The 57,671-nt window shown below is 50.5% G+C and carries 57 protein-coding genes and 1 riboswitch (2 of these 58 running past the window's edge); of the genes, 35 read left to right on the forward strand and 22 right to left on the reverse strand.

Annotated elements, in window-relative coordinates; all coding sequences use genetic code 11:
- Positions 1–511, reverse strand: partial view of a TetR/AcrR family transcriptional regulator gene (locus R50912_RS14790; RefSeq protein ID WP_042235955.1) — the 5' portion only. 164 nt of this gene lie to the left of the window's left edge; only the first 511 of its 675 coding nucleotides appear in the window; it begins with the start codon at positions 509–511; the stop codon falls past the left edge of the window.
- Positions 512–856: 345 nt separating this feature from the next.
- On the opposite strand from R50912_RS14790, the gene R50912_RS14795 reads away from it, so the two are divergent.
- The 4 genes from R50912_RS14795 (at position 857) to R50912_RS14810 (ending at position 5,022) form a co-directional block, all read left to right on the forward strand.
- A complete protein-coding gene (locus R50912_RS14795) occupies positions 857–2,377 on the forward strand; it encodes a DHA2 family efflux MFS transporter permease subunit (protein ID WP_042235959.1) in 1,521 nt (506 codons plus the stop codon).
- A 260-nt stretch (positions 2,378–2,637) separates the two neighbouring features.
- Positions 2,638–3,498, forward strand: coding sequence for an amino acid ABC transporter substrate-binding protein (locus R50912_RS14800; protein WP_042235962.1), 861 nt, complete (start codon positions 2,638–2,640; stop codon positions 3,496–3,498).
- 93 nt (positions 3,499–3,591) lie between these two features.
- On the forward strand, positions 3,592–4,260 hold the full coding sequence (locus R50912_RS14805; RefSeq protein ID WP_039303704.1) for an amino acid ABC transporter permease: 669 nt from the start codon (positions 3,592–3,594) through the stop codon (positions 4,258–4,260).
- A gap of 12 nt (positions 4,261–4,272) precedes the next feature.
- On the forward strand, positions 4,273–5,022 hold the full coding sequence (locus R50912_RS14810) for an amino acid ABC transporter ATP-binding protein (RefSeq protein WP_042235965.1): 750 nt from the start codon (positions 4,273–4,275) through the stop codon (positions 5,020–5,022).
- Positions 5,023–5,108: 86 nt separating this feature from the next.
- On the opposite strand, the gene R50912_RS14815 is transcribed toward R50912_RS14810, so the two are convergent.
- Both R50912_RS14815 and R50912_RS14820 read right to left on the reverse strand, forming a co-directional pair.
- On the reverse strand, positions 5,109–5,783 hold the full coding sequence (locus tag R50912_RS14815; protein WP_042235968.1) for an S-layer homology domain-containing protein: 675 nt from the start codon (positions 5,781–5,783) through the stop codon (positions 5,109–5,111).
- Positions 5,784–5,927: 144 nt separating this feature from the next.
- Positions 5,928–6,503, reverse strand: a complete 576-nt coding sequence (locus R50912_RS14820) for a hypothetical protein (RefSeq protein ID WP_042235970.1) — start codon at positions 6,501–6,503, stop codon at positions 5,928–5,930.
- Positions 6,504–6,756: 253 nt separating this feature from the next.
- On the opposite strand from R50912_RS14820, the gene fur reads away from it, so the two are divergent.
- Positions 6,757–7,230 (forward strand): ferric iron uptake transcriptional regulator, encoded by a 474-nt coding sequence (fur, locus tag R50912_RS14825; protein ID WP_042235972.1) that lies wholly within the window; start codon positions 6,757–6,759, stop codon positions 7,228–7,230.
- Positions 7,231–7,368: 138 nt separating this feature from the next.
- On the forward strand, positions 7,369–7,959 hold the full coding sequence (locus R50912_RS14830) for a TetR/AcrR family transcriptional regulator (protein WP_042235975.1): 591 nt from the start codon (positions 7,369–7,371) through the stop codon (positions 7,957–7,959).
- Positions 7,960–8,064: 105 nt separating this feature from the next.
- Here the strand turns inward: R50912_RS14830 and R50912_RS14835 are convergent, their stop codons facing one another.
- Complete coding sequence (locus tag R50912_RS14835; protein WP_042235978.1) at positions 8,065–8,745, reverse strand: TIGR00266 family protein; 681 nt, start codon at positions 8,743–8,745, stop codon at positions 8,065–8,067.
- Between the two features lie 260 nt (positions 8,746–9,005).
- Here R50912_RS14835 and R50912_RS14840 point away from each other — a divergent pair, with 260 nt between their 5' ends.
- Positions 9,006–9,218 carry a hypothetical protein gene (locus tag R50912_RS14840; protein WP_042235980.1) on the forward strand — a complete coding sequence of 71 codons (213 nt, stop codon included), beginning with the start codon at positions 9,006–9,008 and terminating at the stop codon, positions 9,216–9,218.
- A 2-nt stretch (positions 9,219–9,220) separates the two neighbouring features.
- Here R50912_RS14840 and R50912_RS14845 read toward each other — a convergent pair whose 3' ends face one another.
- Complete coding sequence (locus R50912_RS14845) at positions 9,221–10,039, reverse strand: helix-turn-helix domain-containing protein (RefSeq protein ID WP_039303582.1); 819 nt, start codon at positions 10,037–10,039, stop codon at positions 9,221–9,223.
- A gap of 313 nt (positions 10,040–10,352) precedes the next feature.
- Here R50912_RS14845 and R50912_RS14850 point away from each other — a divergent pair, with 313 nt between their 5' ends.
- From R50912_RS14850 to R50912_RS14870, 5 genes are read left to right on the forward strand one after another with little or no spacing between them, the layout of a single operon-like run.
- A complete protein-coding gene (locus R50912_RS14850) occupies positions 10,353–11,120 on the forward strand; it encodes a sugar phosphate isomerase/epimerase family protein (RefSeq protein ID WP_042235983.1) in 768 nt (255 codons plus the stop codon).
- A complete protein-coding gene (locus R50912_RS14855; protein ID WP_042235986.1) occupies positions 11,113–12,210 on the forward strand; it encodes a Gfo/Idh/MocA family protein in 1,098 nt (365 codons plus the stop codon). Before R50912_RS14850 ends, R50912_RS14855 begins: the two co-directional genes overlap by 8 nt.
- Before the next feature lie 48 nt (positions 12,211–12,258).
- Positions 12,259–13,329 (forward strand): Gfo/Idh/MocA family protein, encoded by a 1,071-nt coding sequence (locus R50912_RS14860; protein ID WP_042235988.1) that lies wholly within the window; start codon positions 12,259–12,261, stop codon positions 13,327–13,329.
- 39 nt (positions 13,330–13,368) lie between these two features.
- A complete protein-coding gene (locus R50912_RS14865; RefSeq protein ID WP_042235990.1) occupies positions 13,369–14,337 on the forward strand; it encodes a sugar phosphate isomerase/epimerase family protein in 969 nt (322 codons plus the stop codon).
- Position 14,338: 1 nt separating this feature from the next.
- Positions 14,339–15,310, forward strand: a complete 972-nt coding sequence (locus R50912_RS14870; protein ID WP_052416339.1) for a phosphotransferase family protein — start codon at positions 14,339–14,341, stop codon at positions 15,308–15,310.
- A gap of 151 nt (positions 15,311–15,461) precedes the next feature.
- Here the strand turns inward: R50912_RS14870 and fabV are convergent, their stop codons facing one another.
- Positions 15,462–16,658: an enoyl-ACP reductase FabV gene (gene fabV / locus R50912_RS14875; RefSeq protein ID WP_042235992.1), complete on the reverse strand. Its 1,197-nt coding sequence runs from the start codon at positions 16,656–16,658 to the stop codon at positions 15,462–15,464.
- A gap of 764 nt (positions 16,659–17,422) precedes the next feature.
- Between fabV and R50912_RS14880 the strand changes: the two genes are divergently transcribed.
- Complete coding sequence (locus R50912_RS14880; protein WP_042235994.1) at positions 17,423–18,493, forward strand: ABC transporter ATP-binding protein; 1,071 nt, start codon at positions 17,423–17,425, stop codon at positions 18,491–18,493.
- A 219-nt stretch (positions 18,494–18,712) separates the two neighbouring features.
- Positions 18,713–20,146 carry an arabinan endo-1,5-alpha-L-arabinosidase AbnB gene (locus tag R50912_RS14885; protein ID WP_052416340.1) on the forward strand — a complete coding sequence of 478 codons (1,434 nt, stop codon included), beginning with the start codon at positions 18,713–18,715 and terminating at the stop codon, positions 20,144–20,146.
- A 116-nt stretch (positions 20,147–20,262) separates the two neighbouring features.
- Here R50912_RS14885 and R50912_RS14890 read toward each other — a convergent pair whose 3' ends face one another.
- Complete coding sequence (locus R50912_RS14890) at positions 20,263–21,423, reverse strand: MFS transporter (protein ID WP_042235996.1); 1,161 nt, start codon at positions 21,421–21,423, stop codon at positions 20,263–20,265.
- 166 nt (positions 21,424–21,589) lie between these two features.
- Here R50912_RS14890 and R50912_RS14895 point away from each other — a divergent pair, with 166 nt between their 5' ends.
- Positions 21,590–22,465, forward strand: coding sequence for a LysR family transcriptional regulator (locus R50912_RS14895; RefSeq protein ID WP_052416341.1), 876 nt, complete (start codon positions 21,590–21,592; stop codon positions 22,463–22,465).
- Between the two features lie 312 nt (positions 22,466–22,777).
- Here the strand turns inward: R50912_RS14895 and fabF are convergent, their stop codons facing one another.
- Positions 22,778–24,016: a beta-ketoacyl-ACP synthase II gene (gene fabF / locus R50912_RS14900; protein WP_042236000.1), complete on the reverse strand. Its 1,239-nt coding sequence runs from the start codon at positions 24,014–24,016 to the stop codon at positions 22,778–22,780.
- A gap of 134 nt (positions 24,017–24,150) precedes the next feature.
- Here fabF and R50912_RS14905 point away from each other — a divergent pair, with 134 nt between their 5' ends.
- Positions 24,151–24,996, forward strand: a complete 846-nt coding sequence (locus R50912_RS14905) for a helix-turn-helix transcriptional regulator (RefSeq protein ID WP_042236001.1) — start codon at positions 24,151–24,153, stop codon at positions 24,994–24,996.
- A 119-nt stretch (positions 24,997–25,115) separates the two neighbouring features.
- Complete coding sequence (locus tag R50912_RS14910) at positions 25,116–26,225, forward strand: citrate synthase/methylcitrate synthase (protein WP_042236002.1); 1,110 nt, start codon at positions 25,116–25,118, stop codon at positions 26,223–26,225.
- A gap of 93 nt (positions 26,226–26,318) precedes the next feature.
- Here the strand turns inward: R50912_RS14910 and R50912_RS14915 are convergent, their stop codons facing one another.
- Entirely contained in the window at positions 26,319–26,606 is a 288-nt protein-coding gene (locus tag R50912_RS14915) for a hypothetical protein (protein WP_042236003.1), read from the reverse strand.
- Positions 26,607–26,948: 342 nt separating this feature from the next.
- Positions 26,949–27,071, reverse strand: a complete 123-nt coding sequence (locus tag R50912_RS36210) for a hypothetical protein (protein WP_269322102.1) — start codon at positions 27,069–27,071, stop codon at positions 26,949–26,951.
- An 89-nt stretch (positions 27,072–27,160) separates the two neighbouring features.
- Here R50912_RS36210 and R50912_RS14920 point away from each other — a divergent pair, with 89 nt between their 5' ends.
- On the forward strand, positions 27,161–27,928 hold the full coding sequence (locus R50912_RS14920) for an exodeoxyribonuclease III (RefSeq protein WP_042236005.1): 768 nt from the start codon (positions 27,161–27,163) through the stop codon (positions 27,926–27,928).
- A gap of 79 nt (positions 27,929–28,007) precedes the next feature.
- On the opposite strand, the gene R50912_RS14925 is transcribed toward R50912_RS14920, so the two are convergent.
- Both R50912_RS14925 and R50912_RS14930 read right to left on the reverse strand, forming a co-directional pair.
- Positions 28,008–29,558 carry an amidase family protein gene (locus R50912_RS14925; protein WP_081956507.1) on the reverse strand — a complete coding sequence of 517 codons (1,551 nt, stop codon included), beginning with the start codon at positions 29,556–29,558 and terminating at the stop codon, positions 28,008–28,010.
- 30 nt (positions 29,559–29,588) lie between these two features.
- Positions 29,589–30,719, reverse strand: coding sequence for a VanZ family protein (locus R50912_RS14930; RefSeq protein ID WP_042236007.1), 1,131 nt, complete (start codon positions 30,717–30,719; stop codon positions 29,589–29,591).
- Between the two features lie 217 nt (positions 30,720–30,936).
- On the opposite strand from R50912_RS14930, the gene R50912_RS14935 reads away from it, so the two are divergent.
- From R50912_RS14935 to R50912_RS14955, 5 genes are all read left to right on the forward strand, one after another.
- Positions 30,937–31,284: a hypothetical protein gene (locus R50912_RS14935; RefSeq protein ID WP_042236008.1), complete on the forward strand. Its 348-nt coding sequence runs from the start codon at positions 30,937–30,939 to the stop codon at positions 31,282–31,284.
- A 90-nt stretch (positions 31,285–31,374) separates the two neighbouring features.
- Entirely contained in the window at positions 31,375–31,923 is a 549-nt protein-coding gene (locus R50912_RS14940; RefSeq protein WP_042236010.1) for a hypothetical protein, read from the forward strand.
- Between the two features lie 102 nt (positions 31,924–32,025).
- A complete protein-coding gene (locus R50912_RS14945; protein ID WP_042236012.1) occupies positions 32,026–33,258 on the forward strand; it encodes an aminopeptidase in 1,233 nt (410 codons plus the stop codon).
- Positions 33,259–33,427: 169 nt separating this feature from the next.
- A complete protein-coding gene (locus R50912_RS14950; protein WP_042236015.1) occupies positions 33,428–33,964 on the forward strand; it encodes a sigma-70 family RNA polymerase sigma factor in 537 nt (178 codons plus the stop codon).
- Positions 33,954–35,087 carry a DUF4179 domain-containing protein gene (locus R50912_RS14955; protein ID WP_081956508.1) on the forward strand — a complete coding sequence of 378 codons (1,134 nt, stop codon included), beginning with the start codon at positions 33,954–33,956 and terminating at the stop codon, positions 35,085–35,087. The genes R50912_RS14950 and R50912_RS14955 overlap by 11 nt, the downstream gene beginning before the upstream one ends.
- A gap of 93 nt (positions 35,088–35,180) precedes the next feature.
- On the opposite strand, the gene R50912_RS14960 is transcribed toward R50912_RS14955, so the two are convergent.
- Entirely contained in the window at positions 35,181–35,555 is a 375-nt protein-coding gene (locus R50912_RS14960; RefSeq protein ID WP_052416342.1) for a hypothetical protein, read from the reverse strand.
- A gap of 195 nt (positions 35,556–35,750) precedes the next feature.
- On the opposite strand from R50912_RS14960, the gene R50912_RS36455 reads away from it, so the two are divergent.
- Both R50912_RS36455 and R50912_RS14965 read left to right on the forward strand, forming a co-directional pair.
- Entirely contained in the window at positions 35,751–35,891 is a 141-nt protein-coding gene (locus tag R50912_RS36455; protein ID WP_197073084.1) for a type 1 periplasmic-binding domain-containing protein, read from the forward strand.
- Positions 35,878–36,063 (forward strand): hypothetical protein, encoded by a 186-nt coding sequence (locus tag R50912_RS14965; protein ID WP_042236019.1) that lies wholly within the window; start codon positions 35,878–35,880, stop codon positions 36,061–36,063. The genes R50912_RS36455 and R50912_RS14965 overlap by 14 nt, the downstream gene beginning before the upstream one ends.
- Before the next feature lie 22 nt (positions 36,064–36,085).
- Here R50912_RS14965 and R50912_RS14970 read toward each other — a convergent pair whose 3' ends face one another.
- The gene (locus R50912_RS14970) at positions 36,086–37,381 is read right to left on the reverse strand and encodes a DUF5050 domain-containing protein (RefSeq protein ID WP_042236021.1); all 1,296 of its coding nucleotides are present in this window, start codon (positions 37,379–37,381) and stop codon (positions 36,086–36,088) included.
- A 280-nt stretch (positions 37,382–37,661) separates the two neighbouring features.
- On the opposite strand from R50912_RS14970, the gene R50912_RS34975 reads away from it, so the two are divergent.
- Complete coding sequence (locus R50912_RS34975; RefSeq protein WP_156123134.1) at positions 37,662–37,811, forward strand: hypothetical protein; 150 nt, start codon at positions 37,662–37,664, stop codon at positions 37,809–37,811.
- Between the two features lie 22 nt (positions 37,812–37,833).
- A complete protein-coding gene (locus tag R50912_RS33310; protein ID WP_197073085.1) occupies positions 37,834–38,100 on the forward strand; it encodes an SDR family NAD(P)-dependent oxidoreductase in 267 nt (88 codons plus the stop codon).
- Between the two features lie 102 nt (positions 38,101–38,202).
- On the opposite strand, the gene R50912_RS14980 is transcribed toward R50912_RS33310, so the two are convergent.
- The 5 genes from R50912_RS14980 to R50912_RS15000 all read right to left on the reverse strand — a co-directional run bounded on the left by R50912_RS14980 (position 38,203) and on the right by R50912_RS15000 (position 43,817).
- Positions 38,203–39,357, reverse strand: coding sequence for a hypothetical protein (locus tag R50912_RS14980; RefSeq protein ID WP_042236022.1), 1,155 nt, complete (start codon positions 39,355–39,357; stop codon positions 38,203–38,205).
- A 64-nt stretch (positions 39,358–39,421) separates the two neighbouring features.
- Positions 39,422–40,993 (reverse strand): DUF4179 domain-containing protein, encoded by a 1,572-nt coding sequence (locus tag R50912_RS14985; RefSeq protein WP_042236024.1) that lies wholly within the window; start codon positions 40,991–40,993, stop codon positions 39,422–39,424.
- Positions 40,962–41,543: an RNA polymerase sigma factor gene (locus R50912_RS14990; RefSeq protein WP_042236025.1), complete on the reverse strand. Its 582-nt coding sequence runs from the start codon at positions 41,541–41,543 to the stop codon at positions 40,962–40,964. Before R50912_RS14990 ends, R50912_RS14985 begins: the two co-directional genes overlap by 32 nt.
- Before the next feature lie 202 nt (positions 41,544–41,745).
- The gene (locus R50912_RS14995; RefSeq protein WP_042236027.1) at positions 41,746–42,591 is read right to left on the reverse strand and encodes an ornithine carbamoyltransferase; all 846 of its coding nucleotides are present in this window, start codon (positions 42,589–42,591) and stop codon (positions 41,746–41,748) included.
- Positions 42,592–42,686: 95 nt separating this feature from the next.
- A complete protein-coding gene (locus R50912_RS15000) occupies positions 42,687–43,817 on the reverse strand; it encodes a serine hydrolase domain-containing protein (RefSeq protein WP_052416347.1) in 1,131 nt (376 codons plus the stop codon).
- Positions 43,818–43,978: 161 nt separating this feature from the next.
- On the opposite strand from R50912_RS15000, the gene R50912_RS15005 reads away from it, so the two are divergent.
- A complete protein-coding gene (locus tag R50912_RS15005) occupies positions 43,979–44,905 on the forward strand; it encodes an AraC family transcriptional regulator (protein WP_052416349.1) in 927 nt (308 codons plus the stop codon).
- A gap of 173 nt (positions 44,906–45,078) precedes the next feature.
- Here the strand turns inward: R50912_RS15005 and R50912_RS15010 are convergent, their stop codons facing one another.
- Genes R50912_RS15010 through R50912_RS15020 form a run of 3 tightly spaced genes read right to left on the reverse strand, consistent with a single transcriptional unit; the run spans position 45,079 to position 48,711 of the window.
- Positions 45,079–46,218 carry a toxic anion resistance protein gene (locus R50912_RS15010; protein ID WP_042236030.1) on the reverse strand — a complete coding sequence of 380 codons (1,140 nt, stop codon included), beginning with the start codon at positions 46,216–46,218 and terminating at the stop codon, positions 45,079–45,081.
- Between the two features lie 27 nt (positions 46,219–46,245).
- Positions 46,246–47,934 (reverse strand): vWA domain-containing protein, encoded by a 1,689-nt coding sequence (locus R50912_RS15015; protein ID WP_042236032.1) that lies wholly within the window; start codon positions 47,932–47,934, stop codon positions 46,246–46,248.
- Positions 47,935–47,961: 27 nt separating this feature from the next.
- The gene (locus R50912_RS15020) at positions 47,962–48,711 is read right to left on the reverse strand and encodes a hypothetical protein (RefSeq protein ID WP_231637859.1); all 750 of its coding nucleotides are present in this window, start codon (positions 48,709–48,711) and stop codon (positions 47,962–47,964) included.
- A gap of 310 nt (positions 48,712–49,021) precedes the next feature.
- Positions 49,022–49,131: riboswitch (purine riboswitch) on the forward strand.
- 86 nt (positions 49,132–49,217) lie between these two features.
- Between R50912_RS15020 and R50912_RS15025 the strand changes: the two genes are divergently transcribed.
- The 7 genes from R50912_RS15025 to R50912_RS15055 form a co-directional block, all read left to right on the forward strand.
- Complete coding sequence (locus tag R50912_RS15025; RefSeq protein WP_042242422.1) at positions 49,218–50,183, forward strand: EamA family transporter; 966 nt, start codon at positions 49,218–49,220, stop codon at positions 50,181–50,183.
- 326 nt (positions 50,184–50,509) lie between these two features.
- A complete protein-coding gene (gene licT, locus R50912_RS15030) occupies positions 50,510–51,346 on the forward strand; it encodes a BglG family transcription antiterminator LicT (RefSeq protein ID WP_042236034.1) in 837 nt (278 codons plus the stop codon).
- Positions 51,347–51,448: 102 nt separating this feature from the next.
- A complete protein-coding gene (locus tag R50912_RS15035; protein ID WP_042236036.1) occupies positions 51,449–53,347 on the forward strand; it encodes a beta-glucoside-specific PTS transporter subunit IIABC in 1,899 nt (632 codons plus the stop codon).
- Between the two features lie 45 nt (positions 53,348–53,392).
- Positions 53,393–54,841, forward strand: coding sequence for a 6-phospho-beta-glucosidase (locus R50912_RS15040; protein ID WP_442950518.1), 1,449 nt, complete (start codon positions 53,393–53,395; stop codon positions 54,839–54,841).
- Between the two features lie 296 nt (positions 54,842–55,137).
- Positions 55,138–56,508: a DHA2 family efflux MFS transporter permease subunit gene (locus tag R50912_RS15045; RefSeq protein ID WP_042236039.1), complete on the forward strand. Its 1,371-nt coding sequence runs from the start codon at positions 55,138–55,140 to the stop codon at positions 56,506–56,508.
- Between the two features lie 233 nt (positions 56,509–56,741).
- Positions 56,742–57,041, forward strand: a complete 300-nt coding sequence (locus R50912_RS15050; RefSeq protein ID WP_042136836.1) for a heme biosynthesis protein HemY — start codon at positions 56,742–56,744, stop codon at positions 57,039–57,041.
- 256 nt (positions 57,042–57,297) lie between these two features.
- Positions 57,298–57,671, forward strand: partial view of an ABC transporter substrate-binding protein gene (locus R50912_RS15055; RefSeq protein WP_331281916.1) — the 5' end (the start) only. Its footprint extends 1,216 nt past the window's final position; only the first 374 of its 1,590 coding nucleotides appear in the window; its start codon is at positions 57,298–57,300; its stop codon lies beyond the right edge, outside the window.

Raw genomic sequence — 57,671 nt, forward strand, 5'->3', positions numbered from 1 at the left:
TCGCGGATGCACGGTGCAGAAGTTCACTCATAATCCTCCCGAGCCGCTGGAAAAAAGGATGTTCGAACTGGGTAAGCTGCTTCTTGCCTGTGAATTCAGATTTGATCATATTCAAGAGCTCCGCATATTGCTCAATGAAACCAACGACCTGCTCAATGCTGCTCTGCAGATGCGCGAGGGCAGCCGTTTCACCGGCGCTGGCAGCAAGCTGCTGTTCCATCCCCGACAGAAACTGCTCGGTGCTGTCCAGCAGCAGAGCCGAACAGATTTCGCCCTTATCGGTGAAGCGGCGGTACAGCGATCCCTGTCCTATGCCGGCCCGTTTGGCGATGCCGTACATACTGACAGCTTCGAGGCCGCTCTCGGTGAACAGCTGGCGGGCCGCTTCGAGTATCCGCTGCATATAAGGATCGGCGGGTTCTTTTGCAGCGTTATCTGCGTGCCCTGTGTTCTCTGTGTTCTCGGGAGCTGCTGATGTTACAGGTTCAACTTTCGTTTCTGTTTTTTTCATAATATCCCCTTTCAGTCATACAACAATCCATCCGGATACCCGGCTATCCATGAATCAAAGCTGCAAAATAAACAACATTTATGCCTACAGTGAGTTCTAATAAATCTCTATACTGCCGGTAACGAATCAAGTGAGGGGGAATTGACTTATTCCGCTAGCCCGAAGTAATTCACTGGTAACTTGTGTGTTGTTTACAGGAAATTATGTAAAACAATTGACACATCGGACAATTGTCCGTAGACTATGAAATGCGATAACGGACAATTGTCCGTTCACTAATTATATAGACAAACCTGCCCGCAGGTCAACGTAGCTGACTGCGGACAATTCAGGAGGAGAAGGAGTATGAATCAGACCTTGAAGCAGGATGCCGATTTCCGGTTATCCGGCATTCTAGTTCCGCTGCTGGCTATTATTGCCGGCGTATTTATGGTTGTGCTGGACAGTACCGCAATGAATGTGGCATTGTCCAGACTAGTGGTGGATTTCAATACAGACCTGCATACGCTGCAGTGGGTTGTAACCGGGTATATGCTGGCGCAGGCTTCGGTCATTCCGCTGTCAGGCTGGCTGTCTGACCGGTTCGGGGCTAAGAACGTCTTTTTGACAGCTGTTATTGTGTTTACGATCGGCTCCATTCTGTGTGCAACGCCAAGCAGTGCAGAATGGCTGGTCGTATTCCGGGTATTGCAGGGTCTCGGAGGGGGCTGTGTGCTCCCGGTCGGGATGGCTTATGTGTACAGACTGGCTCCCAAGAGTAAAGTCGGCGTTGTTATGGGAATTATGGGGATTCCCGTGCTGTTCGCACCCGCGATTGGTCCAGTACTGTCCGGCTGGCTGGTGGAATATCATTCCTGGCGCTGGATCTTCCTGATTAATATCCCCATCGGTATTATCTGTGTGCTGATTGGGCTGCGAAAGCTGCCGAATGCGGCGAAGAACACCGTTCCCGGCATGGATAAATTCGGAATGGTTCTCGGACCGCTGGCGTTTGCTTCACTCACTTACGGTGTAAGTCAGGGGGCGCAGAGCTGGACCTCGGACAAAACGCTAATCGGGTTATCCCTGGGAGCTGTTGCACTGATTGCCTTTGTCATTGCCGAGCTGCGTTCCAAGACCCCTTTGCTGGAGCTGCGAATTCTGAAATCTGTGGATTTCACCACCGGAATTATCGTGCAGTGGATCGCCCAGTTCGGCTTATATGGCGCCTTATTTCTACTGCCGCAGTTTCTGCAGCAGGCGCGCGGCTTCGGCGCATTTGATACCGGCCTAACCCTGCTGCCGCAGGCCATTGCTTCCGGGCTGATGATGCCAATTGCCGGCATTCTGTTCGACCGGATCGGGGTGCGCTGGCTGGTGGTCTGTGGACTCAGTCTGGTCTCAGGAGCATTATTCCAGTATTCCCATGTCGATCTGACTACCCAGAGCCGTGATCTCATTCTTCCGCTAATCATGTGCGGTGCAGGGATGGGGATGATGATGATGCCGATGAATACGCATCTGCTGAACAAAGCGCCAGGTAATCTCGTCAACCGGGTAACCTCTCTCACCAACTCCATGCAGCAGGTTATTAACTCGCTTGCAGTGTCGACACTGGTTACGATTCTGACGGCCAGAACTTCTGCACGTGGTCTTGAAATGCAGGAGGCGGCAGCCGCTGCCGGGCAGACGGTGGACGGAGCCTCAAAGGAAGCCCTCCAGCTGGCCAAGCAGACTGTATTGGCCCAAGGCTTTGCCGATACCTTCCACATTATGATTTTTGTCGCTTTAGGCGGTGCCGTCCTTGGACTGCTGCTGCGCCGGGGCCGCAAATCGGAAAGCGGAGGCTCCAAAGAGAAAGTGGTGCCCGAAATCATGCACGGTTAATAGGTGCATTAACATTCATAAGAAGTAAGGCGGCGACTCTCCTTTACTGGAGGGTCGCTGATTTGCGCTTTGATCATTTCGTTTGCCCCCACTGATGAAGAATTGCAATTTCGGGGCAAGCTAAAACTATCCAAAACCGATAGAGCATAAATCCGATGTTTATTATCGGAAAAACTATTGACGGATGTAACTGCTCAGTGTTACGATTCATTTTGCCGGCAATTCCGGAACATAAAGAGAGATGAGAGGGGATTAATCTTATGAAAAAACTTAGTCTGACAATTCTGCTGCTCCTGACCATGGCCTTGGTTGCGGCATGCGGCAACAACAATAACAATAACAATAATTCAGCAACAGGCGGCAATGCGGCGGCTGAACCCACTGCGGCGGCTACAGATAGTGCTGCACCTGCTGAGCAGAATAGTCTGGAAGCTGTCAAAGCCAGCGGCAAGCTGCGTATCGGAACAGAAGGCACCTATGCCCCGTTCACGTATCATGATGCCGACGGCAAGCTGACCGGTTTCGATGTGGAAATTGCTGAAGAGGTATCTAAACGTCTGGGCGTGGAAGCCGAGTTTATCGAGACACAGTGGGACGGTATTTTTGCCGGTATGGATGCCAAGCGGTTCGATACGATCTTCAACGAAGTTTCCATTACGGATGAGCGCAAAGTGAAATATGATTTCTCCGATCCGTATATCGTATCCAAGGCTGTGCTGATCGTCAGTGAAGATAATGAAGACATTAAATCATTCGCGGACCTCAAAGGCAAGAAAGCCGGCCAATCCCTGACAAGCAACCTCGGTAAGATTGCAACGGATAACGGGGCAGAGATTGTATCCACAGAGGGCTTCAATCAGGCGATTGATCTGCTGACCTCCGGCCGGATTGATGCAACCGTCAATGATGGCTTGTCCTTCCTGGATCTGAAGAAGCAGAAGCCGGATATCAAGATCAAGCAGGTTGACGAGATTGCAGAAGGCTCGTACAGTGCAGCGGTCTTCCTGAAAGGTAATGATGAGCTTGTACAGGCGGTGAATGAAGCGCTGACTGCCATTCATGATGATGGGACATATCTGAAGATTTCCGAGAAATACTTTGGAGCTGATGTATCGAAATAAGCTTGCCTGCTGGGCTGCAGTCTCAAATAACTTATGGACACAGGGCGGGAGCCGGATGCTTCGCCTTGCCGTTCCAAGAAGGATGTCAGAACGATGGATGACCGCAAAATACAAATATTTCTCGACTCACTGCTGCCTCTGTTCAAAGCCGGGGTGGCTTTTACCATTCCGCTGACCCTGGTCTCCTTTGCACTTGGGCTTACACTTGCTATAATTACTGCACTTGTGCGTCTCTCTTCCTGGAGAATTCCGAAGCTGATTGCCGGCTTCTACGTCTGGGTTATCCGCGGAACACCGCTGCTGCTGCAGCTGTTTATTATTTTCTACGGGTTGCCTACGGTAGGCATTGTGCTTGATCCGTTCATCGCAGCTGTGATCGGCTTCACCCTTAGTGTCGGGGCATATTCCTCAGAAATTGTCCGGGCGGCTATTCTGTCGATACATAAAGGCCAATGGGAGGCTGCGTTCTCCGTCGGTATGAGCCGTGGACAGGCTTTGCGGCGGGTGATACTGCCTCAAGCTGCCCGTGTATCGGTACCGCCATTATCAAATTCATTCATTAGTCTGGTGAAGGATACATCACTTGCAGCAAGCATCACATATGTAGAAATGTTCAGAAAAGCTCAGCAAATTACAGCCACTACCTATGAACCGCTGCTGTTATATTGCGAAGCGGGATTATTTTATCTGTTATTTTGCTCAGTATTATCGGTGCTGCAGAAATACCTGGAGAAGCGGCTGGACCGGTATTCGGCCAGTTAAGGAGGCATACCCATGATTGAAATACGTGATTTACATAAATCCTTCGGTCCGCTGCAGGTCTTGAAGGGTGTTGATCTTACAGTTGAGCATGGCCAAGTGATGGTCATCATCGGACCTTCCGGCTCCGGCAAAACCACCCTGCTGCGCTGCTTCAACCTGCTGGAGACCCCGGATAAGGGCAGTCTGGCTCTGAATAATATTAAGCTGGATTTCACTCCCGGCGGCAAAATTCCACAGCGTACCGTGCTGTCTCTTCGCCAGCAGACCGGAATGGTCTTCCAGTCCTACAATCTGTTCCCGCATATGACGGCACTCGGCAATGTAATGGAGGGTCAGGTGACCGTTCAGAAGCGTTCCAGGGAGGAAGCCAGAACGAAGGCGCTTGCCCTGCTGGATAAGGTAGGACTGGGTGACAAGGCGGATACCTATCCGCATCAGCTGTCCGGCGGCCAGCAGCAGCGCGTGGCGATTGCCCGGGCGATGGCGGTCGAGCCGGAGGTGCTGCTCTTCGATGAGCCAACCTCAGCGCTCGATCCGGAGCTGGTCGGTGAGGTGCTAAAGGTCATAAAGCAGTTGGCCCGGGAAGGAATGACGATGGTCATTGTTACCCATGAGATGAAATTCGCGGCCGACGTGGCCGACCGGATCATCCTAATGGATAACGGAGTCATTCTGGAACAGGGAACTCCGCAGCAGGTGCTGGAGCAGACGAAGAATCCGCGCGCCCTGCAGTTCCTGAACCGGCTCAGCGGAGAAGTCTAAGATTGTTTAAGCAATAACGCAAAAAGGCAGTCCGGGAGGGGAATCCCGGACTGCCTTTTCCGCTTGTGAATTTACTCAGCCATTAGTTAGTTCTGTGTTGCTGCATCACTGCGTGAATTCAAATAGTCCAGTGCATTGTAGAGCATAATTGCCGCTTCGGCGCGGGTGAGCTGGCTCTTCGGGTTGAACTTGCCGTTAGCATCCAGTGTATTGATGTTGTATTTCAAGGACCGCTGGATTGTGCCCTGGTAGGACGGCTCAAGCGCATCTGCATCGGCGATGTCCACCGGAACGATATTGATCATCGGCAGGTTGCCTGCCTTTTCAACGCCTTGAATCAGCAGGCTGGTGAACAGCTCTTTGGTAATCGGTTTGGATGGATCAATATCAGCGGGAATATCCACGTCATTATAGTGCGCATTGATGAATGCTTCTGCGTACCAGGCGTTGTCTTTTACTTTGGAGAAGATCGCACTGGCTACGGGTGCCTTGTTGAAATCAATTGCGGCCAGGCTAAGCTGGAGTCCGCCCGAGATAAACTGAACGCCTTGTGCTGTAGTTACAGTGGATGCAGGCAGAAACTGGGTATCTGATATTCCTTTGATCAGGCCCTGCTGCTTCAGAGAGTTGATTTTGTCCTTACCGGTTACACTGTCAATATCCTTAAAGCTGCTGCCGGCTGCAAAAATCTGTCCGCTGAAAGAGAAGGTAAGAAGCGTTACGGCTGTAAAAGCTGCGATCGTGTTTTTTTTGATACTCATCTGAATTCCACCTCTATCGTAGGTTGTACCACTAGATTGAACGCTGATCCGGTAATTGTCCGTTACAGTACCGGCTAAACCGTTTCAACTTGACTCTAATGACGCAAAGACACTAGAAAAGGTTGCAGATGGGTTGCAGACGATTTACATCATTTCCTGAAACAGCAGGTTGCGGTAAGGGTATTTACTGAACCTTGTTCTGAACAGCAGCGCGATCCCGCTGTCTTCAATGGTTACGGATTTAAGCGAATCTGCTGTAACGAGACTGCGTACCATCGCTGTTACCGCACCACGGTCCCGGCGCCGGATGGCTGCAGCAAGACTCTCCGCGAAGCTGTTATTTACAGAGAGCTCCCGGTAGAGCGGAATTACGGCCCGTGCGATGCTGCGGTGGGCTGCTGTACTGAAGGTGAACTGGACCGTGCCCGGCGGAATCGTTGTTCCATTCGTGTAGAACGCAACCGGCAGCGGAAACGGAAACGAGATGAAATAGCCGATGCCGTTCGTCCCATAATTATCAACCCTGGCAAGGGTGGGAATTCTGGCCAGCAGTCTGCCCATCAGATCAAGATCCGCGGAGACAACGGCGGTTGTCCAATCAGCGGCATAACTGCTGTTACCGGCAATTTTCCGGTAGAACGGCAGCATGGCCGTGGCGACTCTGCGCAGTACACGGGCTGTCACAAGCCGCTGGGTCTGCCTGGGTTTTATTTTCACCATCCGGATCATCCTCACTTATAAGAGATTTAGTCTATATAAGGTATGGAGGGAAGGCGCACTTCGGATTGGGCGTAAGACTAGCCGGTAATAATATAATCATTAGTAGCAGAACCTATTTATACGTTTTTGGGGAAAAGTGATGTTATACTGGTGTCAGGCCTTTTCTTTGGCGGACAAGTTTGTTATGCTTATATCGTAAAGATTACTAATTATTGTCGGGAATTGTTCAACTTCCGGAAAGGTGGGAACCCGGGTGAACCGAGTAGCAAATATCAGCCAGCAGTTTGCGGCACAGAATTATAAGCTTACGCCACAGCGCGAGGCTATAGTAAGAGTATTACTGGACAACGAGAAGGATCACTTAAGCGTGGAAGAGGTCTATATGCTGGTCAAGCGCAGTTATCCGCATTTGGGACTAGCGACCGTATACCGTACCTTAGAGCTGCTGTGTGAGCTTCATATTGTAGAAAAGATGAATTTCGGCGATGGCGTTGCCCGCTATGACCTGCGCGGTGACGATCATGTTCATATGCACCACCACCTGATCTGCAGTGTATGCGGCAAGCTCGAGGAGATCAAGGATGACTGGCTGGTGGACCTTGAAGCGCGGCTGGCCCGTGAGTACGGCTTCAGCGTGACCGATCACCGGCTTGATTTCAAAGGTACCTATAATACCTGCAAGGGAAACGGCTGCAAGGGTGATAAAGAATGCCGGGCTGTTTCCTGAGCCGCAACTGGGGCACATCCAAAGACGCGTGGCGGATTTAACAGCCGGCGTCTTTTTATTTAATAGCAGCGGAGAATCAGCGCATTTGCGACTTATGGAGCAGGGATATGAGGCTGGTGCACATGCTATAATGACGTTATGCCAAAAAAAGTGGACCATGACGAACGCCGTAATCATCTGGCGGAGGCGGCTTGGCGGATCATCCGGCGTGATGGTCTGGAAGCTGTATCCGTGCGGAATGTTGCCAGGGAGGCGGGCATGTCGCTGGGATCGCTGCGGCATTATTTTGCCAGCCAATCCGAGCTGCTTGCCTTCTCCATGAGACTGGTGAGTGAACGAAGTTATCAGAGAGTTGAGGTCTTTCAATACTCGGGGAATCCCCGGGAGGATGTGGAGAGGCTGATTCATGAATTAATGCCCATTGATGAAGAGAGGAGAGCGGAAGCGGAGGTCTGGCTGGCTTTTGTCGGACGGGCAGCAGCGGACCCCGCCATACAGGCGCTGAAACAGGAAGTACATAACGGGCTGTATAGCGGCTTCTGCCAGATGATGGAGTACCTGGATGCCGTGAATCTGTTAAGACAGGACCTGGATCTGGACCGCGAAATCAAGACGCTGCATGCATTAGTAGACGGATTGGTCGTCCATAGTGTAATCTATCCCGAAATGGTAACACCGGAAGATATGATTATGCTCATTTCCAGTCATTTCGACAAGCTGATGGCTTAAGTACCCGGTCAAACGCGGATGAATTTCCAAAAAAGATTGAACCTGTGATTCTTCTATTAACAGGTTCAATCTTTTTTAAATTTCGGAATCGGCAGCCCGCCGCTGCTACGGCCGGTTCGGCACGAAGGACTTGATCCACGTCCCGAAGCTTCCGGGATTGCGGGTCTGGACCAGAACAACACCTTCGCCGCGGAACCGGCAGACCAGGGCTTCCCCGCTGGTTAAGCTGTTCAGCCAGCCGGAGGCTGCCTTTTCCACTTTATACTCCATATAATCCGGCCAGGCCACGAGGTGACCGTTATCAATGATCATTTCCTCGCCAGGGCCGAGGTTAATGGCGTGAATGGCTCCGAAGGAGGAGAGGAAGACGGTACCTTTGCCGCTGATTTCTACAATGAAGAAGCCTTCGCCGGAGAATAAACCGCGGGTCAGATTCTGCATTTTGGTGTTTACTTGAATGCCGTGGGTTCCAGCCAGGAAACCATCCTTCTGCACCATCAGCTTGTACGAGCCGTCCAGCTCAATGGCTTGAATATCCCCGATTGCCCCTGGTGAGAGCAGCACTTCACTCTGTCCGCGGGTGGCGGTCAGCTCCTGGAAGAAGAATTTCTCCCCGCTCAGCATCCGGCCGAGGCCCCGCATGAGACCGCCGTCTACCGTTCCTCTCAGCTCCACATTCGGCGACATGGCGACCATCGCCCCCATCTCCGCCTTCACACTTTCTCCTGACTCCAGGACTACCTTCAGCATGGCAAAAGCGCCGTCATACAGCACATCGTATTTCATTGATTTCTCCTCCTGATTCTGCCTATTCAATTCCGGGTATGATGCATGACATTCTTGTACCAGATGCATGTACCTTGCCCATCAAGAATACTGTAACAAGCTGCTCCGCTGCAAGCCGGGGACAAGGCCGCGTAAGCTCGCCATAGGGTAATCGACTATTATAGTTAATTATACCGGGCAGTAGTGTGGTGATTATGTTAATATTAAAATAACAGTACCGCATGTACTGAATAAGCTTATGGCAAGGAGTGTTACCGCATATGGCACGTACACGCACGCAAAAAGCTCTGCTGAAGGCAGAACGCTCCGGCACCTGGTGTGCCGAAAGAAACCGCAGGATGAATCAGGATTACGGCGCCATCTCCCAGCATGTACGAATGACACCCGGCAAGCGCCAGCAATTGAATAAAGTCAAACACAAGGAGCGGATCTATAATGATGGCGCTCCTTTTGCATGCCTCCTGGTCTCCTGACCTTACGCCTGCGCCCTGCTATGGATACGGTACTGCTTGGGTGACATTCCGAACCGGCTGCGGAAGACACGGTGGAAGTACGTATAATTGGCAAACCCGCAAGTTTCAGAGACATGCTCCAGCGGCATCGGACTGAAGGTGATCTTCTCCCTCGCCATATCCAGCCGGACGTCATTTACATATTTCACAATCGTAGTGCCGAACGCCTCTTTGAACAGATGAACCGCGCGGGAGACGGAAATATCGACATGGCCGGCCACATCCTCCAGACGGAAGGCGTACGCGGCATGCTCCTCGACATATTGCTTCATCCGGTAAGCAAGATAGGCCTTGGGTGAAATTGCCGGCTGCTCGGACATTAGCCTGTCAATTTCCATACATAGAATCTGCAGATAACACGCGGAGATATCCGGTGAAGAATCCGATAAACGGCGCTGCTCCAGTACAAGCTGGCGGAACAGGCCAAGAATATGATCGCTGAGCGGCAGACGGAGTACGGCCGGACGATGCTTGCGTCCCCACCATTCTTCAATCCAGGGACCGCTGCAGAAAATATGATAGTCGCCGCTCTCAATCCGCGGCTTGCCGACAGGGTAGACTTCCTTGTCAATACTTAAATAGTAGGGATCAGTCGGTGCGAACAGCATCAGATTGCCGCTCTCGACAGTAGTGATGACTCCGCCTTCCATCGTCCGGCTGCGTCCTTCGGTCTGGAGGCGCAGCAGATAATACTGGACGCCTTCGCTGCGGGACATATGAAACGGCTTGCGGTGGAAGGAGAATCCGGCGGATAGGATGTGGCAGGCTGCGTTAGGTGTCATGAGTCCTCCTGGTTGTTAAATGATAAGCAGATTGTTCATGTTTTAATCATATTATTCATTTTATTATATACGCTTTCATATTACCATGTACCTAAGCAAAAAAACATACAAATGATGTGGGGGAGGCTGTATTGCGGCTCTGATCGCTACATAGGCAAACACTGGACGCAGCGGATGGCAGATAGACAGCTATATTCCATCCTATGTTTACAGCCCGTTTGTTCAGGTGGAATGCCTGGCATAGGTGCGGGCAAAGGGCGGTGGCGGCAAGATCAGTCTGACTCTCGGATCAAACTTAGGAGTGAGAGCAATAATGTTGAAGGTAGGACTTCAGCTGTATACGCTGAGAGACGAACTGGAACAGGATTTCGAAGGGACAATACGCAAGGTTGCCGAACTGGGCTATAGCGGTGTGGAATTCTTCCACTATTTCGGCCGGACGGCCGGGCAGGTGAAGGCACTGCTTGAGGAAACAGGACTCGCTGCTCTCGGAGCACATCGCCCGTATGATGTTATGCTGAACAATACGGAACAGGAAATCAGCTTCAATCTGGAGATTGGCAACCGTAATCTGATCGTGCCTTTTCTGACGGAAGAACAGCGCAATTGGCCTGAAGTGGCTAAGAACCTGCAACTGATCGGCGACAAATGCCGGGCAGGCGGGGCGGTTCTTTCTTATCATAATCATGATTTTGAATTTACTGAGAAGGTGGGCGGCCTTACTGCTTTTGACTATCTGTTCGAACAGGTGCCTGCTGAACAGCTTCAAGTGGAAATGGATACATGCTGGGTGTATTTTGGCGGATATGATCCGGTAGAATACATCAATAAATACGCAGGACGGCTGCCGATCATCCACCTCAAGGACCTGAAGAAACGCGAAGACGGATCTCCGGAGACTGTTGTACTGGGTGAAGGCGAAGTCAATCTGGCTGCTATCATTGAAGCGGCTGCTGCGGCTGGTGTGGAATGGGCAGTGGTTGAACAGGATTATTGCAGCCGTTCACCGCTTGCCAGTGTAGCTGACAGTTTGAATTGGATCAAATCATATGGTAATCAAGGAGGAAATATTCATGTCTAACGAACTCAAAATTGCTATTATCGGTTGCGGTGGTATCGCAAACGGCAAACATATGCCAAGTCTTTCCCGTCAGGCGGATGCCGAAATGGTGGCATTCTGTGACATCGTAGAAGAACGTGCCCAAGAGGCTGCCAAGACTTATGGCGCTGAAGGCGCTGCTGTCTTCACTGATTTCCGTGAGATGCTGGCCGCTGGCGGATTCGACATCGTGCATGTATGCACACCAAACGACAGCCACTCCGAGATCACTGTGGCCGCCCTCGAAGCCGGCAATCACGTGCTGTGCGAGAAGCCGATGGCAAAGACCACTGCGCAGGCGAAGGAGATGCTGGATGCCGCCAAGCGTACAGGAAAGAAATTGTCCATTGCCTATCAGAACCGTTTCCGCGCAGACAGCGATTATCTGAAGGGGCTGTGCGAGAGCGGTGAACTCGGCGATATCTATTACGGTAAGGCTATTGCGCTTCGCCGCCGTGCCGTTCCGACTTGGGGCGTATTCCTGGATGAAGAGAAGCAGGGCGGCGGACCGCTGATCGATATCGGTACACATGCACTGGATCTGACGCTCTGGCTGATGGATAACTACAAACCGCGTATGGTTGTAGGCTCCACCTTCCATAAGCTGGGCCAGAAGAAGAATGCGGCGAATGCCTTCGGTCCATGGGATCCGGAACAATTCAAGGTTGAAGATTCCGCATTCGGCTTCATTACAATGGAGAACGGTGCTACAATTGTGCTTGAAGCCAGCTGGGCGCTGAATGTGTCAGAATTTGGTGAAGCCAAGACAATGCTCGCCGGCACGGAGGGCGGAGCAGACATGAAGGACGGCCTGCGTCTGAACGGCGAACGTGCCGGACGCCTGTACGAAACCAAGGTTGATCTTGGATCAGGCGGAGTAGCGTTCTACTCCGGTGCTGCTGAGACTGAAGCTGACCGTGAAGCGCGTCTGTGGCTGGAAGCGGTAAGAGAAGATAAAGATCCGGTTGTATTGCCGGAGCAGGCTTTTGTTGTTACCCAGATCCTTGAAGCAGTGTATGAATCAGCACGTACCGGACGGGCCGTTTATTTTGACGGAAGTTCTGACAACTAAGAGCACCTCCGGTTCACGCGACTATTAGAGAAAACAGGAGTGGAATCCATGAGTTCAATCAAACATACTGTAGTTATCGTTGGTTACGGCGGAATGGGAAGCTATCACACGCAATTAATCAAAGAAAGTGACCGCGTGATAGTGAGCGGAGCCTTCGATCTGCTGGAAGACCGGCGCGCTCTGGCTGCCGAAGCAGGTTACACCGCTTATTCCAGCTATGAGGAAGTACTGGCAGATCCGGAGGTGGACATTATTCTGATCGCTACACCGAATGATGTCCACAAGGACATTGCTGTTCGTGCATTTCAGGCGGGTAAGCATGTGGTCTGTGAGAAGCCGGTGGCCATGTCTTCGGCCGAATTTACCGAGATGCAGGCAGCGGCAGATGCGGCCGGACGTGTGCTGATGGTACACCAGAACAGACGCTGGGATGAGGATTTCCGCGTAATCAAGGAGATGTATGAGAAGGAGACGATTGGATCACTCTTCCAGCTTGAGTCCCGGGTGCATGGTGCTAACGGAATTCCCGGCGACTGGCGTCATGTGAAGGCGCAGGGCGGAGGGATGTTGCTGGACTGGGGCGTTCATCTGCTGGATCAGCTGCTGTTCATGATTGACAGCAAAGTCACAAGCGTCAGCAGCAGTCTGAGCTTTATTCTCGGCAATGATGTAGATGACGGTTTCGAGGCCAGCCTGCAGTTTGAGAACGGGATCAAGGCTATCGTTGAGGTCGGAACCACCAACTTCATCACGCTGCCAAGATGGTATGTGAAGGGGCTTGAGGGGACAGCTATTATTGAGGACTGGTCTCTGAGAGGAAGAATGATCACCCGTAACCACGCATCTGAGAAAATAGAACCGACACCGATCCGTGCAGGTGTTGGCTTGACCAAGACGATGGCTCCGCCTTCAGAAGGCTCGACAATTACCGAAGACCTGCCGGCGGCGTCTGAGCTGTCCTCCAGCTTCTATGACAATCTGGCTGCAGTAATCGAAGGAACAGCAGAACCGATTGTCAAGAACGCTGAGGTGCTGCGTGTGCTTGTTCTGATTGAAGCCATCTTTGAAGCGGCAGAGAAGAATGAGACCATTAAGAATTTCGATATCTACGGAGCATAACAAGATACGAGAAGAGATCAGGGAGAGGTGGCAACATCAATGAAACTTGGAGTATTTATGGTATTGTTCGGCGGCCGCAAGCTGGAGGAAGCACTGGATTATGTGGCATCCAAAGGTCTGAAGGCCGTTGAGATCGGCACCGGAGGTTACCCCGGTAACAGCCATTGCGATCCGAAGCTGCTGCTTGAGAATGAAGCAGCGCTTAAGGAATTCAAGCATGCAGTAGAATCCCGCGGTCTGATGATCAGTGCGCTTAGCTGCCACGGCAATCCGCTGCATCCGCAGAAGGAGCTGGCAGCCAAGGACCATGAGGATTTCGTGAACACGGTTAAGCTGGCACAGAAGCTGGGTGTTAAGGTTGTGAATACCTTCTCCGGCTGTCCCGGCGATCATGAAGGCGCGAAATATCCGAACTGGCCGGTTGCGCCATGGCCGAATGATTACCAGGAGATTCTGACCTGGCAGTGGGAGAACAAAGTGATCCCTTATTGGACGGAGCAGGCTGCTTTTGCAATTGAGCATGATGTGAAGATTGGCCTTGAACTGCACGGAGGATTCTCGGTGCATACGCCAGCTACGCTGCTGAGACTAAGAGAAGCTGCAGGGGAAGCCATTGGCGCGAACCTGGACCCGAGCCATATGTGGTGGCAGGGGATTGATCCGGTGCAGGCGATTCATATTCTGGGCCGTGAAGGTGCAATTCATCACTTCCATGCGAAGGATACAGTGATCGATCCGGTTAATGTCAACAAGCATGGTCTGACCGATATGCAGTCCTATACGAATATGCTTGACCGCGCGTGGCAGTTCCGTTCCGTAGGCTACGGACATGATGTCAAGGTGTGGGCGGACATGATGAGCGCGCTCCGCCTTGTAGGATACGACTATGTGGTCAGCATTGAACACGAAGACGGCCTGATGTCCATTGAGGAAGGGTTCTCCAAGGCTGTAGACAATCTCCGCCAGGTACTCATTGAAGAGCCTCTTTCCGAGATGTGGTGGGTTTAACGTGGTGGAGAGCTTCACCAAGGTCAAGCTGAATGACCAGCAGCTGAGTCTTTTGACAGCAAGCGCCTTCGGTGCAGATTCAGCAGTTGTCGGCAGCAAAGAGCTGACCGGAGGTTTCTTTAATACAGGATATGATCTGGAGCTAAGCGATGGACGGTCGGTCATCCTTAAGGTTGCTCCAGGGCCGGAGACAGCGGTGCTCAGCTATGAGAAGGATATTATGCGTGCTGAGGTGGAAGCTCTCCGCCTGGTCCGTGCCGCAGGCGGAATTCCTGTGCCTGAAGTCTACAGTTATGATGAGAGCCTGCAGCTGATTCCATGCCCCTATTTCTTCATGGAGAAAGTAGCAGGCGAACCTTACATTGATGTGAAGGAGAGCCTGTCCGCTGAGCAAAGAGCTTCTATTGAGTACGAGCTCGGACGGTATCAGCGGCTGATCAATGAAATCAAAGGGTCGGCCTTCGGTCTGTTCAGCGGGGGTGCTGCTAGTGCCGGAGCATCCTGGCGGGAGACCTTCAGAACGATGATGGGGAATGTTCTCCAGGATGCCCGGAGACTGAATGCAGTGTTACCTGTATCTGAAGCTGAGATTGAGCAGGCGCTGGAGCGTTATCTGCCTGCGCTGGATGAGGTGACACAGCCGCGTCTTGTTCACTGGGATTTATGGAACGGCAACATTTTTGTGCAGGATGGCGTGATCGTATCCATTATTGACTGGGAGCGGGCGCTTTGGGGTGATGTGCTTCAGGAGTATTATTTCCGGCATTTCGAGAACTCGGAAGCGTTTTTTGAGGGTTATGGGACAGCACTCAACAGTCCGAATGAAGTGCTGCGGAAGCGGTTGTACGACCTGTATCTGGATCTTATTATGGTTATTGAGTGTTATTCGCGCCAATATAAGGATGAGAATCATGTGAACTGGACGCGTGATAATCTGGCGGAGACCTGGAAGCTGTTCTCGGCTGCAGAATAAGCTTAAGTCCTAAAGAATACAACGGTTTCTTGCATAAACGTGTCTGGTGCGAAAGCGTGCACAGGAAGCGGTGACGTTAATACACACACAGGAGGCCGGTTCTCTTATGAGAATCCGGCCTCCTGCATTTGTATTTCCGGAGATACTCCGGTTAGCCGCAGTACCTGTTACGGACAGGTACGACAGGATCAATATCGGCTTCATAATCGACGCCTTCGGCCTCAAATCCGAACAGCTGGAAGAATTCGCGTCTGTAGCCTTGCAGGTCGGTACATTCATAGACATTCTCCGTGCTTAGCTTGGGCCAGATGCGGTCCACTTCTGTCTGCACTGCGGGGCTCATCTCATGATCATCAATCCGGATGCGCCCTTGTCCGTCTACCGGAGTCCCTTCCGGGTTGTACAGGAAACCGGTATACAGCCGGTATGCTTGTTCGATGCAGCCTTCATGCAGTCCCTGTTCTTTCATAACCTTGTAGAGAACGGAGATGTAGAGCGGAACTACAGGGATCGCCGAGCTGGACTGGGTGACCAGGCCCTTGCTGACTGCTATATAAGCGCGGCCTCCGCCTGGTGATAATTGGGCATTCAGTTCTAAGGCTGTGGCTTCCAGATGATCCTTAGCCCGGCCGATGGTGCCGTCGCGGTAGACGGCCTGTGTAAGCTCCGAACCTATATAGGAGAAGGCGAAAGTGACCGCATCTGCCGCCAGAGCACCGGAATTCCGGAGCGCTTCAATCCAGAGCTGCCAGTCTTCTCCGCCCATCACATGAACCGTGTCATCGATTTCAGCTTCGGTGGCAGGTTCAATCTGTACAGTGCTTAGTTCTCCGGTATGGAAATTGACCGTTGTATTGATATAGGTGCTGCCGATCGGCTTCAATACAGAATGATGTACTGCTCCGGTCTGCGGGTCTGTTCTGCGTGCCGAGGCTACGCTGTAGATGACAAGATCAACCTGTCCGAGCTCACTGCGGATCAACTCTATGGTCCGTTCTTTCGTTTCTGCGGTAAAAGCGTCACCGCATACGCTGTAGGAGCGCAGGCCGGCCGTATAGGCCATTTCCTCAAAAGCTGCGGAATTATACCAGCCTGCGGAGGCCGTCCGCGTCTCGCTGGCTGTGCTGGGTCTGTATACACCTACAGTTGCTGCTCCTGCACCGAAGGCTGCTGCAATCCTGACTGCAAGTCCATACCCGGTTGAAGCCCCGATAACGAGTACATTGCGGGGGCCGGTAAATCTACCCTGATTTTGTACATAGTTCACTTGCTGCTGTACCTGATGTGCACAGCCTGCGGGGTGGGCAGTCGTACAGATGAAACCGCGCGTTCTGGGTTTTATGATCATTATAATATTTACCTCGCTTTCATCGATGGTTGCAGGGATTGTAGAATGGAGAGGATCTGCCTGATTCAGAGTGAGTATTTTCTCATGGTGAACCTCTCAGGGGATCGTTATAATGAAGTGAAGAAACATCTGAGCTGCCAGATCAAGCTGTATGATTGCTATATTGATCTAATTTACTTCATTGAATGTTATTCCCGCAAGTAAGACAGGGACGACGGCCAACTGGAAGGGGCCAGTGGCAATTTGCTTGAGGTTGAGGCATGGGGGAACAAACAATCGTCCAGCTATATCAGCGTCGCCCTCTCCGTCATTGCGGAAGCGCCTGGCGCCTATGATGGCATGCCACCAGGAATTTTGCTATGGATGTGCTCTTCGTGTATATTCTGATAGTGGGGGTAACCTTCACACATTTGGCACAAGTATTGTTCTAGGCTGTATCCCCCGGGTGTAGTGACAGCCGTGCTCGTAGCATTGCCGCACGCTATAAATACTTTTAACCGCCTGCAGTATGAGAATATTGTCAGCGAAGCTAACATAGGGTGGTCGGTGCTGCTCATGCTGATCCTGACACCACTGCTTGTATGGGGCTTGATGTAGTACGGGACAAGACATAACCGCACCTGAGAATGATGATTTGTTACGGTGACGTTTTCAGAAAAATCTTGACGTGACCCCCTAGTGATAGATAAAATAATATTATTGCGTGTTTTTTGACTACTGAGAATTATTATCATAATTTGAAAAGAAGCAGAGAGGGTGACAGGATGGAGCGCCTTTTAGAGGTAAAAGACCTAGCTATATCATTCAGAACACGCGGAGGAGAAGTCCAAGCAATCCGTGGTGTCAGCTTTCATGTAAATAAAGGGGAGACTCTGGCGATTGTAGGTGAATCCGGTTCCGGTAAGAGCGTAACCTCACAAGCAGTCATGAAGCTGGTTCCTCAGCCTGCGGGCGAATATAAGCGTGGACAGATTCTGTTCGATGGACAAGATCTGATCGGCAAGAATGAGAAGCAAATGCAAAAAATCCGCGGCAAGGAAATCGGAATGATCTTCCAGGATCCGATGACCTCGCTGAATCCGATGATGAAGGTCGGCAGACAGATTACCGAAGTTTTGTTCAAGCATGAGAAAATTTCTAAGGATGCTGCCTACAAACGCGGCATTGAGCTGCTTAATCTGGTGGGAATTCCTTCTCCTGAACGCCGTTTCCAGCAGTACCCGCATGAGTTCAGCGGCGGGATGCGTCAACGTGTCGTAATCGCTATGGCTCTTGCCGCTAACCCTAAGCTTCTGATTGCCGATGAGCCGACAACCGCGCTCGATGTAACCATTCAGGCCCAGATTCTGGATCTGATGAAGGACCTGCAGAAGAAGATTGATACAGCGATCATTTTCATCACCCATGACCTTGGGGTTGTGGCGAGAATGGCTGACCGCGTAGCAGTTATGTATGCCGGACAAATTGTGGAAATGGGTACAGCGGAAGAGATCTTCTATGACCCGAGACACCCGTATACTTGGGGCTTGCTGGCTTCCATGCCAAGTCTTGAGAGCAAGGGATCTCTGCTGACAGCGATTCCGGGCACACCTCCAGATCTGATTAAGCCGCCTAAGGGTGATGCCTTCGCACTGCGGAGCACATATGCTATGGCGATTGACATGGAGAAAGAACCGCCAATGTACAAGGTTTCCGATACTCATCTTGTGAAGTCCTGGCTGATGCATCCGATGGCACCCGCGGTAGAACCGCCGGCTGTCGTGAAGAAGCAGCGCCGCGTTTTGAGCAACACCTATCCGGAGCCGGTTCTAGTGCAGAACAGCAGCGAGTATTAAGAACAGGGCTATAGCACATACTATTAAGATTAGCGTCAGGCCGATTGCGGCTTGGCGCTTTTTTGCCTTTCAGGACCACACCTAGAACATGCATGACGGGTTTTCCAGACTTTATAGTTTAAATAAACCTAAAACAATATTAATAAGTATAAATAAAAATCTTGACTATTTGGTCTGTGCGCAGCAAAATGTAAGGGTATACATAAGGGGGGTTATAACTTGATAACAAGAACGCTAACCGCTTTGATATCCTTAGCTTTGCTGTCTGCCTGCAGCGGCGGGAATGCTGTAAGCACACCTGAATTTGAGAATGTATCGGTACACGATCCATCCGTGATCAAGGCTGACGATGCTTATTATGTGTTTGGTTCGCATTTGGCATCGGCCAATTCTAAAGATCTGATGTCGTGGACTCAGGTTTCCTCCGGGGTAACGGATGGCAACGTGCTTATCCCCAATGTAACGGAGGAACTCAGTGAGACTCTCAACTGGGCACAATCGGACACCCTGTGGGCGCCTGATGTCATTCAGCTGGCGGACGGGAAATTCTATATGTATTACGATGCCTGCCGGGGAGATTCACCGTTGTCGGCACTTGGCATCGCAGTCGCTGACAAGGTCGATGGTGCTTATAAGAATAAGGGAATTATTCTTAAGTCGGGAATGGCCGGCATCGGGGATGACGGTGAGGTCTATGATGCCACAGAGAAGCCGAATGTAGTAGACCCTGATGTGTTTTTTGATAAGGAAGGCAAGCTGTGGATGGTCTATGGCTCGTATTCCGGAGGCATCTTCATTCTGGAACTGGACCCGGCTACGGGATTTCCGCTGGCAGACCAAGGGTATGGGAAGAAGCTGCTGGGGTCGAATCATGCCCGGATAGAAGGGCCTTATATGCTGTACAGTCCGGAGACGGATTACTACTACTTGTTCCTGTCTTACGGAGGGCTAGATGCGAATGGCGGCTATAATATCCGTGTTGCCCGCTCCAAGCAACCGGATGGACCGTTTGAGGATTCTGAAGGCAAAGCTATGATTGACGCGCAGGGGACACCTGGTGTTCTGTTTGATGATCCGGCGTATGCCCCTTACGGGGTGAAGCTGATGGGGAATTATGAGTTCCTGAATACAGATCAGGAACTCTCAGCCAGCGGTGCAGGGTATGTCTCTCCCGGACATAACTCGGCATATTACAATGAGAAGAGCGGGCAGTATTATCTAATATTTCATACCCGGTTCCCGTATCTTGGCGAGCAGCATGAAGTGCGGGTGCACCAGATGTTCCTGAACGAAGCGGGCTGGCCGGTAGTGGCGCCCCACCGCTACAGCGGGGAGAAGATCGGCAAGTATTCCGGTAAGGATGTGGCCGGCGAGTACAAATATATCAATCACGGCAAAGATATTTCCGCTGAGATTGTAGAGTCGCAGCTTCTTAAGCTGAACACAGACGGGACGATAAGCGGTACAGTAACAGGCACATGGAGCCTGGGTGATGAGCATAATGCAAAGCTGACTATAGACGGGACGGAGTATAGCGGCGTGTTCCTGCGTGAATGGAATGAAGCAACCGCCAGCAACGTAATGACATTCACGGCATTGTCGGCGGAAGGCATCTCAGTCTGGGGAAGCCATGTATCCCCACAGAACAAGTGAATTTATCCCGGTCAAAGCTATTGTAAGCAGAAATATAAAGTAAAGGGATCACCTGTTATACGAAACAGCGGCAGCAAAGGACGAACTATAGTCCCTGGCTGCCGCTGTTTTTTATTCTAGAGAACTTTTTTGTTCCCAATTGCCAATTGAACGATAATCTGAAGCACGATGATGCCAGCCAAACCATAGAATGCTTGTACGAAGCTGCCCGTAGCATCGTAGTACCAGCCCATGGCCAGCGGCCCAAGCGCTCCGAGAATATAACCGCCGGATTGAGTCATTGCAGACCAGCTACTGGCTTCCTGGGCGTTGCTTGTTTCATCAATGGGCAACATTAATGCAATCGGGAACAGTCCGCCCGCACCAATACCGAGCGGGACCGCTGCGAGCCAAGGGCTAACGGATAGGTTCAGCATCAGGACACCGGTCAACTCCATTAACGCACACCCGACAAGCCAGAATACACGTCTTTGGTAGCGGTGTACAAGCATGGGAATGAACAACGTAGCGGGCAGCGATATCAATGTGAATAAGGTTTGGATGTTTCCGGCCGTCTCCTGGCTGTACCCCTGGCTTTGGATGGCTGGTGCGAGCCAGGCGGTTAAGGAATAGAAGATCGCTGCCATCAGCCCGAAGAATAGGGTCAGCACCCAGGCACGCCTGTTTTTCACCGGAAGAGGTGCATCAAGTACACTCTTATTTATACCGGATTGTCGGTCTGTGTGCGCAGACCAGGCTAACCGCAACCAGACAGGCAATGCAACGGCTGCGGGGAATGCCCATACAGCAAGTGAACTCCTCCATGATCCCCCCAGCAGATGCTGAAGCAGAACCGATAGTCCCACACTAATGCTCGCCCCCGCCACCATCGCTGAAGAGTAGATCCCTACCATGGCTGCCACCCGGTCAGGGAAATGCTGTTTAATGAAGCTGGACAACAGCGGTCCTGCCAATGCAATCCCTACACCCGACAGAAAAGAAGTGAACATTATCAATGGAGTAGTACCCACAAACCAGCGTAATCCCGTACCCAGCCCGATGAGGATTAGAGCCAGAACAATGGCCCCTTCGTTTCCCCACCTTCTGCTTAATCTAACGGAGAACGGAGCAAATAGGCCCATACACAATACCGGAAGTGTGGTTAAGAGACTGGCGGTAATCCCGCTTATACCCAGATCATTTTGTATGGTGCTCATTAGAGGAGAAATGGATGTAATAGGCGGCCGTAAATTCAGTGAAGCCAGGATAAGCGCCAAGACGATGTAAAAAAGTTTCATTCTGAATCTCCTCATGGTAGTAGTATTGTGGCTTTCACCCGTGAGCATGAGCCCGTGACAGAGCATTGGGGGATGCACGGTTAAGTATAGAATCATTAGAATGATTGAACAATACTATTGTTTCTATTAAAATGATTACTAAAACCAATGATTGGAGGTGGCTGATATGGAGATTCGTCAGATGGAAAACTTCATTGCGGTGTGCGAGGCGCTTCATTTCACACGGGCAGCTGAGAAGCTTGGCATATCCCAACCTACCCTGAGTCAACAAATACGTGCGCTGGAGGATGAACTCGGCGTTCCCTTATTCGACCGGGTCGGCAAAAGGATTGTGATGACACAGGCAGGAAATCTGTTTCTGGAGCACTGTGTACAGATGATCCGTCATTTACAGAATACCAGGGATGCATTAGCTGAATTCCGCAATGATCAGCGGGGCCGACTGGTAATCGGGGTTCTCCCTTCCGATCTGGACTACCGGATTACTCCTTTGCTGGCAGATTTTCATACCCGGTTCCCGAAGGTGCAGCTGAAGGTTGTCTCTTCGGTCTTCGTCTTGAATCAAGTGCTGGAGAATGAAGTAGACATCGGCATCGACGTCTTGTCTGCTCCTGATGACCGGCTTATACGCATTTCTTTGTGCAGTGAAGAATATGTGCTCGTCGTTTCCGAGAATCATGATTGGGCGAAGCGAAGTTCAATTGGTATCCGGGAGCTGCGTGATATCCAAACGGTGATGTTCCCCGAAGGATTTACAGGCCGAGAACTGGTGGATAACTATTGCCGTAAATATGGCTTCAGCTTAAATACGATCATGGAGATCAGTTCGGCCACTTCCATTATTAGCCTGGTAAAAGCCAATGTCGGAGGAACCCTGCTGCCGTATCCTCTGATCCAAGCGATGAATGAACCGACACTGCGCTGCATCCGAATTACAGATGATCCGCCATACCGTCACTTTGAGATCATTCACCGGTCAGACCGGTTTCTGACTCAATCGGCCAAGGCATTTATTGAGAAAACTATTGCGTATTTCAATTGATTTATATGCAGATCTTGATAGGGTAACTTCTTATAAAATCATCCTATAATACAACATTTCTCTGATCCTGCCGAACACCCGGCTACTAATCGGTCAGAGTTGCAGAACGTACAACATTTAGGTCTAGAGTGCTTCCTAAAAGACTCCATTCTCCCAGTAACGAATCCAATGTCAGATATTGTCGCCTGTGTTCCAGTCCCGCTGCGTGACCGGTAACTTGTATGACAAACAGCGGGTCTCCATCCGGAGATCCGCTGCTCAGGTAGCAACATTCTATTCCCACACCACTGAATACCGTAAGCTTACCTTGACTTACTCCTCATACCTGCGCAGTACGATGACCGCATTATGTCCGCCGAAGCCAAAGGAATTGGAGATCCCGATCTTCAGATCCGCCTGACGGGCATGGTTAGGAACATAATCCAGGTCGCACAATTCGTCAGGCTGCTCCAGATTGATTGTCGGCGGAATCAGGCCCTCCTGCATGCTTTTAAGCAGAGAGATCGCTTCCAGGCCGCCAGCGGCTCCGAGTGCATGTCCGGTCATAGATTTGTTCGCTGTAACCGGAATCCGGTAGGCGTCATCGCCGAACAGCTTCTTGATTGCCATGGTCTCAGAACGGTCTCCGACGATCGTACTGGTCGCGTGGGCACTAATTACATCCACCTCCGCCGGAGTGATTCCGGCCTCTCTCAGCGCCAGCTTCATCGCCTGGTAGGCACCTATGCCTTCAGGATGAGTGGCTACCATGTGATAAGCATCAGAGCTGGCACCATAACCGGTTACTTCGCCATAGATTACAGCATTTCTCTGCAAGGCATGGGAGAGCGACTCCAGAATCACAATTGCGCCGCCTTCCCCGATAACAAAGCCGTCACGGCTCTGGTCAAAAGGCCGGCTGGCCTTCTGCGGCTCCTCATTGCGGGTGGATAGGGCGGTTGCATTGCCGAAGCTGGCCAGGGCAATTTCGGTCACCGCCGCTTCGGCACCCCCGGCGATGATCACATCGGCTCCGCCGTAACGGATCAGGCGGAAGGCCTCGCCGATGGCCGTGTTACCAATCGAGCAGGCAGTGACCGGCGAGAGGGTCGGCCCTAAGGCTCCAAGCTTAATGCTGATCATTGCTGCTGCCATATTGGAGATCAGCATCGGGATCAGGGTTGGACTTACCCGCTCCGGGCCACGCGAGCGCAGCAGATCACCCTGCTCCATCAGGGTCTGGATGCCGCCTACTCCGGAGCCTACATAGACACCGAGCCGTTCGCGGTCAATCCTGTCCAGCTGCAGGCCGGAATGGGCCCAGGCCTCCTCGGCGGCGGCAAGTGCGAACTGGCTGAACCGGTCCATGCGCCGCGCTTCCTTGCGGCCGAATCTGGCGTCAGGATCGAACTCTTGTACAGAGCCGGCAATTCTGGTCTTAAAATGTGCAGTATCAAAAGTAGTAATCGGAGTGATCCCCGATTCACCAGCAGCCAAGCGGCTCCAGAACTGTTCGACGGTATTGCCAAGCGGCGAAATTACGCCCATCCCTGTGATCACTACGCGTTCCATACGATAATCCTCCTGTTCAAGCTTCTTTATAGATCTATTTTTCCATTTAACTTATCCTATTACAAGTTGTAGTTTATACTAGTATAATTACTACCACACTAATAGGCAGACCAACCGGAAGGCAGGGAGATTCAATGTCCAATCAGAACAGGCTGCAAGCATTATCCGATTTCCTGAAATCCAGACGTGCGGCCATCTCGCCGGCAGCGGCAGGACTGCCGGAAGGATCGCGCAGAAGAACGCCGGGGCTAAGACGCGAAGAGGTGGCACAGCTGGCCGGAGTCAGCAATACCTGGTACACGTGGCTTGAGCAGGGGCGTGACATCAAAGTATCTCCATCCGTTCTGGATTGTATTGCCGCAGCACTGCGGCTGACCAAGGATGAGCGGAGTTACTTATTTGCCCTGGCCCTGGATAACGGGCCGGGAAGTATGATTTATCCTCAAGAGGAGAGCTCAGTGATTCATCCGTCCCTGCAGAAGATCCTGCAGGAGCTGAAGAGCTGTCCGACAATTATCTCGGACCGGCACTGCGGTATTGTCGGCTGGAATGAGGCGGCCGCACATGTGTTTCTCGATTTCGCCAAGCTGCCGCCGGAGCAGCGCAATATGATCTCCCTGCTATTTGTACGCAAGGAATTCAGACGGCTGGCCGTGAACTGGGAGCAGTTTGTCCGAGGGTACCTGTCGATTTTCCGCGCCTATTACGGACAATATCTGGAGGACCGCTGGTATGATGATTTCATTATGGAGATGAAAGATCAGCATCCGGAGTTCCATCAGCTATGGGAGGAGAGCCGGGTAAGCTCCGCTCCGGACGTAGTACTGGAGTTCCGGCATGCCAAAGCCGGAAAAATGCTGTTCCATTTAACCTCACTTCAGGTGCAGGGCAGCACCGATCTGCGCTGCAGCATCTACACCCCCGCCGGAGATTCCAATACCGAATCCAAGCTGAAGCAGCTGATGGAGCCTGAATCATAGGGTGATAGATATTATTTATGGAATCATAAAAAACTATAAATATACAATATCAATTTTGACGTTTATACTCCTTATATGATGAATTAATTCCTGCGGGATCGTAAAAGGAGCAAAGGTCAATGGCTAAAGTAACCGGATTGGAAGGCGTAGTTGCCGGAGAAACTGAAATTGGATTGGTTGATGGGGAGAAAGGACATTTGGTATACCGCGGATATTGGGCCAAAGAGCTTGCGGTAAGCAAAAGTTACGAGGAAGTGGCTTATTTGCTCTGGAACGGGCGTCTGCCGGATGCAGAGGAACTGGCGCTGCTCAAGGCACAGATGGCAGAGGAAAGAGTTATTCCAGAATATCTTTGCAAAATGTTGGATCTGTTTCCGGCGTCGGTACCGCTTATGCTGGTGCTGCAGAGTGCAGTTGCCGCGCTAGGCGATAAAGAGAATACGACCTGGCCGCCAACGCTGAAGCAAGCGGTACGGCTGACAGCCGTTCTACCGGCGATCATCGCATACAGAGCCCGCAGCCTGCAGGGCCTGGCACCGCTGGATTCGCTTCCTGAGCTTGGTCATGCTGCGAATTATCTGTATCTGCTGACAGGAAAGCTGCCGGAGGAAGCCCATGTCAAGGCGCTCAGCGCCTATCTGATTCTCTGTATGGAGCATGGCATGAATGCTTCGACTTTTGCCGGGCGGGTAGTGCTCTCGACTGAATCCGATATGTGCGCAGCGGTATGCGGAGCTATCGGGGCGATGAAAGGACCGCTGCATGGCGGTGCACCTTATGAAGTAATCTCAATGTTGGAGGATATCGGGACGGTAGAGCGGGCAGAGCCTTGGCTGCGCAATGCGCTGGATAACGGGACGAAGCTGATGGGCTTTGGACACCGCATCTATAAGACCAAGGACCCCCGTGCGGAAGCACTGCAGATTGCCACGCTGGAGATGATCGGCAAGGATGCATCCTTTGACCTTGCTCTGCATGTAGAAGCCACTGCAATTGCACTGCTGGAGGAATACAAACCGGGCCGGCGGCTGTTCACTAACGTCGAGTTTTATGCCGCAGCCATTCTGAAGGCGCTGCAGCTCTCACCGGAGATATTTACTCCAACGTTTACGGCTGGTAGAATTGTCGGCTGGACGGCCCATATACTGGAGCAAGCGGCCAATAACCGGATTTTCCGCCCGCAATCTACGTATATCGGACCGATGCCTGAATCAGAGGTTGTGTCATAGCAGCACAAAAACATCCCCGGCCGTTAAACAGCCGGAGATGTTAAACAAGGGAATGTTAATGAGAGAGTATGAGGGGGATACTCTGACATTAGATTAGAAATCAGAGGTTGCAACTTCGATGGTGCCGAAGACTGCGCCTGCAGCTGAGCTGAGAAGTGCGGCAACAAGCAGCAGGTTTACAGAAATTGTGAGACTGTTCAGCGCAGGAATAGTATAAGTGACGACTGGAGCATTGACTCTGTAAAGAACAAGGTCCACAGGGAAACCGGAGTTGTTATTTACAGTTACAGCCGCGTTGATGCCTCCAGCCAGATTCTCATAATATGATTTACCAACGCCTGCAGCCAGGTTGAAGAATTGTTGCGGTAACAAGATTGCCATGGTAATGACCTCCTTTTCGTTTGATAGGATATCATATTCGCCGAAACTATGATTGCTGCAACGAATGTCTTGGGAGATTAGCACATTTTAATAGGGTGATGAGAGTTAGAATGAAATAGAAGAAGAGCCTCTACCCATGGCGGGCGGAGGCTCTTTGCGGTTCGATTACTCTATGGATTTGGTCTATGACCGAAGCTGGAGCATTTTACGCCCGAAGAGCATTCCGGCAAAAGACATGGCAGCTATGCTGAAGTAGAGCACTCTGCCGCCGTAAGCCTGATAGATTGCGCCTCCGCATAGGAGGCCAGCATGCCGGACACTCAGCTCCTTGCCCTTGCGCAGTCACCAGAAGATTAAGGGGAAGACTACAATCTCGCTGATTGCGGCTATGAAAAAGGACTGGCCTACCAGTGCAGATTTGCCTCCCAGCTCCAGAAGATAGACCCCGATAAAGGTGTCGTCCATCCGTGCCGGACTTAAGTCAAGGCTTACCGGGTGCGAATAGTATGGTACACTGGAGCTAATTCTAGTGAATGGTAAGGAGAATGACAACGATGAAGCTGGTGTCCTGGAATGTAAACGGTCTAAGAGCTTGTGTGAATAAAGGGTTTAACGAATATTTCCGGGAAAGCGCCGCAGACATCTTCTGTGTACAGGAAACGAAGCTTCAGGAGGGTCAGATTGTTCTTGACCACGGTGAGGAGTATTCGCAGTACTGGAATTATGCCCTCAAAAAAGGATATTCAGGCACAGCCGTCTTCACCCGGATTAAGCCGCTGTCTGTCAGATATGGTCTGGACAAGGAGACCGAAGACGAGGGAAGGATTATTACCCTGGAATTTGCAGACTTCTATCTGGTGAATGTATACACTCCGAATGCCAAACGGGATCTGTCGAGACTGGATTACCGGATGGAATGGGAGGATGAATTCCGCAATTATCTGCAGAAGCTGGATGCGCATAAGCCGGTTCTCGTCTGCGGGGATTTGAATGTGGCGCATCAGGATATTGATCTCAAGAATGCCAAATCAAACCGCGGCAATTCAGGATTCACCGATGAAGAACGCGGAAAGATGACAGAGCTGCTGGAGGCCGGGTTCGTTGATACTTTCCGGTATTTCTATCCTGAGCTTGAAGGTGCCTACAGCTGGTGGTCCTATATGCCGAAGGTAAGAGAGAAGAATGTAGGCTGGCGGATCGACTATTTCCTCGCTTCCTCGCGGCTGGCCCCGCGCCTCCTGGATGCAGGGATAGAGTGTAATATTCTTGGCAGTGATCATTGTCCGGTAGTCCTTCATCTTGCCGATGCGGCGGGAGTGTAGATTTATATTTGTTGTACAAAAGAACATAAAGCATAGAGGCGGTATCCCGGGTTGCGGGGTACCGCCTCTATTTGTAACATCAATCAGCTTCTCCGGCCGTGTCAAGAAGCGGAGGGCGCCGGTGTTTCGTGGCCTGCTCGAAGCTGTAAGCAATGCCGATCAGCACGGCTTCGCTGAAGGCTGAGGCGGAGAAGGTGACCCCCTGTGGACCGTTGGTGATATAGCCTCCCGGTGCAGTTATCCCGGTAGTGGTATATCCGGCCGGGACTGTAATGAGCGGATAGCCGGCTCTGGCTGCCAGGTCAGTGCCGTGAAATCCGGCAAACATGATGGCATCCAGACCGTAATGCTCCAGTGCATAATCGATGCCTTGTCTGCCAGCCATGGACCGGGAGAATTGCAGCTGCTCCAGATATTCCTGCTCCGTAATGTCGTCTCCGGAAGTATCCAGCCATTCAAGCGTTCCCTGACCATATTTCAGCGCCTGTGCGCTGTGCTGGTTGTTGAATTCGATTAACTCCTGCAGGGAATGCACCGGGATAGAAGCAGGCAGGCCGCTTAAATAACGGTTTAAGCCTTTTTTGAATTCATATTGCAGAATAACTGCATTCCACTCGGCATTCTGGCAAGGAAGCTCAATGGGATCAATGACTTCAGCGCCAAGTTCTTTAAGAACAGCTATGGCAGATTCCATCAGGAGCAGAGCCTCCTCATCCAAATCCCGATAATAGAATCTCGGGATACCAATCCGTTTGGATTTCACGTATTCAATATCCAGAGAGGCAGTATAATCCTGTCTGCCTGCTGTCCCATCCGATAAAGTCCCGTGGGGATGCTCTCCGGTACCGGCAATGATACTGAGGAGGAGTGCGGCATCCGATACGGTTCTGGCCATCGGACCGGCGGTATCCTGGCTGCCGATCCCTGGTATAATCCCCGCATTGCTTACCAGCCCCCACGTAGGTTTGATGCCGGTAAGCGAGTTCTGGGCAGCCGGACAAATGATGGAACCCGAAGTTTCCGTGCCCAGAGCGGCAGCTGCCAGGTTAGCGGCAACGGCCGCAGCACTTCCCGAACTGGAGCCGCCAATGAACAGCTCGCCGGGCCCGTAAGGATTCAGCACCAGTCCGCCGCGTGAGCTGTATCCCGCCCACATGGTGGGCGACATGAAGTTGGCCCACTCCGTCATATTTGCTTTTCCCAGAATCACTGCGCCTGCAGCGCGCAGCTTATTAATTACTACGGCATCTTCAGCAGCCCTGTAATCTGCCAATGCCAGCGCTCCCGCACTGGTGTGCAGCTTGTCCGAAGTAGCGATATTATCCTTAACAAGTACTGGGATTCCGTGCAGCGGACTACGCACTCCCTTGTCCCGGCGTTCCTGATCCAGCCCCCGGGCAATCTCTAGTGCATCCGGATTAATCTCCAGTACAGATTTCAGCAGGCTGTCATACCGGTCAATCCGCTCTAAATACAGCGCTGTTAACCGCTCGGAAGATAATTTTCCCTGCTCCATTTCCTGCTGCATGGCTGTTATATCCGCTTCAATTATCCATTCCTGCCATTCCCGGGCGGGGGATTGAATGTTGCTGAGGGGGTTGCTGCTAAGGTCTGCATCATTATTTTTCATGGCTGTTTTCTTCTCTCTATACATAGAATTTTAGTTGGCTAGCGTCTCAGCGGCAGCAGCCGGCTGCGGGTCCGGCCAGGTAATCACATTGCGGGTCCGGCTCCACTCTTCATAGAATAGCGGCCGGTCACGCTTAAACATCCGCAGAATCAGATGAATGAAGAAGATCAGATCGGCAAGCGCGGCTGTAATTCGTATAACCGTAGAACTGGCAGTGCCGAAATTAAGCATTAAGGCAGAATCAAGGGACAGGAAGTTTATTCCTCCAAGCAATCCATAGAGTAGTCCATACCTCACCCACACCATCCATAATTTGAGCGGACCGCCATCCGCACTGCCCAGCCGGATTCGCACCACCCATTTGCCGAGCGTCCGCCCTCCGGTAAAGAGAGGGACAATCAGGAAATACACCACACTGACTGCCCAGAATGAAATATTCAGAGATAGCTGATTGAGCAGAAGTGCCGCTGACATCCATAGGACTGCATCCAGCAGGCAAGCGAGGCCTCTGCGGGTGTAGGTAACCTTTTTGGCGGATAAATCCTCCTGGCTGTCCAGCTGTTCAATCCGCGGCAGCAGTCTGGAGATCCATAAGGCGATCCGGAATCCGGCTATTCCGCCGAACGTATTGGTGATCAGGTCATCGACATCAAAGATCCGGTAAGGATGGTCGAAGAAACCGTAAATTCCGGTAATCTGTGTAATCTCAAACAATAGCGACAGCCCGAAAGATAGCATGATGCACACGACCCATCGGGTCCGGAAATAGTAGCCCAGAAACAGCCCGAAAGGTAGAGTCAGTACAACATTGAAGGCAGCCAGCAGGAAATCCGTTTCACGCAGTACGTTAAGATAGCTTGACGGGTCATTACGCGAGAGATGCGTATTGCGCAAGATGTCCTGAATGAACTGCAGCGGCACAGGCTGGAGCATATGCCCGGTAGGCGCAGCATTATGGCGTGAGTCAGGCATGGGCAGCAGCACCAGGAAAAAGGCGTTCAGCAAGTATAGGAGCAGCAAATAGAGGATCAGTGCCCGAATCTTGTTGATATAACCGTGCCGGCGGTATTGAACGATCAGGAACGGCAAAGTGAAGAGCAGTGCCGCTAACGGAAAAGCCATAAATGCATAAGAGATCGGAAAAAGATAGGATTGAAACATGGTTCACCTGCTGCCTTTAGTTTTTGTCTGAACGATTTCTCGATAGGATGCTAAACATTATGTATGAGACCCCGGTACTTAACGTTGCAGACTATTCCCCTATTATAACTTGCTTGAACCGACTTCAGTATAGAATTAAACCTGGCCTTAATCCATGGAATTAATCATTCTATCCGTTCTTTCCTGCATACATATGAGGAGAGGAGCGTGAGACAAGATGGAGAAGAAGGTACAGCAGTATTATAAACTGAAGACCAGGCAGAAGGAGCTGGAAAAGGAGCTGGCCGGGCTGAGGCAGGATATTCTGGCCTATTTTGCTGAACAGGGCAAGGCGGAGTCGGTTATCGGCAGCTACAAAGTGAAGCTTGTCACGCAGAACCGGAAGGAATATGATGATGATAAGCTTTTCCAGACATTGTCAGATCCTGAACTATGGAGGCTGCTCTCCAAGGCAGATCCGTCCAAAGTAGCGAGTCTCACGAAATTGAAAGTGATTGACGAAGAGAAGATTTCGCATACGTATGACTTGAAGACAATTACGCTGCTGCAGGTGGATAAACAGTAGATTCTGCGGTACCGGAGGCGGAGGGGGAAAGCACTTTCCGTCTCCGGCGCAGCAGGTCCTGGAGATTAATATGATTGGAGGGGGATGGAAATGAACAGGACAAGGACCGGAATGAAGAAGGCCCGGTTTCGCCTCGTTGCAGGAGTGCTGCTCATTATCGCTCTAGGATTGCTTGCCTTTTTTTACAGGGAGATTTCTTCCGGACCGGAGAAGCTTCAGGCATGGCAGAAGGTATTCAATCTAACGGTTCATGCTGCAGACGGAACACCGGAGCTGGCGCAGCCGGATCGTGAGGCTTCTTATGGAAGCTACCGTGTAACCGACAGCAAGGCACCCGGATATACGCTGATTGTAAATGCTGAAGATGCGGATGAGATCAGGCTGAGTGCAAGTACGGGCAGCTTTATACGCTGGAATGCGCCGGATTATAAGGTGAACCAGGTTGGTAAGGAGATTACTATAGCGCCGGGTGAGACGATCTATTGGACTCCGTTAACCGGAGAATCATCAGAGACGATTACAGAGAGTGAGCTGACAATGTCTGCTTACCGGCATAACTCGGTGTTCAGCGAAGCCCGGTTTATTATCCGGAGTGATGAGAGCGGTGTCTATACAGGAAAATGGGCAGAGGGGGATTAACTGATCGCCACATGCCCTTTTTTGCGTTAAAATAACAAGTGGGTTTGTTCAAGCAAGGCAAGAATCATTTACAGACGGAATAGATACGGAGGAAGAGAAGATATGAAGGATTTTGATCTGATGCTGGAGAAATATGCAGAGCTTGTGGTAAAGGTTGGCGTAAACGTGCAGCCAGGGCAAGTGCTGATGGTGCATGCACCGCTTGAGACCGTGGAGCTTACCCGGCTTATCGTGGGCAAAGCTTATGAGGCAGGGGCTAAATATGTGCTTGTGGACTGGGATGATGAAGCTGTAACCCGCATCCGTTATGAGAAGGCTTCTGAGGATTCCTTCGGATATTATCCGCAGTGGCACGCGGACATGCTGGAGGGATTCGCTGAAGAAGGCGGGGCTATATTACATATTAAGGTGCCGGACCCTGAGCTGTTCCGCGGAATTGATTCCGCCAAAGTCTCAACAGCAGTTAAGGCTGCTGCGGTAGCACGCAAGAAATATCAGAACTATACCCGCAACAACCGAATCAGCTGGTCGCTGGTCAAGGCACCAACTCGCGCCTGGGCGGACAAGGTATTCGCTGATCTTCCTGAAGAAGGCCGGATTGAGGCAATGTGGGAAGCAGTATTCCAGATGAACCGCGTGGGCAGTGAGGACCCGGTTGCTGCATGGCGCAGTCATATCGGTGATCTGAAGCAGAGCCAGGAGCGGATGAATGCCAAGCGTTACAAGAGCCTGCATTACCGTGCACCGGGCACGGATCTGCGCGTAGAACTGCCTGAAGGTCATCTGTGGCGCGGCGGCGGAGGCGAGAATGCCGGCGGTGTATATTTTGTAGCGAATATGCCTACGGAAGAGATCTACACGATGCCGCATCGAACCGGAGTCAATGGTACTGTCAAAAGCACCCTTCCGCTGAACCTGAACGGACGGCTGGTGGACGGAATTACGGTTACCTTTACGGACGGCAAGGTTACAGCCTATGATGCCAAGTCCGGGCGTGAGCATCTGACCTCGCTGCTGGACACGGATGAAGGGGCCTCTTATCTTGGGGAGGTGGCACTGGTGCCGCATAACTCTCCGATCTCCCGGCTGAACAGAGTGTTCTATAATACCGGGATCGATGAGAATGCTTCCTGTCATTTCGCTCTAGGCAGTGCGTATCCGGTTAACATTGAAGGCGGGACTTCCATGACAAGCGAAGAATTGATTGCCAGGGGAGCCAATGTCAGCCTTACACATGTCGATTTCATGATTGGCTCGGCGGAGCTTGATATTGACGGGGAGCTGGCCGATGGGACCATCGAGCCGGTGTTCCGCCAAGGTAACTGGGTGCTGTAGCCGAAGGATATTCGGCGGCTTATCAGCTGCGTTCCACAAGTAAGGCCGCATTTTTTCCCGGTCAGCGGGGAATGCGGCTTTTTTTGTTATAATCATTGCCGCAGGATAAAACTGTTTGTGACACCTCTCCGTCTAATTCATGTAAAAGTGATGGAGAGGAGAGGGAGAGATGACGATGTCCGGGGCAGAGATGAAACGGGTTGCTGCCGCTGTGCCGCATGAAGAGATGGATTTTGTTAAGGCGGTTATGGAGCACAGCAATCAGCTGTATCATATTGCATACAGTTATCTGGGCAACCGCAACGATGCGCTGGAAGCCTTGCAGGAAACAACCTGCCGGGCCTGGATGAAACGAAGAACCCTGAAAGATCCCCAGGCCTTCAAATCCTGGCTGATACGGATATTAATCTATGTCTGCATTGACGAACAGCGGAGAAGGAAGAGGGCGGTCACAACCGCAGCGGAGAACATGATTGAGCCGGTCATTCATAACAGCACTCATACTATGGAGATGCAGTGGGCACTCTCGCAGGTGAAGCTGAAATACCGTCATGTGCTGCTGCTCAAATATTACAATGATATGACCTTGGCTGAAATCGCCGTCCTGCTTAAGAAGCCGGAAGGGACAGTCAAAACCTGGCAGCACAAAGGATTAAAGCAGCTTAGGATGATTATGAAGAACCGGGGTGAATGGAATGAACAGTAGCAGGGAAGAACGGGCGATGTTGTCTGATGCGGTCCGTATGCACGAGGCAGCTGAAGCGGACGCCGGAGGCAATGCGGTCAGAATGGCAGTTCAGGCGGGAATGGAGAGCGGACGCAGAAGAAGCTGGCAGAGCAGATTCACCAAAGGTTCTTTCATCGGTCTGGCTGCCGCTGCGGTTGCCGCAATGATCCTATTTTTCATTCCAGTAATCCACGATTCTGCATCGCATACTTCCGCGCCTCCTGGAGCAGTGAATTGGGGAGAGCTGGAAAAGTTTAAACGGCTCTATTCTTTTGATATGGAGGCAGCGACTCTGGATTCAGCTATCCGGCATAATTATATCCAGATGATTAATCATAGTGCCGCTAGCGGAGATTACAAGATCACATTGAATGCCGTTACAGCGGATGAGAATCGGATTATCTTTTTGTATACTGCAGAAGTGGCTGAAGGCCAGGAGGTCTATGGTACCAGCAGTGCACGAATGAAGGATCTATCGACAGGACAATATTTGGAGAACGGTGGCGGAATCGGAGGCAATAGGGCGGCTTCTGGCCTGCTCAATAACCGTATTTACTACGGCCTAAGCATTATTAATCTGGACCGGAACAAGCCGTTCCCGGAGCAGCTGGAAGCGGATTTCCAGATCGCCTCTGTAGACACCGGCAAGCTTGGTCAGCCGAAGACAGGGACAATTGTAGCCGACATGCATTATTCTCCCAGACTCAAGGTCAGCTTCAAGCTGGACCCGAAATTCAAAGAGCAGCAAACTGTCATTGTTCAGCCGGATGAAGACTTCGTCCTGGACGGGATCGAAGTGACACTGGAGAAGGTTGAAATCTCACCCCTTCTGATCCGGACGATGATTAAAATTAAGAATGAGTCAGATATTACCTGGCAGAACAGGCAAAATATATTTGAAGTTGTATACGGGAATGAAATTCAGTCGATTACAAAATATGGAATTGTCCATCTAGGAATGACGCTGGGATCCGGGACTTATGAGGGGTTTGAACGGAGATACGGCAGCAATCTGCTGGATCAGCCCAAGTCCCTGAATATGATTCTGAAGACAGGTACGGGGAAGAATGCCAAGGAAATTAACGTGCCCATTCTGCCGTAAAATATGATGAGAGCAGGCTGACCGCCGGTATTTTCAGCGCGTCAGCCTTTGTGCTGTGTCACCTGTGCAGTGTGTAACTATTAAGGTTAACACTTATTCAATCCGGTTATTGAATCTGAAGGCAAGCAGGTACCCGTCGAAGGTCTCTCCGGTGCACTCTGTATATTGACCCTGCGTATAGCGGGAGACCGTCTTCCGCCAGAATTTCTGTCCGGTTAGATTCTTCACCGCCGGATTGGTAAATAGCTCCCATTCGCCCCGGAACCGTCCAAACAGCTCCACAGCCGCTTGCTCCGCGATACCAATTCCCCTGAAGGGCTGCAGCAGAAAAAAGTCATTCACGAAATAATTCACCCCCTGCGCGCAGTGCGGCGGAGTGGCAATCAGTGCGAAACCAGCCGGCAGTGAATTCACCATGATCAGAAAAGGGTAGAGAATCCCGGGTTTCTCCCACCAGATATTCTGCACTTCATACTGGTCCGCCAGTGTGCGGCATTCGTCAGCATCCTCAAATATACCGTGCCGGTTAGGGGTATGCCCTAAGAGGGCAAGGCCTACGGGAAACGCTCTTAAACCGGGCTAATTCAGAATGCCTTCTCTGGACAGAAAACTTGATATTAAGCGGTATGCTGTGCCAATGACCTCGTGGCTATGGGGGCAATTATGGAATTAGGCCGTAAGGGGATAAAGTTGCCTGACGATCTCTCGGTGATTGGCTATGATGATGCTTTTTTACCGCATATACGAAGCGCCGCTTACCACCATACGTCACCGGTAGGAAGAAATTGGAATGCTTGCCGCTGAATTGCTGATTGAAATGATGAATGGCGGAGCCGGAAGAAGTCTGCGGCTTGATCCAGAACTTTTCAGACGGGATATAGTTATTTGTGTGAATTTATATTTAAATGAAAAAAAGGCCATGCAGCTGTTATATCAGTGCATGGTCTTTCGTTCTGGGCTTACACTTCAATATTGAAGCGAGCCAGTTTCTTTAGTATTTATTTCGTAGAGACCAGGCCAATAAAAGTTACGGGACCAGTCGAAAGCTTGGTTTTGGTTTTACCATCATTGCTGAACCGGTACAAACAATCGTTGTCTCCAGCGTTAATATAATATATACCCGGGATATCGTTTGTAATTACGGAGTAGTCAGATTCTACACCCGCCATCTTGGTCAGTGTTGAATCGGCATTCAGTACATAAGCATCGGTTTTGGTATAAAAAATGGTAGTAAGCGTGGTTCCATTCTTTACGGTTTGGACATTGATAACATTAGTCAGTGCAAGTGCCTTAGAAGAGGCTATTTTGCCATTTGCAAGAGTGCTGATATATGCTTTGCCTTTGGAATCCACATATGCCAGTTTGGTATTGCTTAACTCGCTGATGCTTAGGACACTATTCTGGCTCAGTTGAAGGATTTTTCCGTTTTTGTCAATCAGGAAGCCTTTGCCAGTAGTGAAGTTGTTCTCTCCATTTGCATCAAGTTTAATCCCTTTGTTAAACAGGAAGTAATTATTGGACCAGGTGCCCGCGTACACTTCATTTGAATCCAGCGGACTTTTGGCATTGGCTGCTTTGGGAGCCCCTCCGCTTAAGGGAAGCGTGTAGAGCACCTTAGAATTAAGGGAATATTCTGTTTCACCAGGAATAGTGTCAATCATCAGGTTAAGGCTGGCACCATACGGGTGGATGAAACTGGCATCCTGAATAGCTCCGCTGGCGATCCATTGAATGGCTCCGCTCCCGTCACTAGGCTTAGAAGCTACCCAGGTAGTGGTTGTATCCTTCAAGGCATTATAGTAGATTCGTCCATTCAGGACGTCGAAGCACTGGAAGTTCGCATCTGCATTGTCTGCGACCCGCGTAAGCTGGGTATCATCTTCAGCATTGGCTGAAGTCCGGTAGATGCTGCCCGTGTCATCCATGAAGTACAGGAAGTCGCCATCGATCAAGAAATAGACAATATTGCGATCTCCGCTAAAATTGGTGATTAAGGCATCGGGATCAGTTAAAGATAGGCGCTGTATACCCATGGAGCTTTCATAGTAAAAATAGAGATATTTACCTGTCGACATTAATCCGTTGCCATCGAAATTCTCGGCGATTTTCTGTGTTTCACTTCCGTCTGTCGTTACACGGTATAGAACTTCATTGGATACATAATACACATATGCTTTACCTGCTGCCGCTGAAGCCGTTTGTGTCCGGCTGGCGCCTGCTGTACCGATGGTAACCAGTAACAGTGCAAGTAGAATGCAACCTAGTTTTTTGGATAATAACTTTAAAGCGTTCATGTGAAGTCTCCTCTTTGGCAGATGTGGTATACAGTAAATACTGTCCTAATAAGATATCGGAGAGATTCACAATATGTAATATAAATCTAAAGAACCAATTATTAACTGAAACATAAAAGTTATCAAGGAAGTTGCTAGGGGATTCTGCGTTCTTATGTATGGTGAAAGGCGGTAATCCTACGGGGAGGAAAGGAAATATAGTCTGACGAGTGATGGAAAGAGTCCCAAGACTTGCACGAATGAGAAAATGTAACCGAACCGCATTATACGAGAAGTATAAGTGGAAGCACATGGCAGCGGACTGGGCCAGGGGGCGGCGATCGGGCTGGCCAAAAAGGGACATAAGGTGATCGCTTCCGTAGATACGATCTCACAAATGTTCCCCTTGCGGGAGGCGGTAGAGAGGTGGCAGAGAGGCGGAGGGCGTTGAGCTTGAGGTGGTGAAGCTCGATGTGAACAATAAGCGGGACCACAGCCAGCTGGAAACCTATGATTTTGATATCTATGTAACCAACGCCGGTATCGGCGAAGCCGGACCGGTTGCAGAAATTCTGCTGGAGAATGTCCGCCGGATTATTGAGACTAATGTATTCAGTTCACTGGAGATGACTCAGACGAGCATCGAAGCCAAACATCATCCGTTCCAGAAGGTCTATCCCGAGGCGGCTGAGCTGCTGGTGAAGGAGAATGAGCGGAAAATTTGGGATGAGAAAATATAAATTTGTAGTGAATACAGGGAAGCGGGGACCGGCGCATAGCTGATCCCCGCTTTTTTTGCGTGTGGTAGGTACGCTATCGAAAATTATGCTAGTGACTGCATATTATAAAGAATCTGTTCCTATATAGGCCTCAAGCAGTTCCCTTGAGGTTTTGCCCACCAGCAGGTTGCCGTCACTGGTCCATTTCAGCAGACGTCCCCTCTCCAGCTTCACGGCTTGCCGGGTCTTCTGATTAAGCAGCCAGATATCCGAATTCATACCTTGAACCGCATAATACACGGGCTGGTCTCCAGGCTCGGGGAGGAAGTGCAGCTCCTCCGGGAATTTCACCTTTCCGGCGGATTCCTCGAAGAGAAGCAGCAGGCCAGCGGGAAGTGAAGGCTTCTCCAAGAACTCAGTTACCCCAGTATCGGTATGAACCAGATTCACTCCACCGTTACCATATTGCTCATATCCGCTGACCGGAACTGTGAGGATACCGGGATCTTTCCAGGCCATCGGATAAATAAACAGAAATCCGTCACTGTGGCTTTGGACGCTGGCCCTCGGTTTGCTGAAGACTTCTTCGCCCTTACGGTTCAGCACAATCAAATCGGCGTCAGGACCTATATACGGCTCAGAGGCAACAAGCAGGGCAGCCTGGCTGTTATCCGGAGATGCGGTGAGGCCATATACCGGCCGCTTGGCAGTATACAGCTTTTTGGCTTCTCCGGTTGTAATATTCACCAGGTATAAAGTGCGGTTTCCTTTGACAGCGAAAATCTCATCATTCAGCAGCCGGTCGGCATAGAGCACATCATTGCCGTAGTCATTGCCGTAGGGAGGTTCCTCACCGGACCATTGCGGTGCCGGCCAGGATGTTATGCTTCCGTCCTCCGCCAGAAGCTCTGGCTGCTCACTGCCGATGTGGTAGATAAGCAGTTGCTGCTGTTCGTTCAGTCCGGTCCTTACCGGTTGAAACAAGTTAATGGCTGCTGAAGCCCATTCTCTTATAACCTCTCCCTGTTTGCTGACGAGCCGGACACCCCGGAAGGAATCTGCCGGATCCGGTATAGCCTCCGCACCAGGGGCTACGGTAACTCCAGGAGCAGACGGGGAAACGGCAGGTTCAGGTGTGCTTGTGGCCACCGTTCCTGTGAATCCTGGAGCAGCGGATGAGGAAGAAGACTTAGGGGGACCAGCCTGCACTGAACTGCAGCCGCCGAGTGCAGCAATGGTTACAAGCAATAGCAAGAATAGCCTAATACTGCGGTTCATAGATTCACATCCATTTCCTATTATTGGGATAATGAATCCCTATTATTAGGAATAGACGCGGAAATCATTGTGAAGTTGCAGCCGAGAGAGGCAACTCGAAGCTCCAGTCGGCGTCATTGAAGAGCTTGTCTGTGACTGTACGGATTAGCGTCAGCTCCTTCGGAATGGATTTCATACCGTCAACAATCAGATACACAAGATCAGAGTTCCCACTACTCTGGCCAAAGGTAACGAGATCCCCCTCCCGGTAGGAACCCCAGCGGATTACATCATACTCGGTGCCATTGCCGTCCCGGGCTATCCATTTGTCCATATCGAATTCATTGCTGAATTTGCCGCTGACAGCCATCCAGGCCGACAGACCCGGCAAGGTCTGAGTCTCAGTGATCTTTATATTATTCACATTCAAGATATCGCCCTCTGCTGCAAAGACAGCAGGCTTTGTCTTCAGCAGCGCCGGATTGAACGTTAATGAATCATCCGATTCAACAGGGATGGAGAAGCCGTCGAGTACGAAATAAATCGGCTCGCTGAGATATGGAAGTTCCGTTAAATGATAACTCCAGTTCAATTGGAGATCATGACCGACGTTGTACATCTCAGACATTCCGCCATATTTAGTATTAATGAGCGATCCTACGATTTGACCTTTGGCATTCTCGAAATGATACCTGACACCCAGATTAATCCTGCGGTTCTCCGGAACTTGGGAGGCCAGCTTATCCTTAAGCAGGGTACTGAATTCAATTTTGGCACCGGCAGGAGAATGCGTGATGCCTTTCATCAGAATTTCCAGCCCTTCAGGTGTGGTGTAGCTGTATTTACTCAAATCAGAGTTCACTGTCAGAGCGTTGGCGGTTGTCATGTCTGCAGCATAACTGAAGCTCCAATTCCCCGAAATCCTATCATTGGTCTTGTAGTCCAGCATCAGCTCATGAACCTTCCCTTCAATGAATACGGTATCCCCGGGCTGTTCTCCTTTGAAATAATAGGTTAATAACAGATATTCAATCCTGAACTTATCGGGGCCGAGCTTAGTACTCATATGATTGATGACCTGCAGGTCTCCAATTTCTAGCCCTTCCTCGTTACGGAGCTGCAGCTGGGTGATATCAAACATACTCATCATTTCTTCATCTGGCTGACCTTTGGCATCGGTAATTCTCAGATTCAGAATCATCCGGTTCGGGTCGGCAACAACCTCTTGAAGCGTCAGCGTATAGCCCTGATCCGTGACCTCAATATCAGGCAGCTTCACTACCCCGGCTTTCTTGGCTTCCAGCAGGTGATGGTCACTCCACTCGGAAGGCAGTATGAGCAGCCGCTGGGATTTGGCGGATTGGATCTGCTGTAGAGCAGATAAGTCCGGGAGCAGGAACAGCAGGACCGCCAGCGCAATGGCAGCTGTACCCAAGCCTGCCCATAGTACATTATGCCGGAACCTTCTGCGGCCGGGATTGCTGGTATAGCCAGCCATGGACCCGCTTGATGCAGGCAAAATCTCCGTCTGGCGGATTTGCTCCATAACACGCCCCGTGAAATCCTCATCCATCTGATGATCTTCATAACCGGACAGAGACATCAGCATAACCTCATCTGCCACATTATCGTGTGTGCGGTAATCCGATTTTTTCATTGGAATCCTCCTTCGGTTTCGGCCATTGTTTTTTGAGCTTTAAGCGGGCGCGGTGCAGACGGTTCTTCACCTGATGCAAGGTCATTCCCGTGATGGCGGAAATTTCCTCATAGGTCAATTCATTGGTATAACGCAGCAGCAGCACGATCCGGTAGCGTTCCGGAAGCCGGGCCAGCTTTTTTTGCAGCTCCAGCTTGTTTTCCTTGATCATATACCGCTCTTCAGGTGTCGGGGCCTGATCCCTCTCTTCCAGAATGGAGCCTCCCGAGAAAGAGAATGCCTTGCGCCGCTTCTGTGATCTGAACCGGTTGATGGCAATGGCGTAGAGCCAGGCGGCGAAGCTGGACTGCTCATTATGGCTGCGCAGCTTCTGATAGGCCTGAATGAAAGTCTCCTGCGCCAGATCCTGCGCATCCTGATGGCTCGCACCGAGACCCAGCAGCAGACGGTATAAACCGGATTTATACTGGTCAACCAGTATAGCAAAAGCCTCACGATTTCCGGCCAGCACCTCGGCAATTATGATTTCGGCATTGTCTTGTTCCTTCATCTATTGCCTCCAAATGGACGTATTTACTTATAAGACGCGCAGACGGTCCGATCTTTCTCACTTTTAGCGCAAATATTTCGTATCCGGTTCTGATCTTAGGCAGCAGTTTCTGAGAAGCAGGCTGTAAGGAACAAATTGAAAGCTGTCCGAAGACTGCCCTGAAGGAATTTATTTAATGAACAGGTTCAATCCGATCCTGCAGTTAATGGGATAAACAATAGATAAGAATGGCCTGCTGCAGATAGATCAGACTTTTCTTGAATCCGAATCCGGCAAAATAAGGTGAAGCAATCGCATCTTCACTTACTTCCTCATTGCGGAAGAAGGGCGGGCAAGGATTTAAGATTGCCTCCGGTTTGGCACATCTCATCCGCTCAAGGGTAATTTGGTAGGCACCAAGATACTCCTGCGTCAGACAAGTTACGGGCAACGAATCGGTAAGAATAACGTCGCTCTCCGGCAGAACACTGTCCAGACTGGTGTGAAACGCATAGTTGGTGGTATTTGTTCCCATTTCATTTCCAGGTGTGCATACATGATTAAATGAGAGGTTCAGGGCCTTGGCGGCTTCCATCCAGCTTCTGGATATATTGCCTGCCGGACCTATGAAGGTGTAGGTCAGTTCCCGGTAGTTCTCTCTGATGGAGCGCAGGGCGTACAGGTCAGCCAGAATCTCACAGGGGTGATTGTGCGCAGTCATGGCATTAATCACTGGAATCGAAGCGTGCGCCGACAGCTCTTCCAGCTTGGACAACTCCGGATATCTGGCGATAATACCGTCCCCCCAGTTCTCCAGATAGCGGATCATATCCCCGGGGGATTCCTTCTTATCCAAAGCGTCCGGAGGAAAGGTGATATAGGCTCCGCCCAGGTCCCGGATGCCTTTCTCGAAGCTGATCCGGGTCCGCAGACTGGTATCGGGGAAGAACAGAATCATCGTCTTACCATCAAGTAAAGGCTCCGGGCTTCTGTAACGAAGCTGATCGGTTAGTTCAAATATTTCAAGGATCTGCTCAGCGGTGAGCTGGCCTATATCCAGAAAATGCATTGTGGTATCCTCCTTGACATGGGTATATTCATTACAGTAACTGTATAAATATACATTAATGCGGAAGGATATACAAACCAATTAATGACAAAAAGTTACTGGTGTTGAATGATAGTATTAGAGCTCACGACTTTGACCAAGCGCCCGATATACTGAATGGGGAGGAGGGTATCCTGGGGACTCTTGGAGAAAGCCGAGTTTACGACAATTACCAGATCAAGGTCGGGTACGAGGGTCAAATATTGGCCGGCATAACCCATACCGAAGATGGCCTTGTGCCCGCTGTACTGATTCATCCACCAATGGTAGCCATAATTACCGAAATTCGCATTTCCCTCCGAATGCGGAGAGGTCGATTCCTGGATCCATGCCTCCGATACAATACGTTCACCATTCCATATGCCAAGGTTAAGCACCAATTGGCCAATCTTCGCCAGATCCCTTGGCATCATCTTCAGTCCGAAACCACCTGAATTCGAATCATCAGGTGAACTAGGCCACTCTACGCTATTAATGTCGAGAGGACCCAACAGATATTCCTTGGCAAAATCGAGTTCGGATTTTCCAGTCGTTTTTCTGATAATCGCCGCCAGCAATTGGGAACCGCCAGTATTATAATTCCAAATACTACCTGGAGCGTCATTCATTGATTGGCTAAGTATAAATTGGTTCCAGTCCTTGGTCTCCGTCATAGGTTTGAGCATATAATTCCACTCGGTCCATTCCGGGAAATGCAAGCCACTTGTCATACTGAGCAGATGCTCTATGGTAATAGATTTCTTAGCTGATGAATCGAACGAATCCTTATATTCGGGAAAAAAAGCCTCGATCGGCTCATCAATTCCTTTCAGATAGCCTTTGTCGATAGCTATCCCGATTAAGAGCGAAGTCACGCTCTTAGTGATGGAGTTTACAGCCAGCATAGAATCCGGCATGCCATCCTTGTAATACTCGGAGACGATTGTGCCGTCTCTAACAACAAGCATGGAGAGAACCGCCGATTCCTTGGCTTGTTGCATCACTGCCTCGATTTCCTTGGAATCCATCCCTACCTGCTCTGGAGTGCCGATCGGCCACTCCCCATTAGGCAAGCTAATCACCTTGGAGCTGTTGAGGGATGGCACAGAGGTTGAGGACTTTTCGGAAGAGCAAGCGGAAGTGGTAAGGATCAGACAAACTGCCCCAGCCACCATGGCCAGCTTAGCAAAGCTGAATAATTTGTTCACAGCGTAACACACCCCTTAAGTTTATAAGTCGAACTCCCTTATGGTAGTGTAATGGGCGCGTATCGTCTTCCAATTTCTTGCTAACGAATTAACAAATCTTGCTATAATAAAAAATAAGGCTGAACCTATGAATGGGATAAAGGAAAGGTGGGAAACGGATAGTGGCGGCAAAAGCCTTGGAATTGGAATACCGGTACAGGATCAACCATGTCGTCAACTACATGGAAGAGCATCTTACGGAGTCATTAACCCTTGAAGAATTATCGGACGTGAGTGCCTACTCCCCCTATCACTTTCATCGGGTGTTCAAAACGGTGATGGATGAGAACGTGCACGGGTTTATCCAGCGGATCCGCATCGAGAAGGCAATCAAGCTGTTATTGTTTCATCCAGGTAGAAGCATCACTGAGATCGCTTTGGATTGTGGTCTGCAAACTCAGGCCCATTTTTGCAGAGTATTCCGCAAGCATACCGGGCTCAGCGCTTCTGAATACCGGGACAGATTTCGCCTGCGGACGATCGCCGAACGGTTTAGGGCTAAAGTCACCTTGGAAAAGTCCACCGATCTGTCCTGCAAGCTGGCAGAGCTCCCGATCGAGATTCGGAGCCTCGCTCCGATGAATACGATCTATGCCCGATATAGGGGGACTATCAATGAAGGAAGGATTAATTCGGATATTACAGGGCTCTTTGAGCATGTAACCTCGTGGTTGGCCGCGAGAGAAGCCTTGACTAAAGACAGCTTAACTGTCGGACTCATCCTGGATGACCCTTACATTACACCGGATGGCAGACACAGGTACGATGCTTGCATTACAACGGAGCACCGGATGACACCGACTGGCGATCTAGGCGTCCGGACGATCCCGGGAGGCAAGTACGCCCTAGTGCAGCTGAGAGACAGACCCGATAAGGTGAAAGATTTGCTCCACTTAGTCTCCACCGAGTGGCTTCCTCTAAGCCCGTATGTATGGGACGTCTCACGACCAGCCCTGGAAATTTTCTTATCCAACTCGCTTGACCATAAGGCAGGACAGTGGAAAATGGAATTTGGCATCCCTGTTAAACTAAACGAAGCCGGCTTCTGAGGTAACACGTAATAACGGTATTCCGTATGTCTGTGAACACTAGGATATAACGTTATCTATGGAAACAGCGACAGTCAAGGACGCTATTTTTCTGTCCTAAGCTGCCGCTGTTTTGATTTTAGAGCTCAGTCCAATCCATTACTTTATGCTGACAACAGTAGTGCTCAGTAGTGCTATAACCCCAGCGTACTGCCTTTTTCCAGCCGCCGGATCTGCTGTTCTCCGTTATCCGCCAGTTCCCGGAACTGGTTGATCGTCTCCCGCATCTTGGGGAGGGCTTCCTGCTTGTAGGTGCTGATAGAATCGAGTGCAGACAGGACATCCGTGAACGCTTGCTTCAAGGTGTCAGCGGAAATACTGGTTTCGAGCGATTGCTTGTGAATGGCCGCGCCTTGGTCCTTCAACATTTTGGAGGTGCCGCTGATCAGGTTGTTGGTGGTCTGGTTCAGCAGCTCGATCTTTTTGAGCACGATCTTCTGATTGTATAAGGCACTTGCGACCGTAACCGATATTTTGAGCGCAGATACCGTAACATTCCGTGCTCTGTCCACACCGCGGATCAGCTCTTTGTTGTTACGTATTACGACTTCAATGGCCATGATCCCCTGTTGATTCACCACCAGCATCTGCTGCAGGTCCATAACCCGCTGGCGCAGAGGGAAGAGTACTTCTTCGGTGATGAACCGGATTTTATCCTCGTCTTCACTGCGCTGCTTAGCCGCCTCAATCTGCGTCTCGATCTCCTGATCCATGAGGATGCCGAGCTGAATTTCCTTTTTAAGCCGTTTAGTCAGCTCCCGCAGAGTCTGCTGCTCAATCTCTAAGGTGGTATTGTCATTTTTCAGCACGCTTTTGCCTTTATCCAGAGACAGAATGATATCGGAGATGACACTATCCGCCTTCTGGTATTTGGCGAAGTAATTGCGCAGGGGATGGAAGAACTTGCCCAGGAAGCCGTTTTTGGCGAAATCAACTGCACTCGGGTCCAGATCCTTCAGCTGCAGATGCAGCTCTGTTAATCCCCTGGCGACCTGGCCGCCTTTATCACCGGTCTTGGATAGATTACCTACAGATACCTGAAGGAGTGAATTCTTCTCAGAAGAGGAGCGCATGGTGCCCATCCCGAAGCTGTCAATCGACTGCAACACTGATTTGCGTTTCTCCAGTGAATCGAAATCCAGTGCAAGAATATTGGATACATTATTGACCGCCTGTTCCTTCAGCTGCGTAACTTCCTCCGGCTCCGGCTGAACCTGCTCTTCGACGGCCTCTTTCAGCTTCTCAGGGCTGGGAATTTCCATTGAGAATGACATGGGAACCCTCCTTCGGGAATATGGGACTTACATTTGTACATTGAGCAGATTGCCGATTTTGTAGACCACATCTTCAGTATCTGCATTGATATTTGCCGCCTCGTTGATGCTTGAAATGCTCTCGAGTGCCTTGATGTTGGCGTTATATCCAATTGTATATACGGGGATTTTGTAGCTCTCAATCAATCCTCTGATCTCATCCAATGAATGTCCTTCATTCGTTTCCCCGTCACTAAGCACGAAGATCAGCGGTTTCATCTCCGGATGCAGCGTGAGTTCCTCTTTCAGCATCTTCATGGCAACGACCATTCCGTCAAAAGTAGCCGTTCCTCCGGCAGCCTGCAGGCTATTGATCGCCCCAACGAACATGGACTGCTGATTGGTGTCGTATTTGCCGATCGGCAGATTAATCGTCACATCACTGGAGTAGGAGACAAATCCGATGCTGTTGTCCTTGCCCAGAAACTTCTGGCCCTTCAGCAGCGATTCCTTGAGCCGGTTCAGCGGTTCCCCGGCCATGCTGCCCGATACATCAGCTACGAATACTGCGGCAATCGGTTTGCTGCCGTCTTTTTTCTCCTTCCATAGCTTCTGGGCTGAGGAGAGGAGGGAGCCGTTCACCGGAGCCAGCTCGGACTTGTAATCATTCAGACCGTTAAAGCCTCTGTCCGAGGCTGCTGTCTGGGTTTTGTCCTGCACGGCAAATTCGGCGAACTTGCGTATAATCTCCAGCTTCTCTTCTGGCAAATCACCCAGTGCATAGAGCGGACTGTCATGCCGTACCCCGAAGGGGGTAAACACATACCCGCTTGTCAGATCCGCCGCATTGACATATGTCTGATATTCCAGCACAAAGGCATCCAGCATGCCCGACTTCGCCGCATCCCGCATCTGCAGGGTAGTGGAGGCAATGAAAGGCACATTCGCCTGGAACTTCTCAAAGCCTTGAACCGCCTTGTCCCCCAGCAGATCCGTACTGTCGAACGAGCCCAGTGCAGTCACGAGGAAATTCAATCCCGTGGAGCTGGCAAAAGGATCAGTGTAGCCCATCGCGAGCTCATTCGCTGCAATGGCATCGGTGATCGTCTTCACATTAATCGAGCCGTATTTGCCGACCAGCTGATCATATTTCTGCTTGCTCATGACCACCCCGGCTACATTGCCGGCCAGCCGCTCAGATACAAGTTCTGCAGAGACGCCGCTTGCCTTGACCATTTCACCCCATAGCTCATTGGACGGAGTGTAGGCGTCTGGCACATATTTGCCGGACCGGATATAATCCGCGGCTGTACCCGAAGCGATATTACGGATGCTGACAGAGACGGGCTTGCCATCCACGAGGATACCCGCAGCGTTGAAGTCATTGGCCACTTCATTCAGCCAGCCGTCGTTGCCGGTGCCGGATTTCTCGGTCGAGGAGAATATTTCGGCGTAGCTGTCCGTTGTACTGTTCACAGAAAGCGGGAATTTGGAGATCTCGGGCAATGAATCGCCGACTGCTGCCGGATCAAGATCAATTTGCCCTTTTACAGGTGCGGTACTGCTCACGTTAATATCTTTATAGATCCTGTTCAGCTTTTTATCAGCATCTTCTGCAGAGATCTCTGTCTTGGATTTGCCCATGTTCGCGGTCAGGCTGATTCCGAAGTAGACAAGCGCAAAGACGGACACGGCAATGAGGCCCAGAATGATGAATGTTTTGCTTTTCCTGGCCATAATCATCTTCCTTTCCCTACTGATTCACTATTGATAGAGTTTCGTCTGCCCGATCAGGGCGGTCAGCTCCTGCATGCAGGGCATTTCCAGAGCGGCATCATAATCAGCACTTCCGAGCTGGGAGATCTCCAGCAGCAGCTGGTCCAGCTTCAGCAGAATCTCTTCATTTGCTGCCAGACAGCCTTTGACATGGGTGAAATATTCGTTGAACAAGGCGTTCTTCTTCTGGATGAATGTACTTGTGAATCTGCCGGAGTTGAATGTATCCATAAATTGGGAGAACTCGGCGGCATCGAATACGCTTAGCTTGTTCAAGATACTGCGGATATTCAGGTATAGGAGCTTCTCAACGTCTTGAATCACCGTGTGGAACTTCCGGAAACTGAGCTCTGACCGCTCGAACCGCCCGGCAAGAACATTCAACAGCGTCAGCTTCTTCTTATCCATCCGCACCAGCTGATCCAGGGCCAGGGCGACATCCTCTTTCAGTACCCTTACATTACGGTAGCGGTTAAGTTCAGCTATATAGTCTTCCCGTGAATCGAGAGAGGGGACAGCGGGAATAATTGCCCGTTTGAAGAGCAGGGTATAACTCCCGTAGAGCACAATCAGCAGGCTGACAACCAGCAGGGTTACCCCTGCTGCAGTTCCAAGAGCACTGGACCCGCCGATGGCTACTCCGAGTAATCCTGGCGATAAGATAGCAATGTTCAGAATGACGACTCCGGCAATTACGCCCAGCAGCTTCACAGGTCCGGAACTATTCAGGATTAACACCCCCTCCAAGAGTATATTTAGCTACTGCTCCTTTTGATTCGTAAATGGAGAGAAATACTGTGCAGGGTCTGTTAATAATGGGGGAAGCTGATAGACCGTGTGAATCCCGGATCGCTCCAAAGCGTCAGTAAAGCGGAGTTTATTGCGTATTATGAGCAGTTTACCGGCTTTGCCCCTCCTTGTTTGATTACGGTAAGCAATAACACGGTTAATACCGTCACAGAGGTTTATGTTCCGTAACTCCACAAATTTTAAGAATTAAGGGTTGACGCCAGCTCACTTGACGTGTAACATATGAACAGTCGTCAACCCGATAATTACATATTGTTCTCGTATAACCTCGCAGCCATCAGGTACATCAGGGCGAGGGTTTCTACAGGAAGCCTACTCTTCCTAACTACGATGATAAGGACTTTGATACACAGGTCCCTATCCCGGAGTTAGGATTATTTGCGTGTTGCGGCCGACACAACAGAGATTCAGGAGGCATAATTGAAATGAAAGATATGAAATACTTAATCTCCGTGCTCATAGGCGCTATGAGCTACGGCATTTTATCCACAATCGTTGTATTAGCATACGGAGAAGGCTATAAGCTGGGTGAAGTCGTTGGTACGCAGCTGCTGACCGGCTGCATTCTCGCCTGGCTGCTGGCCTTATATACCAAGGTTAGAGAGAACCGCAAACAGCGCAGCCGCGCCAATACTGCGGCCGCGGCTGCTGTCAGCAAGGCTCCGGCTATGAAGCTGGCCTGGAAGCACAGACTGCTGCTAATGCTCGCCGGCGCACCAACAGTGGTTACCGGTCTGCTGTACTATCAGTCCCTCCGGTATATACCGGCTTCGCTCGCGATTATTCTTCTGTTCCAGTTCACCTGGATCAGCGTGCTGATCCAAGCCGTAAGCAAACGCCAGCGTCCTGATAAGATCACCGTGTTGACCTTGATCCTGCTATTCGGGGGAACGCTGCTGGCAGCCGGAATTCTGAATCAGGGAGCTGCCGAGTTCAACGCACTCGGGCTTATGCTCGGGCTGTTATCTGCGGTAAGCTACTCCATGTTTATTATCTTCAGCGGCAAAGCCGTTCCGGCTGCGCATCCTGCCTACCGTAGCGCCTGGATGGTTACCGGCGGCCTGCTGCTGCTGTTCATCCTGTTCCCGCCATACTTCCTGTTTAACGGTTTGCTGTGGAGTCAGCTGCTGTTGTTCGGCTTCCTGCTGGGATTGTTCGGCGCCTTCATCCCGCCAGTCCTGTTCGCCATCGGTGTTCCGCATATCGGGGGAGGCATGGCTGGTATTCTGGGTGCCGCTGAACTGCCGGTTGCCGTGCTGCTGTCCTCGTTCGTACTGCATGAGCATGTGAGCGGCCTGCAGTGGACCGGAGTGATTCTGGTGCTGATCGGAGTCGTACTGCCGGAGCTGTATAAGCTGCGTTGGAGAAATTCCCGGTCGGTCACTTCATCATCCGTGTAAGTTCTTATTCAACAGTAATATGAAGCAGAGGATTAATTTCCGTATTACCCGGAAATCAATCCTCTGCTTATTTGCATACGCAGAATGTTCCGGTCATCCGGACGGAATTTCATTGAAAGCGCAAACATTTTTGTTGCCAAAAGTGAAATAGAGTGCTATCCTGAATTTGGGATTGTTACTGAAAAGGCAAAACCCAAAACATGGTCACGTGTTTTGGGTTTTGCCTTTCTTTATGTTAAGGCCTGCGGGACGCCGCGGGAATCCTTGATTAATCCGTCTACATCCTGTATTGATGAATGAAATTCGGGATAAAGGAGGGCAGAGGGTTGATTATCGAAAAAATTTTCAATAACAATGCCATTATTGCCAAGGATTCAGGCAAAGATGAATTGGTGGTCATGGGACGCGGCATCGGATTCAAGAAGAACGCCGGCGATCCGGTGGATGTATCTCTGATTGAGAAGACGTTTGTACTGAAGCAGAATGATGCTTCGGAGAAATTCAAAGCATTAATGGCAGATGCGCCCGCCGAATATGTAGCCTTAAGCCACGATATTATCGAATATGCCAAGCAATCCCTGAAGGTGCGCCTAAGCGATTATATCTATGTTACATTAACGGATCATTTGACCCATGCACTAAGGCTCTGGGACCAGGGGATCCGCAATACCAATCCGCTCATCTGGGAGATACAGCGCTGTTATCCCAAGGAATATGGTATCGCAATTCATGCCTTGCAGATCATTCAGAGTTATACTCGCATCCGCCTGCCGGAGGATGAAGCCGGCAATATTGCCCTGCATCTGATCAATGCGCAAATGAACAGCTCCGGTCATAGAATTGCTGATGTCACCAGACAGACGCAACAGATCGATGATATTCTCAATATTGTTAAGTATTCCTATAACAACGAGATTGATGAGAGTTCGGTCAGCTATGAACGGTTCATTACCCATCTGCGGTATTTTTTCCAGCGGTCACGTAAGAAGGAATCGGTGGAGTCGGTTGATGATTTTCTGCTCAAGCAGGTACGGACCAAATACAAAAAGGCGCATAGCTGTGTACTCAAAATTGAGCAATATCTGGACACCCGGCTTCTGGATGAGGAAAGGCTGTACTTGACGATTCACATTCAGCGGGTAACACAAAGACAAACTGAATAAAACCTTTGGATTGTTACTGGTCATGCAGGCGAAACCAAATCGGCAGAACAATGCCGGGTGGTTTCGTTTTTTGTTTTTTAATTGGGAATGGGAGGGTTTAGGATGAAATATGATGCACTCGCAAATGAAATTATCAGGAACGTCGGCGGCAAAGATAATGTTAACGGATTAACCCATTGTATAACCCGTCTGCGCTTCAAACTTAAGAACGAAACACTGGCGAACACAGATGTGCTGAAAAATATGGATGGAGTTGTTACGGTCATTCAGAGCGGCGGCCAGTATCAGGTTGTCATCGGCAATCATGTATCTGAGGTCTATGCCCAGGTTATGGCTGCTGGCGGATTTCAGGAAGACCGATCAGAGGCAGCCGCTGCCGGTAAAACAAGCCTGTTCAACAGGTTTATCGATATGATCTCCGGGGTATTCTCTCCGACGCTTGGTGTGCTGTGCGCAACAGGAATGATTAAGGGGTTCACTGCACTGTTTGTGACGCTGGGACTAATTACGAATACTTCAGGTACCTACCAGATTCTTAATGCGCTCGGGGATTGCCTGTTCTATTTCTTCCCGATTTTCCTCGGGTATACGTCGGCGAAGAAGTTTGGCGCCAATATCTTTATCGGAATGGCGATTGGCGCAACGCTGGTGTATCCGGCCTTCGGCAATATAACAGCTGCCGGCGAGCCGCTGTATACCCTTTTTAGCGGAACGGTGTTTGAATCACCGGTGTACATTACGTTCCTGGGTATCCCGGTCATCCTGATGTCGTATACCTCCAGTGTTATTCCGATCATCCTCTCAACCTTTGTAGGCTCCAAGCTGGAAGGCTTCTTCAAGAAAGTGATTCCGAGTGTGGTGCGCACCTTCCTGGTTCCGTTCTTCACTCTGCTGATCATCGTTCCGCTGGCACTGATTGCGATTGGTCCAATCTCCACCTGGGCAGGACAACTGCTGGGAGAGGGAACCTTGTTCCTCTACAATCTCAGTCCGGTTATTGAAGGCTTGCTGGTTGGCGCGTTCTGGCAGGTATTTGTCATCTTCGGCTTGCATTGGGGTCTGGTGCCGATTGCGCTTAATAATATGGCTGTGCTGAAATATGATCCGATTCTTGCGGCTTCCTTCGGTGCTTCCTTTGCTCAGACCGGTGCGGTGCTGGCTATTCTGCTGCGGACGAAGAATGTCAAGCTGAAGTCATTGTCTATTCCGGCCATCATTTCAGGGGTCTTCGGTGTTACCGAACCCGCTATTTACGGGATTACACTGCCGCGCAAGAAGCCGTTTGTTTTAAGCTGTATCGCTGCGGCAGTAGGAGGCGGGATCATCGGTCTGATGGGGACCAAGGGCTACATTCTCGGGGGGCTGGGCATTTTCGGGATTCCAAGTTATATCAGTCCGGACGGTATGGATAAAGGCTTCTACGGTGCAATTGCGGCGATTGTAATCAGCTTCATTCTAGGCTTCATTCTTGTATTCTTCTCCGGATTTAAGGATGAAGAGGCTGCTGAGAGCAAGAGCACAGGCACCCCGCGCAATACGCTGGTGAAGCAGGAGACTGTGGGAAGTCCGCTGAAGGGCCAGATCAGAGCGCTGTCCGAGCTGACTGACGAAGCCTTCTCTACAGGAGCCATGGGCAAAGGAATTGCGATTGAGCCGCTGGAAGGCAAGGTATACTCACCGGTAGACGGGGTACTGACCACATTGTTCGCATCCGGGCATGCCATAGGGATCACCAGTGATAACGGGGTCGATATCCTGATTCATGTGGGCAAGGATACCGTCAAATTAAAGGGCAAATACTTCACTCCTAAGGCCAAGCAAGGTGATCTGGTCAAAAAAGGACAGCTGCTGATGGAGTTTGATGTAGCGGCGATCAGAGAGGCCGGCTATACCCTGACCACACCGGTCATTATTTCGAATTCCGCAGAGTATCTCGATGTGATTGAGACGGACCTGAAGAGCATTGATTACAGGGAGAATCTGCTGACGGTCATGATCTGATCTGTTCAATGAAACCCCAAACGAGGAGGAACTAGAATGAGCATAATGTACAAAAGTTTTCCGGAGGATTTCCTGTGGGGCGGTGCAACCGCTGCCAATCAGCTGGAGGGCGGATTCGATGCTGGAGGCAAGGGACTAAGCACTGCCGATGTGATTACTGCCGGAACGCATATAATATCCAGAAGAATCACACCTGTTCTTGAAGCCGGTTCTAACTATCCTAGCCATGAGGCAGTGGATTTCTATCACCGCTACAAGGAGGATATCGCTTTGTTTGCCGAAATGGGCTTCAAAGTATTCCGCTTGTCCATCGCCTGGTCACGGATTTTCCCGAATGGGGATGATGCGCAGCCGAATGAGGAGGGCCTTCAATTCTACGATCAGGTCTTTGCCGAACTCAAAAAGCATCCGATCGAACCGCTGGTGACGATCTCCCATTATGAAACCCCGTTTCATCTGGCTGAAGCCTATAACGGGTGGGCAGACCGCAGAACGATTGACTTCTATGTCCGTTACTGTGAAGTGATCTTCAATAGGTACAAGGACAGTGTGAAATACTGGCTGACCTTCAATGAGATTAATATTCTGACGATGCCGTTCGGAACATTCATGGCGGGAGCGATCATGCCACAGGGCAATGCAGAACTCGGTACTTCCGCAATCGGCGACAATGAGCAAATGCGTTATCAGGCGCTGCATCACCAGTTCCTAGCAAGTGCCAAAGCCGTGAAGCTGGGGCATGAGATCAATGAGAAGTTCCAGATCGGCTGCATGATTGCCTACATGTGTTCTTACCCGTTGACCTGTAATCCGGAAGACGTTCTGCTGGCGCAGCAAAAGGATAATCTGAGCAATTTCCTCTGCTCGGATGTACAGGTCAGAGGCGCATATCCGGGCTTCGCTACAAGATACTTCAAGGAGAAGAATATTAAGCTCCAGGTGGAGGGGGAGGATGGGCAGACGCTGCGGGAAGGCTGTGTAGATTTCTACACCTTCAGCTACTATTCATCCACCTGTGTAAGCGCAGCACCGGATCAGCAGGCAATCGGAGGCAACCTGTCGATGGGGCTGAAGAATCCATATTTGCAGGCAAGCGCATGGGAATGGCAGATAGACCCGCAAGGGCTCAGATGGTCCCTGAACCATATTTACAACCGATATGGCATTCCTATGATGGTAGTGGAGAATGGACTTGGAGCTGTAGATACCGTTGAAGCGGACGGTTCGATCAAAGACATCTACCGGATCGAATATTTGCGGGAACATGTCAAGACAATGGGAGAAGCGCTGGAGGACGGGGTAGAATTGATCGGCTATACTCCTTGGGGCTGCATTGATCTGGTCAGCGCAGGAACAGGCGAAATGAAGAAGCGCTACGGATTCATCTATGTCGACAAGGACAATGAAGGGAAGGGCACACTGGCCAGATCCCGCAAAGACAGCTTTTACTGGTACAAAAATGTAATCGCCAGCAGCGGAACACAGCTGGATTAATCAGGCTATCAGCAATGACTTCATAAGAATAGCAGCCAAACAGTGTTTCTGCACTGCTCGGCTGCTATTTTATTGTGTAACGAGAATGCTACGATGCTGACTCCTGTAAGTACAGATTGACAATCTGTACTTTTGAATATATTGTAGATACATTAAGTCTTTGATAGAGTGGTTTACGGCCTGTCTAATTAACCGGGAATATTCTGTCAGAAGTTAAGCGGTGAGCGTATTTCGTTTTTATTAAGGACTTAATATATCTTCAATATATCCAATAAAGCGAGACAGGTGGAGAGAGAATGGAAAAAAACAGACCCGGATTAATCGTATCTTCGCTGGTCATCGCGAATTTCCTCGGGCAGCTGATGCAGACGATGCTGAATACGGCATTGCCCAGAATGATGCTGGATTTGGGGATTGATGAGGGCAGGGCCCAATGGCTGATTACCGTATATTATCTGACTGCAGGCATAACGGTGCCTGTTGCCGGGTTTTTAATCGGAAGATTCACGACAAGAGGTTTATTCTTTACTTCGGCAAGTGCCTTTGCAGCAGGTACACTGATCGCGGGAATATCCCCGGACTTTATCTTGATTCTGTGCGGGCGTATTATTCAGGGCCTGGGCGCAGGCCTGCTGATGCCTCTGTTCCAGACAACGATTCTTAGGGTGTTCCCGAAGGGGAAGATAGGCTCGGCTATGGGATTAATCGGACTGGTAATGGGGCTGGCTCCGGCGCTGGGTCCGACCCTGTCAGGATTAGTCGTTCAGGAACACTCCTGGCGGATTCTCTTCTATGCATTGCTGCCGGTAGTGATAGCCAATCTGCTGCTCGCTGCGTTCAGTCTGCAGAATGTGGGGGAGAGACACCGGGAGAAGCTGGACTACATATCTATTTTATTCTCAACAACCGGATTTGCCGGTCTGCTATATGGAGTTAATCTGGCAGGGGATCAACGTGCTTCGCGGATATGGGCAGGAGCCGCTATCCTAAGCGGGATATTGTTCATAGTTCTATTTATCAGGCGTCAGCTGAAGCTTACCGCTCCATTACTTGATTTCAAGCTGTTCAAGAACAGAAGCTTTAGCCTCGCCTCAATCATTGGGGTGCTGTTGTTCATCGTAATGGTGGGTGCTGAGCTGCTGATTCCGTTATATGTGCAGAATGTCCGGGGGCTGACGCCAAGGGAGTCAGGTCTAATGCTGCTGCCGGGTGCGCTGCTGCTGGGGTGTACCAGTGTAATCTCCGGGAAAATATATGACCGCTATGGAGTGAGGCTGGTGCTTCGCGGCGGGTTTACCCTCATTGCCGGGGTATCTTTGCTAATCTCGCTTATGTTATCCCAGGATTCCTCCATACTTATACTCGCTGTGCTCTATGTATTTCTAATGGTTGGAATCGGGTTTATTATGACACCTGTTACCGCCTATGCGATGGCAAGCGTATCTCCCAAGATGATTGCACATGCCTCTCCAATGACGATTTCGATCCGCTCGTTAGCCAGCTCTATGGGAGGGGTTCTGCTGATAGCCATAATGACGATTACGATGAATTACAGTTCTTTCGCATTCCCGGTGAATATGATGCAGGGATTCCATGCCGCTTTTTGGAGTTTGACCCTAGTGGCCATAGCCGGATTAGGTTTATCGTTTAATCTGAAGGGGTTGTAACTGCGATCGGGAAAAAGGCAGAACCTGATCTGGAAGCGATCCTGAAGCTCAAACCGGATATTATCCTCAGCAGCACAAAGGAAAATGGAAGAAAACAGGAGAGAGCCCAGCCCGGCTCTCTTTTTGCTGCACTAAGAGCTGGCGCAATTTATTGGTGAATTATATATAGCACCTTATATTATGTTATAATAAAATTCTTATTGTAAATTACAAAGAATAGAGGTCGCTAGAGGATGAAAGTTAAAGTTAACCGCAATGCTGCGAAGGTTCTGAAGGATATGCTGAACACTCCTGAAGCGGAAGGCAAGAAGATCCGCGTCATTATTACTCAGGATCACGGCAATCACGGCCACTATGATGTTGCTCTTGATACACCGACGGAGCATGATGAAGTGGTTGCCACGGATAAAGGTATCGAGATTGTGCTGGATACACGTCAACCGCTGCTCGACGGTGTCTGGATTCAGTATTTCTATGTTCCCCAAGAAGGCTTCTTCATTACGAATCCCTCCACAGGATTTCTTGAGAAATAAGCAGCTGAATCTGATATAGCACCATATGGTTTGAGACGGCATTGTCTTAACAGCCTTATAAGGGCTGCTAAAGCTAATGCCGTCTCTTTGGGCTGTTAAAATAAACAGAACGGCAAAATTCATCATTTATTGTACTTCCGCCCAAAAAGTCGTTGCAAAAGTATGTATAATCGTTGACTGCCTACATTAGACCGGCTTGGATTTTTTATTATACTGTAATTGTAAGCGATTACACATACGCTGGGGGGAAATTCAATTGAATAAGAAAAAAAGATTAACACTGCTGTCCGGTATACTGATGATCTCTCTGCTTGCAGCATGCGGCAATAACAACGGTAATGCCGGAGGAAGCATGGCGGAGCCGCAGGCTTCGGCAACCGCGACAGAAGCTGCAGGGACGAATGCCAGCCCAGCCGGAGATTCCGGCACAGTGGATACGTCCCAGCCCGTAACACTAAAGATGATTTTTGTAGGACCTAAGCCGGTCGACTATGACCTGGTATTTGGAGAGATTAACAAGAAGCTGAAGGAAAAAGTTAACGCTACGCTGGAAGCCGAGTTCCTGGACTGGTCGGATTGGGCGCAGAAATATCCGCTTAAACTGGCGGCGAATGAGAATTTTGACCTCAT

It is taken from the genome of Paenibacillus sp. FSL R5-0912 (assembly GCF_000758605.1).
GTDB lineage: Bacteria > Bacillota > Bacilli > Paenibacillales > Paenibacillaceae > Paenibacillus_AQ.

Coding starts and splice junctions, on each gene's coding strand:
- R50912_RS14880 (WP_042235994.1), top strand. CDS start 17,423: ATGGAGCGCCTTTTAGAGGTAAAAGACCTAGCTATATCATTCAGAACA.
- R50912_RS15035 (WP_042236036.1), top strand. CDS start 51,449: ATGAAATATGATGCACTCGCAAATGAAATTATCAGGAACGTCGGCGGC.
- R50912_RS14805 (WP_039303704.1), top strand. CDS start 3,592: ATGGATGACCGCAAAATACAAATATTTCTCGACTCACTGCTGCCTCTG.
- R50912_RS14865 (WP_042235990.1), top strand. CDS start 13,369: ATGAAACTTGGAGTATTTATGGTATTGTTCGGCGGCCGCAAGCTGGAG.
- R50912_RS15010 (WP_042236030.1), bottom strand. CDS start 46,218: ATGTCATTCTCAATGGAAATTCCCAGCCCTGAGAAGCTGAAAGAGGCC.
- R50912_RS15045 (WP_042236039.1), top strand. CDS start 55,138: ATGGAAAAAAACAGACCCGGATTAATCGTATCTTCGCTGGTCATCGCG.
- R50912_RS14915 (WP_042236003.1), bottom strand. CDS start 26,606: ATGGCAATCTTGTTACCGCAACAATTCTTCAACCTGGCTGCAGGCGTT.
- R50912_RS15025 (WP_042242422.1), top strand. CDS start 49,218: ATGAAATACTTAATCTCCGTGCTCATAGGCGCTATGAGCTACGGCATT.
- R50912_RS14965 (WP_042236019.1), top strand. CDS start 35,878: ATGCTTGCCGCTGAATTGCTGATTGAAATGATGAATGGCGGAGCCGGA.
- R50912_RS14995 (WP_042236027.1), bottom strand. CDS start 42,591: ATGCATTTTCTGGATATAGGCCAGCTCACCGCTGAGCAGATCCTTGAA.
- R50912_RS14950 (WP_042236015.1), top strand. CDS start 33,428: ATGACGATGTCCGGGGCAGAGATGAAACGGGTTGCTGCCGCTGTGCCG.
- R50912_RS14945 (WP_042236012.1), top strand. CDS start 32,026: ATGAAGGATTTTGATCTGATGCTGGAGAAATATGCAGAGCTTGTGGTA.
- R50912_RS14920 (WP_042236005.1), top strand. CDS start 27,161: ATGAAGCTGGTGTCCTGGAATGTAAACGGTCTAAGAGCTTGTGTGAAT.
- R50912_RS14830 (WP_042235975.1), top strand. CDS start 7,369: ATGCCAAAAAAAGTGGACCATGACGAACGCCGTAATCATCTGGCGGAG.
- fabV (WP_042235992.1), bottom strand. CDS start 16,658: ATGATCATAAAACCCAGAACGCGCGGTTTCATCTGTACGACTGCCCAC.
- R50912_RS14835 (WP_042235978.1), bottom strand. CDS start 8,745: ATGAAATACGATGTGCTGTATGACGGCGCTTTTGCCATGCTGAAGGTA.
- R50912_RS14940 (WP_042236010.1), top strand. CDS start 31,375: ATGAACAGGACAAGGACCGGAATGAAGAAGGCCCGGTTTCGCCTCGTT.
- R50912_RS14795 (WP_042235959.1), top strand. CDS start 857: ATGAATCAGACCTTGAAGCAGGATGCCGATTTCCGGTTATCCGGCATT.
- R50912_RS15040 (WP_442950518.1), top strand. CDS start 53,393: ATGTACAAAAGTTTTCCGGAGGATTTCCTGTGGGGCGGTGCAACCGCT.
- R50912_RS14845 (WP_039303582.1), bottom strand. CDS start 10,039: ATGACACCTAACGCAGCCTGCCACATCCTATCCGCCGGATTCTCCTTC.
- R50912_RS14910 (WP_042236002.1), top strand. CDS start 25,116: ATGGCTAAAGTAACCGGATTGGAAGGCGTAGTTGCCGGAGAAACTGAA.
- fabF (WP_042236000.1), bottom strand. CDS start 24,016: ATGGAACGCGTAGTGATCACAGGGATGGGCGTAATTTCGCCGCTTGGC.
- R50912_RS14955 (WP_081956508.1), top strand. CDS start 33,954: ATGAACAGTAGCAGGGAAGAACGGGCGATGTTGTCTGATGCGGTCCGT.
- R50912_RS14985 (WP_042236024.1), bottom strand. CDS start 40,993: ATGAAAAAATCGGATTACCGCACACACGATAATGTGGCAGATGAGGTT.
- R50912_RS14800 (WP_042235962.1), top strand. CDS start 2,638: ATGAAAAAACTTAGTCTGACAATTCTGCTGCTCCTGACCATGGCCTTG.
- R50912_RS14930 (WP_042236007.1), bottom strand. CDS start 30,719: ATGTTTCAATCCTATCTTTTTCCGATCTCTTATGCATTTATGGCTTTT.
- R50912_RS14925 (WP_081956507.1), bottom strand. CDS start 29,558: ATGAAAAATAATGATGCAGACCTTAGCAGCAACCCCCTCAGCAACATT.
- R50912_RS14815 (WP_042235968.1), bottom strand. CDS start 5,783: ATGAGTATCAAAAAAAACACGATCGCAGCTTTTACAGCCGTAACGCTT.
- R50912_RS36455 (WP_197073084.1), top strand. CDS start 35,751: ATGGAATTAGGCCGTAAGGGGATAAAGTTGCCTGACGATCTCTCGGTG.
- R50912_RS14820 (WP_042235970.1), bottom strand. CDS start 6,503: ATGGTGAAAATAAAACCCAGGCAGACCCAGCGGCTTGTGACAGCCCGT.
- R50912_RS14810 (WP_042235965.1), top strand. CDS start 4,273: ATGATTGAAATACGTGATTTACATAAATCCTTCGGTCCGCTGCAGGTC.
- R50912_RS14935 (WP_042236008.1), top strand. CDS start 30,937: ATGGAGAAGAAGGTACAGCAGTATTATAAACTGAAGACCAGGCAGAAG.
- R50912_RS14860 (WP_042235988.1), top strand. CDS start 12,259: ATGAGTTCAATCAAACATACTGTAGTTATCGTTGGTTACGGCGGAATG.
- R50912_RS14905 (WP_042236001.1), top strand. CDS start 24,151: ATGTCCAATCAGAACAGGCTGCAAGCATTATCCGATTTCCTGAAATCC.
- R50912_RS14840 (WP_042235980.1), top strand. CDS start 9,006: ATGGCACGTACACGCACGCAAAAAGCTCTGCTGAAGGCAGAACGCTCC.
- R50912_RS36210 (WP_269322102.1), bottom strand. CDS start 27,071: ATGGACGACACCTTTATCGGGGTCTATCTTCTGGAGCTGGGAGGCAAA.
- R50912_RS14890 (WP_042235996.1), bottom strand. CDS start 21,423: ATGAAACTTTTTTACATCGTCTTGGCGCTTATCCTGGCTTCACTGAAT.
- R50912_RS14895 (WP_052416341.1), top strand. CDS start 21,590: ATGGAGATTCGTCAGATGGAAAACTTCATTGCGGTGTGCGAGGCGCTT.
- R50912_RS14990 (WP_042236025.1), bottom strand. CDS start 41,543: ATGAAGGAACAAGACAATGCCGAAATCATAATTGCCGAGGTGCTGGCC.
- R50912_RS15050 (WP_042136836.1), top strand. CDS start 56,742: ATGAAAGTTAAAGTTAACCGCAATGCTGCGAAGGTTCTGAAGGATATG.
- R50912_RS15015 (WP_042236032.1), bottom strand. CDS start 47,934: ATGGCCAGGAAAAGCAAAACATTCATCATTCTGGGCCTCATTGCCGTG.
- R50912_RS14970 (WP_042236021.1), bottom strand. CDS start 37,381: ATGAACGCTTTAAAGTTATTATCCAAAAAACTAGGTTGCATTCTACTT.
- R50912_RS14850 (WP_042235983.1), top strand. CDS start 10,353: ATGTTGAAGGTAGGACTTCAGCTGTATACGCTGAGAGACGAACTGGAA.
- R50912_RS14855 (WP_042235986.1), top strand. CDS start 11,113: ATGTCTAACGAACTCAAAATTGCTATTATCGGTTGCGGTGGTATCGCA.
- R50912_RS14980 (WP_042236022.1), bottom strand. CDS start 39,357: ATGAACCGCAGTATTAGGCTATTCTTGCTATTGCTTGTAACCATTGCT.